The 54870-nt window shown below is 64.9% G+C and carries 56 protein-coding genes and 1 tRNA gene (2 of these 57 only partly in view); 29 read left to right on the top strand and 28 right to left on the bottom strand.

Features of this window, described 5'->3' with window-relative positions:
- The 4 genes from GRI42_RS13495 to GRI42_RS13480 form a co-directional block, all read left to right on the top strand.
- Window positions 1-726: the end of a fatty acyl-AMP ligase gene (locus GRI42_RS13495; protein WP_160608982.1), read on the top strand. Its footprint begins 1008 nt before the window's first position; only the last 726 of its 1734 coding nucleotides appear in the window; its start codon lies beyond the left edge, outside the window; the stop codon is at window positions 724-726.
- 111 nt (window positions 727-837) lie between these two features.
- Window positions 838-2088 (top strand): toxic anion resistance protein, encoded by a 1251-nt coding sequence (locus tag GRI42_RS13490; RefSeq protein ID WP_407692161.1) that lies wholly within the window; start codon window positions 838-840, stop codon window positions 2086-2088.
- A 10-nt stretch (window positions 2089-2098) separates the two neighbouring features.
- Window positions 2099-2857 carry a hypothetical protein gene (locus tag GRI42_RS13485; RefSeq protein WP_160608981.1) on the top strand — a complete coding sequence of 253 codons (759 nt, stop codon included), beginning with the start codon at window positions 2099-2101 and terminating at the stop codon, window positions 2855-2857.
- The gene (locus GRI42_RS13480) at window positions 2857-3165 is read left to right on the top strand and encodes a polyhydroxyalkanoic acid system family protein (protein ID WP_160608980.1); all 309 of its coding nucleotides are present in this window, start codon (window positions 2857-2859) and stop codon (window positions 3163-3165) included. Before GRI42_RS13485 ends, GRI42_RS13480 begins: the two co-directional genes overlap by 1 nt.
- Before the next feature lie 10 nt (window positions 3166-3175).
- Here GRI42_RS13480 and GRI42_RS13475 read toward each other — a convergent pair whose 3' ends face one another.
- Entirely contained in the window at window positions 3176-3820 is a 645-nt protein-coding gene (locus GRI42_RS13475; RefSeq protein WP_234033959.1) for an energy transducer TonB, read from the bottom strand.
- 154 nt (window positions 3821-3974) lie between these two features.
- Between GRI42_RS13475 and GRI42_RS13470 the strand changes: the two genes are divergently transcribed.
- Entirely contained in the window at window positions 3975-6773 is a 2799-nt protein-coding gene (locus GRI42_RS13470; protein ID WP_160608978.1) for an ATP-binding protein, read from the top strand.
- A 73-nt stretch (window positions 6774-6846) separates the two neighbouring features.
- On the opposite strand, the gene GRI42_RS13465 is transcribed toward GRI42_RS13470, so the two are convergent.
- From GRI42_RS13465 to GRI42_RS13455, 3 genes are all read right to left on the bottom strand, one after another.
- A complete protein-coding gene (locus GRI42_RS13465; protein ID WP_160608977.1) occupies window positions 6847-9372 on the bottom strand; it encodes a TonB-dependent receptor in 2526 nt (841 codons plus the stop codon).
- Between the two features lie 268 nt (window positions 9373-9640).
- Entirely contained in the window at window positions 9641-10582 is a 942-nt protein-coding gene (locus GRI42_RS13460) for an isopenicillin N synthase family dioxygenase (protein WP_160608976.1), read from the bottom strand.
- Window positions 10583-10596: 14 nt separating this feature from the next.
- A complete protein-coding gene (locus GRI42_RS13455) occupies window positions 10597-11925 on the bottom strand; it encodes a NupC/NupG family nucleoside CNT transporter (protein ID WP_160608975.1) in 1329 nt (442 codons plus the stop codon).
- 134 nt (window positions 11926-12059) lie between these two features.
- Between GRI42_RS13455 and GRI42_RS13450 the strand changes: the two genes are divergently transcribed.
- Complete coding sequence (locus GRI42_RS13450; protein WP_160608974.1) at window positions 12060-12755, top strand: queuosine precursor transporter; 696 nt, start codon at window positions 12060-12062, stop codon at window positions 12753-12755.
- On the opposite strand, the gene GRI42_RS13445 is transcribed toward GRI42_RS13450, so the two are convergent.
- Together GRI42_RS13445 and GRI42_RS13440 are read right to left on the bottom strand one after the other, a co-directional pair.
- Complete coding sequence (locus tag GRI42_RS13445) at window positions 12752-13738, bottom strand: radical SAM protein (protein WP_325065340.1); 987 nt, start codon at window positions 13736-13738, stop codon at window positions 12752-12754. The genes GRI42_RS13450 and GRI42_RS13445 overlap by 4 nt on opposite strands.
- The gene (locus tag GRI42_RS13440) at window positions 13735-15150 is read right to left on the bottom strand and encodes a dihydrolipoyl dehydrogenase family protein (RefSeq protein WP_160608972.1); all 1416 of its coding nucleotides are present in this window, start codon (window positions 15148-15150) and stop codon (window positions 13735-13737) included. The genes GRI42_RS13445 and GRI42_RS13440 overlap by 4 nt, the downstream gene beginning before the upstream one ends.
- Before the next feature lie 104 nt (window positions 15151-15254).
- Here GRI42_RS13440 and GRI42_RS13435 point away from each other — a divergent pair, with 104 nt between their 5' ends.
- The gene (locus tag GRI42_RS13435; protein WP_325065339.1) at window positions 15255-16268 is read left to right on the top strand and encodes an SDR family oxidoreductase; all 1014 of its coding nucleotides are present in this window, start codon (window positions 15255-15257) and stop codon (window positions 16266-16268) included.
- On the opposite strand, the gene GRI42_RS13430 is transcribed toward GRI42_RS13435, so the two are convergent.
- Entirely contained in the window at window positions 16265-16987 is a 723-nt protein-coding gene (locus tag GRI42_RS13430; protein WP_160608970.1) for a glycosyltransferase, read from the bottom strand. The two genes, GRI42_RS13435 and GRI42_RS13430, sit on opposite strands and share 4 nt — an antisense overlap.
- On the bottom strand, window positions 16984-17559 hold the full coding sequence (locus GRI42_RS13425) for a TIGR04282 family arsenosugar biosynthesis glycosyltransferase (protein ID WP_160608969.1): 576 nt from the start codon (window positions 17557-17559) through the stop codon (window positions 16984-16986). Before GRI42_RS13425 ends, GRI42_RS13430 begins: the two co-directional genes overlap by 4 nt.
- 82 nt (window positions 17560-17641) lie before the next feature.
- Here GRI42_RS13425 and GRI42_RS13420 point away from each other — a divergent pair, with 82 nt between their 5' ends.
- Complete coding sequence (locus tag GRI42_RS13420) at window positions 17642-18667, top strand: mannose-1-phosphate guanylyltransferase (RefSeq protein WP_160608968.1); 1026 nt, start codon at window positions 17642-17644, stop codon at window positions 18665-18667.
- Entirely contained in the window at window positions 18664-19473 is an 810-nt protein-coding gene (locus tag GRI42_RS13415) for a class I mannose-6-phosphate isomerase (protein WP_160608967.1), read from the top strand. Before GRI42_RS13420 ends, GRI42_RS13415 begins: the two co-directional genes overlap by 4 nt.
- A gap of 9 nt (window positions 19474-19482) precedes the next feature.
- Here the strand turns inward: GRI42_RS13415 and GRI42_RS13410 are convergent.
- A tRNA-Lys gene (locus tag GRI42_RS13410) sits at window positions 19483-19558 on the bottom strand.
- 202 nt (window positions 19559-19760) lie between these two features.
- Here GRI42_RS13410 and GRI42_RS13405 point away from each other — a divergent pair.
- Window positions 19761-20246 carry an LbetaH domain-containing protein gene (locus tag GRI42_RS13405; RefSeq protein WP_234033958.1) on the top strand — a complete coding sequence of 162 codons (486 nt, stop codon included), beginning with the start codon at window positions 19761-19763 and terminating at the stop codon, window positions 20244-20246.
- Here the strand turns inward: GRI42_RS13405 and folK are convergent.
- Window positions 20212-20697, bottom strand: a complete 486-nt coding sequence (folK, locus tag GRI42_RS13400; RefSeq protein WP_160608965.1) for a 2-amino-4-hydroxy-6-hydroxymethyldihydropteridine diphosphokinase — start codon at window positions 20695-20697, stop codon at window positions 20212-20214. The two genes, GRI42_RS13405 and folK, sit on opposite strands and share 35 nt — an antisense overlap.
- Before the next feature lie 45 nt (window positions 20698-20742).
- Between folK and GRI42_RS13395 the strand changes: the two genes are divergently transcribed.
- Window positions 20743-22158, top strand: a complete 1416-nt coding sequence (locus GRI42_RS13395; RefSeq protein WP_160608964.1) for a M20/M25/M40 family metallo-hydrolase — start codon at window positions 20743-20745, stop codon at window positions 22156-22158.
- Here the strand turns inward: GRI42_RS13395 and GRI42_RS13390 are convergent.
- The 4 genes from GRI42_RS13390 to GRI42_RS13375 all read right to left on the bottom strand — a co-directional run bounded on the left by GRI42_RS13390 (window position 22155) and on the right by GRI42_RS13375 (window position 25225).
- Window positions 22155-22583, bottom strand: a complete 429-nt coding sequence (locus GRI42_RS13390; protein ID WP_160608963.1) for a hypothetical protein — start codon at window positions 22581-22583, stop codon at window positions 22155-22157. The two genes, GRI42_RS13395 and GRI42_RS13390, sit on opposite strands and share 4 nt — an antisense overlap.
- A 2-nt stretch (window positions 22584-22585) precedes the next feature.
- Window positions 22586-23461 (bottom strand): N-carbamoylputrescine amidase, encoded by an 876-nt coding sequence (aguB, locus tag GRI42_RS13385; RefSeq protein WP_160608962.1) that lies wholly within the window; start codon window positions 23459-23461, stop codon window positions 22586-22588.
- Between the two features lie 11 nt (window positions 23462-23472).
- The gene (locus tag GRI42_RS13380) at window positions 23473-24240 is read right to left on the bottom strand and encodes an SIMPL domain-containing protein (protein WP_234033957.1); all 768 of its coding nucleotides are present in this window, start codon (window positions 24238-24240) and stop codon (window positions 23473-23475) included.
- 82 nt (window positions 24241-24322) lie between these two features.
- Complete coding sequence (locus GRI42_RS13375; RefSeq protein WP_160608961.1) at window positions 24323-25225, bottom strand: class I SAM-dependent methyltransferase; 903 nt, start codon at window positions 25223-25225, stop codon at window positions 24323-24325.
- Window positions 25226-25330: 105 nt separating this feature from the next.
- On the opposite strand from GRI42_RS13375, the gene msrA reads away from it, so the two are divergent.
- The 5 genes from msrA (at window position 25331) to GRI42_RS13350 (ending at window position 29397) form a co-directional block, all read left to right on the top strand.
- Complete coding sequence (gene msrA, locus GRI42_RS13370) at window positions 25331-25870, top strand: peptide-methionine (S)-S-oxide reductase MsrA (protein ID WP_160608960.1); 540 nt, start codon at window positions 25331-25333, stop codon at window positions 25868-25870.
- Between the two features lie 400 nt (window positions 25871-26270).
- Window positions 26271-26969: an alpha/beta hydrolase gene (locus GRI42_RS13365; protein WP_160608959.1), complete on the top strand. Its 699-nt coding sequence runs from the start codon at window positions 26271-26273 to the stop codon at window positions 26967-26969.
- A 103-nt stretch (window positions 26970-27072) separates the two neighbouring features.
- Window positions 27073-27888 carry a hypothetical protein gene (locus GRI42_RS13360; protein ID WP_160608958.1) on the top strand — a complete coding sequence of 272 codons (816 nt, stop codon included), beginning with the start codon at window positions 27073-27075 and terminating at the stop codon, window positions 27886-27888.
- A gap of 86 nt (window positions 27889-27974) precedes the next feature.
- The gene (locus GRI42_RS13355; RefSeq protein ID WP_160608957.1) at window positions 27975-28799 is read left to right on the top strand and encodes a hypothetical protein; all 825 of its coding nucleotides are present in this window, start codon (window positions 27975-27977) and stop codon (window positions 28797-28799) included.
- Between the two features lie 124 nt (window positions 28800-28923).
- Window positions 28924-29397: a hypothetical protein gene (locus GRI42_RS13350; RefSeq protein WP_160608956.1), complete on the top strand. Its 474-nt coding sequence runs from the start codon at window positions 28924-28926 to the stop codon at window positions 29395-29397.
- Window positions 29398-29454: 57 nt separating this feature from the next.
- On the opposite strand, the gene GRI42_RS13345 is transcribed toward GRI42_RS13350, so the two are convergent.
- A complete protein-coding gene (locus GRI42_RS13345) occupies window positions 29455-30690 on the bottom strand; it encodes an RsmB/NOP family class I SAM-dependent RNA methyltransferase (protein WP_160608955.1) in 1236 nt (411 codons plus the stop codon).
- Between the two features lie 58 nt (window positions 30691-30748).
- Between GRI42_RS13345 and GRI42_RS13340 the strand changes: the two genes are divergently transcribed.
- Both GRI42_RS13340 and GRI42_RS13335 read left to right on the top strand, forming a co-directional pair.
- Complete coding sequence (locus GRI42_RS13340; protein ID WP_160608954.1) at window positions 30749-30907, top strand: DUF1674 domain-containing protein; 159 nt, start codon at window positions 30749-30751, stop codon at window positions 30905-30907.
- Window positions 30908-30909: 2 nt separating this feature from the next.
- Complete coding sequence (locus tag GRI42_RS13335; protein ID WP_160608953.1) at window positions 30910-31173, top strand: hypothetical protein; 264 nt, start codon at window positions 30910-30912, stop codon at window positions 31171-31173.
- Window position 31174: 1 nt separating this feature from the next.
- On the opposite strand, the gene GRI42_RS13330 is transcribed toward GRI42_RS13335, so the two are convergent.
- Genes GRI42_RS13330 through GRI42_RS13315 form a run of 4 tightly spaced genes read right to left on the bottom strand, consistent with a single transcriptional unit; the run spans window position 31175 to window position 36917 of the window.
- Window positions 31175-32569 carry a cytochrome P450 gene (locus GRI42_RS13330; RefSeq protein WP_160608952.1) on the bottom strand — a complete coding sequence of 465 codons (1395 nt, stop codon included), beginning with the start codon at window positions 32567-32569 and terminating at the stop codon, window positions 31175-31177.
- Between the two features lie 49 nt (window positions 32570-32618).
- Window positions 32619-33641 carry a ferrochelatase gene (gene hemH / locus GRI42_RS13325; RefSeq protein ID WP_325065338.1) on the bottom strand — a complete coding sequence of 341 codons (1023 nt, stop codon included), beginning with the start codon at window positions 33639-33641 and terminating at the stop codon, window positions 32619-32621.
- Between the two features lie 10 nt (window positions 33642-33651).
- Window positions 33652-35976 (bottom strand): molybdopterin cofactor-binding domain-containing protein, encoded by a 2325-nt coding sequence (locus GRI42_RS13320; protein WP_160608950.1) that lies wholly within the window; start codon window positions 35974-35976, stop codon window positions 33652-33654.
- Window positions 35955-36917: an Mrp/NBP35 family ATP-binding protein gene (locus GRI42_RS13315; RefSeq protein WP_160608949.1), complete on the bottom strand. Its 963-nt coding sequence runs from the start codon at window positions 36915-36917 to the stop codon at window positions 35955-35957. Before GRI42_RS13315 ends, GRI42_RS13320 begins: the two co-directional genes overlap by 22 nt.
- A gap of 117 nt (window positions 36918-37034) precedes the next feature.
- Between GRI42_RS13315 and hflK the strand changes: the two genes are divergently transcribed.
- The 3 genes from hflK (at window position 37035) to GRI42_RS13300 (ending at window position 40674) form a co-directional block, all read left to right on the top strand.
- The gene (hflK, locus tag GRI42_RS13310; protein WP_234033956.1) at window positions 37035-38138 is read left to right on the top strand and encodes a protease modulator HflK; all 1104 of its coding nucleotides are present in this window, start codon (window positions 37035-37037) and stop codon (window positions 38136-38138) included.
- 13 nt (window positions 38139-38151) lie between these two features.
- Window positions 38152-38985: a protease modulator HflC gene (hflC, locus tag GRI42_RS13305; protein WP_160609227.1), complete on the top strand. Its 834-nt coding sequence runs from the start codon at window positions 38152-38154 to the stop codon at window positions 38983-38985.
- Between the two features lie 132 nt (window positions 38986-39117).
- Entirely contained in the window at window positions 39118-40674 is a 1557-nt protein-coding gene (locus GRI42_RS13300; RefSeq protein WP_170290020.1) for a Do family serine endopeptidase, read from the top strand.
- Window positions 40675-40752: 78 nt separating this feature from the next.
- On the opposite strand, the gene GRI42_RS13295 is transcribed toward GRI42_RS13300, so the two are convergent.
- Window positions 40753-42930: a transglycosylase domain-containing protein gene (locus GRI42_RS13295; RefSeq protein ID WP_160608946.1), complete on the bottom strand. Its 2178-nt coding sequence runs from the start codon at window positions 42928-42930 to the stop codon at window positions 40753-40755.
- Between the two features lie 98 nt (window positions 42931-43028).
- Window positions 43029-43427 carry a peptide-methionine (R)-S-oxide reductase MsrB gene (gene msrB / locus GRI42_RS13290; protein ID WP_160608945.1) on the bottom strand — a complete coding sequence of 133 codons (399 nt, stop codon included), beginning with the start codon at window positions 43425-43427 and terminating at the stop codon, window positions 43029-43031.
- A gap of 210 nt (window positions 43428-43637) precedes the next feature.
- Here msrB and rpsT point away from each other — a divergent pair, with 210 nt between their 5' ends.
- The 4 genes from rpsT (at window position 43638) to GRI42_RS13270 (ending at window position 47129) form a co-directional block, all read left to right on the top strand.
- Window positions 43638-43898, top strand: a complete 261-nt coding sequence (gene rpsT, locus GRI42_RS13285) for a 30S ribosomal protein S20 (protein ID WP_160608944.1) — start codon at window positions 43638-43640, stop codon at window positions 43896-43898.
- A gap of 503 nt (window positions 43899-44401) precedes the next feature.
- Window positions 44402-45811 carry a chromosomal replication initiator protein DnaA gene (dnaA, locus tag GRI42_RS13280; RefSeq protein ID WP_234033955.1) on the top strand — a complete coding sequence of 470 codons (1410 nt, stop codon included), beginning with the start codon at window positions 44402-44404 and terminating at the stop codon, window positions 45809-45811.
- 110 nt (window positions 45812-45921) lie between these two features.
- Window positions 45922-46362 (top strand): DUF983 domain-containing protein, encoded by a 441-nt coding sequence (locus tag GRI42_RS13275; protein WP_160608942.1) that lies wholly within the window; start codon window positions 45922-45924, stop codon window positions 46360-46362.
- Window positions 46359-47129, top strand: a complete 771-nt coding sequence (locus tag GRI42_RS13270) for a HesA/MoeB/ThiF family protein (protein WP_199800470.1) — start codon at window positions 46359-46361, stop codon at window positions 47127-47129. The genes GRI42_RS13275 and GRI42_RS13270 overlap by 4 nt, the downstream gene beginning before the upstream one ends.
- On the opposite strand, the gene GRI42_RS13265 is transcribed toward GRI42_RS13270, so the two are convergent.
- The 3 genes from GRI42_RS13265 to GRI42_RS13255 form a co-directional block, all read right to left on the bottom strand.
- On the bottom strand, window positions 47062-47511 hold the full coding sequence (locus GRI42_RS13265) for a hypothetical protein (protein WP_160608941.1): 450 nt from the start codon (window positions 47509-47511) through the stop codon (window positions 47062-47064). The two genes, GRI42_RS13270 and GRI42_RS13265, sit on opposite strands and share 68 nt — an antisense overlap.
- A gap of 132 nt (window positions 47512-47643) precedes the next feature.
- A complete protein-coding gene (locus GRI42_RS13260) occupies window positions 47644-47961 on the bottom strand; it encodes a hypothetical protein (protein WP_160608940.1) in 318 nt (105 codons plus the stop codon).
- Window positions 47962-48113: 152 nt separating this feature from the next.
- On the bottom strand, window positions 48114-48815 hold the full coding sequence (locus GRI42_RS13255; protein ID WP_160608939.1) for an NAD-dependent deacylase: 702 nt from the start codon (window positions 48813-48815) through the stop codon (window positions 48114-48116).
- 34 nt (window positions 48816-48849) lie between these two features.
- Here GRI42_RS13255 and dapB point away from each other — a divergent pair, with 34 nt between their 5' ends.
- Genes dapB through nth form a run of 3 tightly spaced genes read left to right on the top strand, consistent with a single transcriptional unit; the run spans window position 48850 to window position 51107 of the window.
- Entirely contained in the window at window positions 48850-49578 is a 729-nt protein-coding gene (dapB, locus tag GRI42_RS13250) for a 4-hydroxy-tetrahydrodipicolinate reductase (RefSeq protein ID WP_160608938.1), read from the top strand.
- 34 nt (window positions 49579-49612) lie between these two features.
- On the top strand, window positions 49613-50452 hold the full coding sequence (locus GRI42_RS13245) for an ion transporter (RefSeq protein ID WP_160608937.1): 840 nt from the start codon (window positions 49613-49615) through the stop codon (window positions 50450-50452).
- A gap of 4 nt (window positions 50453-50456) precedes the next feature.
- A complete protein-coding gene (gene nth / locus GRI42_RS13240; protein WP_160608936.1) occupies window positions 50457-51107 on the top strand; it encodes an endonuclease III in 651 nt (216 codons plus the stop codon).
- Here nth and GRI42_RS13235 read toward each other — a convergent pair.
- Genes GRI42_RS13235 through dapE form a run of 3 tightly spaced genes read right to left on the bottom strand, consistent with a single transcriptional unit; the run spans window position 51104 to window position 53828 of the window.
- Window positions 51104-51436 (bottom strand): hypothetical protein, encoded by a 333-nt coding sequence (locus tag GRI42_RS13235; RefSeq protein ID WP_160608935.1) that lies wholly within the window; start codon window positions 51434-51436, stop codon window positions 51104-51106. The two genes, nth and GRI42_RS13235, sit on opposite strands and share 4 nt — an antisense overlap.
- Window positions 51429-52667, bottom strand: coding sequence for a dicarboxylate/amino acid:cation symporter (locus tag GRI42_RS13230; RefSeq protein ID WP_160608934.1), 1239 nt, complete (start codon window positions 52665-52667; stop codon window positions 51429-51431). Before GRI42_RS13230 ends, GRI42_RS13235 begins: the two co-directional genes overlap by 8 nt.
- Before the next feature lie 24 nt (window positions 52668-52691).
- Complete coding sequence (dapE, locus tag GRI42_RS13225) at window positions 52692-53828, bottom strand: succinyl-diaminopimelate desuccinylase (RefSeq protein ID WP_160608933.1); 1137 nt, start codon at window positions 53826-53828, stop codon at window positions 52692-52694.
- 29 nt (window positions 53829-53857) lie between these two features.
- Here dapE and GRI42_RS13220 point away from each other — a divergent pair, with 29 nt between their 5' ends.
- On the top strand, window positions 53858-54325 hold the full coding sequence (locus GRI42_RS13220; protein WP_160608932.1) for a cupin domain-containing protein: 468 nt from the start codon (window positions 53858-53860) through the stop codon (window positions 54323-54325).
- On the opposite strand, the gene GRI42_RS13215 is transcribed toward GRI42_RS13220, so the two are convergent.
- A protein-coding gene (locus GRI42_RS13215) for a S1/P1 nuclease (RefSeq protein WP_160608931.1) crosses the window boundary here: on the bottom strand, window positions 54322-54870 show its 3' portion. 345 nt of this gene lie beyond the right edge of the window; the window shows 549 of its 894 coding nt (coding positions 346-894); the start codon falls outside the window, past its right edge — the gene reads right to left on this strand; the stop codon is at window positions 54322-54324. The genes GRI42_RS13220 and GRI42_RS13215 overlap by 4 nt on opposite strands.

The raw sequence follows: 54870 nt of genomic DNA, 5'->3' as shown, positions 1-54870 counted from the left end.
ACGCCCAGCTATGGCCTTGCCGAAGCGACGCTGGCGGTTACCGTCATGCCGCCCGGCGAAGGTATCCGCGTCGAACTGGTCGAGGAGGAACGCCTTTCGGGCCGTCCGCGCAATCTCGACAATCCGGCGCGCTACCGCGCCATCGTCAACTGCGGGAAGGCCCTGCCCGGCATGGAAGTCGAAATCCGCGACGAAAGCGGCAAGGCCAAGGGCGACCACCAGATCGGCAAGGTCTGGTGCCGCGGCACCAGTGTCATGCATTCCTACTTCCGCAATGAAGAAGCGACCAATGAATGCCTCGTCGACGGTTGGCTCGACACGGGCGACATGGGCTACCTTGCCGATGGCTACCTGTTCATCGTTGGCCGCGCGAAGGACATGATCATCATCAACGGCAAGAACCTCTGGCCGCAGGATATCGAATGGGCGGTCGAACAGCTGCCCGGCTTCAACCACGGCGATATCGCCGCCTTCTCGATCGAGACCGAGAACGGCGAGGAAGCGCCCGCCGTGCTGGTCCATTGCCGCGTGTCCGATCCGGAAGAGCAGGTCCGCTTGCGCGACCAGATCGCCGACAAGGTTCGCGGTGTCACGGGCATGAGCTGCGTCGTCGAACTGGTTCCGCCGCGCACGCTGCCGCGCACCAGTTCGGGCAAGCTCAGCCGTGCGAAAGCCAAGCGGCTCTACCTCGCCGGCGAAATCCAGCCGCTCGACCTGGCGGCCTGATTCAAGGCGATCCGTCGCAATTCAACGTGCTGTCCTGCGATGGCACCTTGAAACTCGTGTTATAGAGACCTAATACAGAAGGAAATCTTCTGGGAGGCCTCTTGTAGTTCCATGAGTGACGAAAAACCTCAGGCAGCCGCCGCTCCGTCCGCAGCCAAGCCCGCCGCCACGGCGACCATGGCTCCGCCCGAATTCGACCTGACGCCGCCCGATCCGGTGCCCGCCGTCGCGCCCGAGAAGGCCGCCGGGCTCGTTCCCGTGTCGGACGAGGTGAAGAGCAAGCTGGAAACCAAGGTCGACGGCTTCGTCGCCGACCTCATCGCGCAGGACGCCAATTCGCCCGAATTCGGCAAGAAGGTCGACCAGCTGACCAACATGGGCCGCAAGGAAATCATGGCGGCCGCCGGCATGTCCAACCGCTTCCTCGATCGCCCCGTGCGCGCGATGGACAAGGACGAAGGCGTTGGCGCCAACCTCGCCGAGCTGCGCCGCGTGGTGGAGGATCTCGACCCTGGCAAACGCGGCAAGCTGTCTGGCACGCGAAAGTTCCTCGGGATCATTCCTTTCGGCAACAAGCTGACGAACTATTTCCGCTCCTATCAGAGCGCGCAGACGCACATCCAGTCGATCCTCCTGAACCTTGCCAGCGGCAAGGACGAACTGATCATGGACAATGCCGCGATCGACGTCGAGCGGCAGAAGCTGTGGGAGGCGATGGGCAATCTGGAACAGATGATCCACATCTCCAACACGCTGGACCAGAAGCTGGAAGAAAAGGCCGCCGAACTCGACGCGACCGATCCGGCCAAGGCCAAGGCCGTGCGCGAGACCGCGCTGTTCTATGTCCGCCAGCGCACGCAGGACCTGCTCACCCAGATGGCTGTGAGCGTTCAGGGCTACCTCGCCCTCGACCTGGTCAAGAAGAACAATGTCGAGCTGGTGAAGGGCGTCGACCGCGCCAGCACCACCACCGTCGGCGCGCTGCGCACCGCGGTCACCGTCGCCGAAGCAATGACCAACCAGCGCCTCGTGCTGGGCCAGATCACCGCGCTCAACGAAACGACCGCGGGCATCATCGATTCCACCAGCACCATGCTGCGCGACCAGACCGGCAAGATCCACGAACAGGCCGCCGCCAGCACGATCCCCCTGGAAACGCTCCAGCGCGCCTTCCAGAACATCTACGACACGATGGACGAGGTCGATGCCTTCAAGCTGCGCGCCCTCGACAGCATGAAGCAGACCGTGACCCTGCTTACGAGCGAGGTCGAGAAGTCCAAGGGCTATATCGCCCGCGCCGAAGGGCAGGCCCAGGCGCAGAAGCAGGTCGCCGAAAGCGGCCTGCTGAGCATCGAGGGATAGGGAGCAAGCCTTGGGCGACCTTACCCGCGAAAGCCAGCGCCTGATCGAAGAAGGCCGCCGCCTGCGCGATGACAACCGTTCAGGCGGTCGTCACCGCCGCACCGTGTCCATCGGCGAAGGATCGGCGAGAGAAAAGCGCAAGCACCTGATGACCAAGGTGCGCAATGTGGTCATCGCCCTGTTCGCCCTGTGGGTCGGCATGGGCGTGCTGGGCCTGATCGTCGACGGCATCGGCTTTGCCGGCATCATGGTCCTGATCGTTGCAAGCGTCGTCGCGGTGGGCATCTTCGGCAATTACCCCAAGATGAAGGTCCCCAAGCGTGCGGAGATCAACAAGGGCAATGTCCAGCAGATGGTCGCGCGCACCGAGCTGTGGCTGGAACACCAGCGCCCAGCCTTGCCCCCGCCGGCGGTTAATCTCGTCGACCAGATCGGCGTGCAGCTCGACGGGCTTGGCTACCAGCTCGACGGGCTCGACCAGAACCACCCCAAGGCGCGCGAAATCCGCAGCTTGGTGGGCGAGCAATTGCCCGAGATGGTCGACAGCTACCGCAAGATCCCCGCGCATTTGCGCACCGAAAAGCGCGCCGGCGTGACGCCCGACGAGCAACTGACCGACAGCCTTTCCAAGATCAGCGGCGAAATCGATTCGATCACGCGCCAGCTGGCCGAAGGCTCGCTCGACGCCCTGGCGATCAAGCACCGGTACCTCGATTACAAGTTCGGCAGCGGTGCCGAGACCAGCCCGCAACTGGAGCACAAGAGCTGATGCGCGTCCCGATCGCCCACGAACTTCCCAAGGAAGAGGTCCGCCGCCGGCTGTCCGATCACAGCCACGAAATCGCCGAGGTCGTGCCGGGCGGCATGGCCGACGTGGCCGTGTCCTGGGCCAACGAGGACACGATGAATGTCGATGTCACCACCATGGGCCAGACGCTCAAGTCGCGCGTGCTGGTAGAGGACAAGCAGGTGGTCTTCGAAGTCGATATCCCGCTCGCGCTGTCCTTCGTCGAACCGATGATCAAGGGCGCCATCAAGAGCAAGGGCGAGAAGCTGCTCGCCCCGCCCAAGGCCTGACGCCCACCCCCTAGTTGAAGAACCGCTGCTGGTAATAGAAGGGCGCCGATACCGGCTGGCCTTCGGAATTGCGCGCGGGTTCGAACCGCAACTGGTCCAGCGCCAGTCTGCACACAGTCGCATCGGTTTCGGGAAACGGGCTGGCGCGGTAGATTGAACAGGTCACCGCGCGGCCTTCCGCCGACACGGTCAGCTTCACGATCACGGACTTCCCGATCCGCGCCTCGCGCCCGCCGGGCGGGACGGGAAAGGCACTGGCGTCCGTAATTGCGCGAACTAGCACCGGCTTCGTCGCAGCGACGCCGCCCTGCCCGCCGCCGCCGCGTCCCGCACCCGTGCCGAGACCGCTTCCGGCAGCACCCGTGCCATCGCCCGATTGGGTAGCCCCTGAGTCCGTCGCGCTTCCGGTCGAGGAGGCGCGCGGCACGGGCCGGTCCTCGCGCACCTGCCGGCGCGGCATTGGCGCAGTTACCGGCTGCGGCACTGCCTCGCGGCCCGGATCGCCCTGCGCGCCCTCGTCCGGTTGAGGCTCGACCTCGGGCGTTTCCTCTTCCGGCGTGGTGACGGTCACCGTGAAGGCAGAGACGACCTCGCGCTCCACCGTGGCGACAACGCCCGGCGCCAGGGCACGTATTAGTGCGTAGAAGATTCCCAAATGAATCAACAGTATGAGGGCGATAACCCAAGCGTTGGGCCGCCTCCTAGCTGTGCTGAACCGGGTTTCGCTTTCGGTCATTGCACCCCAACGGAAAAGGGGGCGCACCTGTTCCGACCCGCCCGCCACTCGGGTCATGGCTAGGAGATCGTTTATGGCAACGCAACCACTGCGCCTATCGCTGCCGGGCTGGAGCCGCCGCATCGATTTGCGCATGGTCCTTGCCGCCCTGCTGGGCTTCATCGGGTTCGCCCTGCTCGCCTACGCCAGCATCGACCTGACCCGCGGGTCCGGGCGGATCGCCGTCGTCTGGCTGCCGAATGCGATTGCAGTCGCGATCATGCTTCGCGCCCGCCTTCCGAACGAGCGACTGTTCCTGCTCGCGCTGTTCGCGGGCAATCTGTTGGCCAACCGGATTGTCGGCGACGATGCGTCCACCGCGCTGGCTCTCTCCGTGGCCAATGCCGTGGAGATCTGGATCGCGGTCGAAATCGTCCGCAAGCTGGCTGGTCCCCGCCCCCGGATGGGTGACACAGGCGATCTGCTGCGCTTCGTCTTCGGAGCCTGCCTGGTGGCGCCGCTGGCATCGGCGACAATCGCCTCGCTGGTCCTGTCCGGCGGCGGGGCATCGCTTGCCGGGCTGCTGCAATGGGCCGCATCCGATGCCCTCTCGATGATCATCATCGCGCCATCCGTGCTCGTTTTTTGGGACACACTGCAAAGTCCGCGCTGGCCCACTACGCGAGAGGTCCTGGAATGGACTGTCATCACCACGGTCGGCACCGGCGTGACGCTGGTGGTCTTCCTGCAGACCGCCTACCCGCTGCTGTTCCTCGTGCCGCCGGTTATCGTCTGCCATGCTTTTCGCCTGGGCGTCCTCGGCACGGCATTCTCGGTTCTGAAGGTGGCGACCATCGCGCTGATCTGCACGCAGGCAGGCACGGGCCCGATCAACCTCCTGCCCATGCCCCTGCACGCCCAGTTGCTGGTACTCGAGGCATTTCTCGCCTCCTCGGTGCTCGTTGGTTTCCCGGTCGCCGCGATCCTCTCTACGCGCGAACGGCTGCTGCACGAAGTGCGCGAAGGCAAGAAGCAGATGGCACTGCTGGCGGACAACATCACCGACGCGATCCTGAGATACGACCTGGAGGGCGTATGCACCTACGCCTCTCCCTCGACGCGCCACGTGCTCGGCGCGGACCCTAGCGAGTTCGTCGGCCGCCGCACGTCGGACCGGGTCCATCCCGAAGCGCGCAAGGCCATCGCCGCAGCGCAGGAGCGGCTGCTTTCAGGAAGCAGCAAGAGCGAGCGGTTCACCTATCGTCGTTTCCTCGACGATGCGGCTGGAGAGGCCGTCTACATCGAGGCCGATTGCGCGCTCGCGCTGGACGGCGCGACGGGAGAACGCGAAGGCATCATCGTGTCTGCGCGCGACGTGACCAAGCGTGTCGCGTTGGAGAGGAAACTCAAGCGGGCCACCCGCCATGCGGAAAACGCTGCACGGGCAAAAGCGCAGTTCCTCGCCAACATGAGCCATGAAATCCGCACCCCGATGAACGGCGTGCTGGGTTTCGCGGACCTCCTCACCCGCATGGAACTCGATCCGGAAGCTGCCCGCTATGCCGATCTCATTTCGCGTTCCGGCCGCTCGATGATGATGATGCTGAACGACATTCTCGACATCTCGAAGATCGAATCCGGACAGCTGGTCATCAATTACGAGGACTTCGACCTGCCGGTCCTGATCGACGACTGCGTCAGGCTGCATATGGCGGGCGCCGGCCAGAAGGGTATCGCGCTGACACTGTCCTGTCCGCCGGACATACCGCACCTTCTGCGCGGCGACCCGCTGCGCCTACGCCAGATCCTGCTCAACCTCGTGGGCAATGCGGTGAAGTTTACCGAGAAAGGGCGGGTGGATATCTCGGTCCGCGTCGAAGGTTCGAACCTCGTGATCGATGTCGAGGACAGCGGGGTCGGGATCGCCCCCGACCGGATCGACAATATCTTCGATCCGTTCGTCCAGGAGGAGGCGAGCACGACCCGCAGGTTCGGCGGGACCGGCCTTGGCCTCGCCATTTCGCGGCAGCTCGCCGAAATTCTCGGCGGATCGCTGGGAGTGGATTCGATGCCGGGCGTCGGCTCGCGCTTTTCGCTGCGGGTGCCGCTGGAACATGCCAAGGCTGCACTGCCCGGGCCGGGTCCGAAGGAAAGGCGGGCCGGCCAGATGTCGGCTCCGAAGGCGAACGGTCGCATCCTGCTGGCCGAAGATCACGACATCAACCGGATGCTCGTGACTGCCATGCTCGAAGACCTGGGACAGAGGGTACGCATCGCGCATGACGGCGCCGAGGCCATTGCGGCCGTGCTCGATGCAGCGGACAGCGGCGATCCTTTCGACATCGTGCTGATGGATATCCAGATGCCCGGTTGCGACGGCTATACCGCGACGCGCGAAATCCGCCGGAGCGGGATCTCGCCGGGCGACCTGCCGATCATCGCGCTCACCGCAAACGCCTTTCCCGAAGACATTGCCGCTGCGCTGGAATCCGGGATGCAGGCGCACCTCGCGAAACCGCTCGTCTTCGAAGAGCTTGCCGCATCGCTTGCGCGCTGGCTGCCGGTCAGCATCGTGCCTGACGTTGCGGCGACCTCGGGGCAGCCCGACAGGCCTGTTCCCGCGACCGGCCACTCACCCGAAATGCAGGAACGCTGGCTAGCGCGCCGCAGCGAAGCGATCGAGGCGGTTGCCGCTGCGGTGGAGGAGGACGTTCTCGAGGGCGTCCAGGTCGAGGAACTGGCTCGCACGGTACACAAGCTTGCCGGCACTGCGGGCATGTTCGGCGAAGACAGCCTGGGTGAAAAGGCGGCGGCGCTGGAACGTGCGCTGCGCTCCAATGTGGAGCCGCTCGTTCGGCGCAAGCTGGCCGAGGAACTGCTCGCGGCGGCCTGATCCGGCCTTCAGGCAAAGAAAAAGGGCGGCCCCGCATGGGAGCCGCCCTCTTCTTTTCGGTTCGCGATCCGGCTTAGTAGCCGATGATCAGCGAGATGCTGCCGGCGCGCGGGGCACCGATCTGTGCGAAGCCGAAGTCGTCCAGCGAGCCACCGAAGAAGCCGATGTAATATTCATCGAACAGGTTGGTGAGGTTCAGCTGGATGGCTGCGTCGCCGCCGGTTGCGAATTCGCCGAGCGTGATACGCGCGTCGAGGTCGACCACGGTGTAGGACGGAGCCTTGTCCTGGTTGGTGTCGTTGATCCAGCGCGGACCGGTGTGCTTCACCTGGGCGCCCAGTTCGAAGTCACCGAAGGCGATCTGGCCGCGGCCACCGAACGAGTAGGTCGGCGTACCCGATTCCTGGTTGCCGGCGGTCGGGATCACACCGTTTTCGTCAAGCACGTCGTCCTGGATTTCCGAGTCGTTGTACGAACCGAAAACATACAGGAGCGAGTTGCGCGACGGACGGTAGGCGATCGAGCCGTCGATGCCCCACTTGTCGACCTTGCCGAGGTTACGGAAGACGAATTCGCCTTCGCCGTCATTGGCATTGGGGTCGAACGCAACCGCCAGGCGGTTGTTGTACTTGGTGTAGTAGGCACCAAGCTGGGCTTCGATGTCACCGTTCTGGTAACGCATGCCGAGGTCGAAGCTGTCGGTCGTTTCCGGAACCGGGCGAGCGAAGTCTTCATCGGCGAAGTACAGCGAATCGTACAGCGGGTCGGTGCCGGGGACCGAGAGGCCCTTGGCGTAGTTGCCGAACACCGACATCGCGTCGCTGATGTCGTAGGTGAAGCCGACGTTCGGCAGCAGTTCGTCGTACTTGTAGGTACGCGACTGCGGCGCGGCGTGGTCGTCGTTGAACGAAGCATTCACGTAGTTCGACAGGTCGGCACCCGGGTTCGGACAGTCGACGAAGCCGCCAGCCGAGGTGGTGAAGCAGTTCTGGTTCAGCTCACGGGTGAAGAACGGAGCGCGCAGCGCCAGCTTCGCGGTGAGGTCGCCGAACTGGCCGGTGTACTCTGCCGAAACCTGGTGCAGGATGGCGTACGACAGGCGGTCACGCTTCTGGACCGGGTTGCCGTTGACGTCGAGCACCGGCTCGTCGATCGCGAACACGTTCCACGGTTCGCCGTTTTCGTACATGCCGCTGATCTCACCCGTCTGACGGTGACGTGCACGGTCCCAGGTGTAGGTCAGACGCGCACGATGGTTGTCGGCGATGTCGTAGATCAGGTTGGCAATGACGCCGTAACGGTCGGTGGTCGTCTGGCTCGGGTCGGTACCTGCCAGGCGGTCAAGCAGGTCGCCGTCGCCGTTGAGGTCGCGTCCGAAGTAGTAACCGCCGTTGAAGGCACCCGTGTAGGAGCCGCCGTTCACAGTGAAGAACTGTTCACGCAGGTCGTCGGGGCCGCCACCGTTCGCCTTGACGTACTGGTAGCTCGGATCGAACGTGAAGGTCAGGCTGTCGCCGATGCTGAAGCGCGAAGCGCCGCGGATGTTGCCCGTGTCCGACGGGTTGTAGCGGCGGTAGAACGGTGCACCGCAGCCGCTGCGATCGTCGTAACGGTCGCTGACGCCCGGGTTGCCCACACCACCGACCAGCTCGTCGGCCGCGATGCTGCAGGGGTAGGTGTCACCGAACGCCTGGTAGATCTGGAAGCGACCTTCCTTGTCGTTGTAGGTGACGCCGTTGATTTCGACTTCGCCGTCTTCTGCCAGCGGCAGGAGGTTGGCGATGCTTTCCGAGCCGGCGAAGTTGTTGCGGTTCTCGTTGTAGTGGCCCGAGATCGCGACGAAGTCGCCGTTCGAACCCAGATCCTGCCAGATGCGGGCGTTGAACTGCTTCTTATCGATCTTGCCGTACGGGTTATAGGGAACGCCGTAGCTGGTGTAGCTGGCCGAACCGAACATCTTGAGGCCGTTGCCGGTGATGTCGCCGGTGTCGAGCATCACGAAGCCGCGCATGTAGACGGTGTCTTCGGCGCCCTTCGAAAGGACATCGCCGAAGGTCATCGTCGCAGTGATGCCGGCATCGTCGCTGGGCTCACGCGTACGGATGTTGATCGTGCCGCCGGTTGCCGAAGCGGTCGGGCTGTCGACGTCGGTGGTGCCGAGGTTGACGTTGACCTCTTCGAGGACTTCCGGGTCGACCTGCTGGTTGGTGTAGAGGGCGTAGTTACCCGAATCGTTCAGCGGCAGGCCGTCGAGGGTCTGCGAAACGCGGTCCGAGCTGAAGCCGCGGATGGTGAAGCCACCGCCCGACGAACCCCAGGGGTCGTTGTTCTGGAAGCTTACGCCGGGAACCAGGTTCACGATGTCGTTGACCGTCTGGCCCGGACGCTGGCGACGGATGATCTCTTCGTTGAGGACCTGCTTCGCCTTGGTGGTGTTCGGGATTTCGACGCCGCCGACACCGTTATCGGTGGTGCCGGTAACGATGATCACATCGTCATCTTCGAAGTCGATCGAACCGGTCGACTGGGCTGCGGCGGGCATTGCGCCTGCAGCTGCGATACCAGCCACCGACGTGGCCAGGAGATATTTGAACTTCATCGAGAAGACCCCTTCGTCTCTTCGGGTGAATACTTGATGCTTTACGGAAGCGCAGCCCCGCTAGGCCGTGCATGTTTCGGCAAAGCGATGCTTTTGTGACAGAGTCAAGACAGCCACCGGGGCCTGTGAATCAAATGCGCCACACAAAGGGGTAAATTCAAGCAATTCAACATCTTATATAAGTTGCAAAATTGCACCATTCGGAAATTTTCTTGGCAGTCGGATTCCGCCGCGGATTTGGGCCCGCGGCGGTTCGGCATTGCCCGGATCAGGCGAGATTGATCTCGCGGAGGCGCTGCATCAGGAAATCGTGGCTGGAAATCGGCGCCGGATGGTCGTCCGGACGGGCCGGATCGATGCAGCTTTCCAGCGTCTCGATCGTGTAGTCCGGGCGGAAGTGCAGGAAGAAGGGCATCGAATAGCGCGCCCTGTATGCCGCCTCGCCGCGCGGATTGACCACGCGGTGCGTGGTCGAGCGCAGCTTGCCGTTGGTCAGCCGGTCGAGCATGTCGCCGACATTGATGACCAGCGCGCCTTCGGGCACGTCCACGGCCTTCCATTCGTCCTGCTTGGTCAGCAGTTCGAGGCCGGCCTCTTCTGCGCCCAGCAGCAGCGTGATCGTATTGATGTCGCCATGCGCGGCGGCACGGATCGCCCCTTCGGCTTCAGCGCCTTCGAGCGGCGGGTAGCGCAGCAGGCGCATGACCGAATTGCCGTCCTTGACGGTGGCGGCGAAGAATTCGCGCGGCAGGCCGAGATGGAGCGCGATCGCCTCCAGCACGCGGCCACCGGCCTCCTCGAAGGCCGTGTAGAGTTCGGAAAAGGTCTCGCGGAACCCGTCGACTTCGTCCGGCCAGACATTGGCGGCCATATATTCGGCCAGCTCGTGCCCTTCGGGAAGTTCGCGCCCGACGTGCCAGAATTCCTTGAGGTCGTGGACCTTGGCATCCTTGGCCTTTTCGGTGCCGAACGGCGTGTAGCCGCGTGCACCGCCCCCGCCCGGAATGTGGTAGGCGCGCTTCGTTTCGTCCGGCAGCGCGAAAAATTCCTTCGACAGCGCTTCGGCGCGGTCGATCAGTTCCTGCGGGATGCCATGGTCGCGGATCACGGCAAAGCCGTATTCCTGGAAGCTGCGGCCAAGCTCGTCGGCGATGTTTTCGAGCGGCTGTGCCAGCGACACAACCGCGATATCGGTGTTGGAATCGGTCATAATGGAAGCGGCCCTTAATACGGTAGGAAGAGTCCCGCCAGTGCCGCGCTCATCAGGTTGGCGAGGCTACCGGCAGCCAGCGCGCGGATACCGAGCTTGGCGATGACCGGCCTTTGATTTGGCGCAAGGCCGCCCGTCACCGCCATCTGGATGGCGATCGAGCTGAAATTCGCAAAGCCGCAGAGCGCGAAAGTGATGATCGCCCGGCTGCGTTCGGTAAGGACGGTCGCGTCCATCGCGCCCAGTTCGATGAAGGCGACGAATTCGTTGAGCACGATCTTCGTGCCGAACAGCCCGCCGGCAGCGCCGGCCTGCTCCCACGGAATGCCGATGAGGTACATGACCGGCGCGAATACATAGCCGAGCAGCTGCTGGAAGCTGATGTCCGGATAGCCGAACCAGCCGCCGATACCGCCGAGGATGCCGTTGGCGAGCGCGACCAGCGCGACGAACACCATCACCATGGCACCGACGGCAACCGCCAGCTTCACGCCGGTCTGGGTGCCCTGGGCGGCCGCCTCGATGACGTTGGCAGGCTTGTGGCCTTCCTCGAAGGTCTCGGCCACCTCGACCTCGTGCGGCTTGCCGCTTTCGGTGAGAGCCGCCGGCCCGTCGCCGCTGATGCGGGCATCGGGCAGCTTGACCTCGGCCATCTCGGCCGCGTCACGCGCGAGATCGCTCTCGTCGTCGGGCATGATGATCTTGGCCATCAGGATACCGCCGGGTGCCGACATGAAGGCGGCTGCAAGCAGGAAAGGCACGGCCTCGGCGCCGATGAAGCTGGCATATGCAGCCAGGATCGTGCCCGCCACGCCGGCCATGCCGACGCTCATCAGGGTGAACAGGCGGCTGGGCGTGAGCGCTGCGAGATAGGGGCGCACGACCAGCGGGCTTTCCGACTGGCCGACGAAGATATTGGCCGCGCTGCCGAGCGCTTCCACCTTGGAGATGCCCGTGATCCAGCCGATCGCACCGCCGACCCAGCGCACCAGCCGCTGCATGATACCCCAGTGGTAGAGGATCGAGACGAGCGCGGCGAAGAAGATGATAACCGGCAGGGCGGCAATCACGAAGGTATTGGTGAAGGGATTGCCTTCCATCGGACCGAAGATCGCGGTGATACCGGCCTTGGAATAGTCGAGCAGGGCAATGACGCCGTTCGACATCGCCTGGATCGCCTCGACACCCCACGGCGTGCGCAGGACGAGCAGCGCCATCAGGGCCTGCAATGCGAAAGCCGCACCCACGACGCGCAGCTTGATGCGGCGCTTGCCGGTGGACAGCAGGAAAGCGATCGACAGGATCGCGAGGATACCGACGATATTGATAATGAAAGGCGGCATTGCGGACCCCTTCGCGATGCGACTAGTTGCGGATGAAATCGGCCGCTACCTTGCGCGGCGGGTCCGCTTAGTCAATTTCTGCGCCCTCCGCCAGCGCGCGCTGTCACCAGTTTGAAAGATTGCCCTACCCCGTCATGACCGAAAGCCCGGCCAACGAAACCCGCCTTGCCGCAGCCGCCATGCCGCTCGGCCTGTTCGTCTATATCCTGCTTTACGGGGGCATGACCGTGCTCGCGGGTGTGCTCGCGTTCAAACAGGTGCAGCTGTGGCCGACCGACCTTGCGGTGGAATCGGGCATCTTCGCCTTCCTCCTGCTGGTGGTGATTTCCAGCACCATCGCCCAGCTCTACGGAGAAAAGCTCGCCAACCGGATCGTGTGGTTCGGCTTCGTCCCGCTGCTGATTTCGGGCCTCTTGATGCAGCTTGTGCTGAACCTTCCCGCATCGCCCGAAATGATCGGCGGACGGGCAGACGACCTGGCAGCGTTCGAGCGCGTTCATGCGACGATCTGGCGCGTCTGGGCTGCGGGGCCTGCCGCCTATATCGTCTCGCTGCTGCTTAACGTGTGGATCTTCTCGCGCCTGCGCGGCAATGCCGAAGGCGGCGGTGCGTTTTCACTGATGGCGCGCGGCGCGGTTGCGTCTGCGCTGAGCCAGGCAATCGATTCGGTGATCTTCATCACGCTGGCCTTCTATGGCCAGTTCCCGATCACCAACCTCCTCATCGGACAGGTCATTGCCAAGGTCGCGCTCAGCATCGTGCTGGTGCCCTTCCTTATCACGGGCGGCGTCGCGCTGGCGAAGTGGCTGGATAGCCGCAAGCGCGCCTAGGCCGAACAGCTGGCTCCGCCCAGCACGCAGAAGCGCGCGCAATGCGGGTGGTTCAGGGCCACCTCTCCGCTCGCCTCTGCCAGCGTTGCACCGAGGTCGAACCCTGGGTCATAGGGGATGAGCGTGCAGGCAGCGACGCGTGGGCTAGGCTCGCCCTTGCGGTGCACGACCATCCGGCTCGACGCGCACATGATGTCGGAAGGTGACTTGCCGAGGATGTCCCAGCACGCGGTAGTGATTTCCGCGATGTCCTTGCCTGCGTCCATTTCGGGAAACAGCACCAGCCGCGCAGGGTCATGCGCGTCGATTCCGATCCCTTCGCCAGCGAACAGCGCGGCATAGGCGCGGCGTGCCTCCTGCTCGCCCTCGCCCGGCAGGAGCCGTCCCGCAACGGCGATCGCGAAGCCATGGTCCGACAGCCAGCGCAGCCCGTCCATCGCGGGACCCCAGCTGTTGGCACCGCGCTCCGCCTCGTGAACGGGCCGAGAATGGTGGTCGAGGCTCACACGCAGTGTCAGCCGCTCGCCGAACCTTTCGCGCAAGGCGAGCAGCGCGCGCTCGTGCCGGCGCATGGGGCGCATGGCATTGGTCAATACAAGCACCTCGAACCCGCGCGCAAGGCTGTCCTCCAGCATTGCGAGGATATCGGGGTTCATGAACGGCTCGCCCCCGGTGAAGCCGATCTCGCGGGTCCCCATGCCAGCCGCTTCATCGAGGAAGCGGCCCGCATCGTGGCTACGCAGATAGACCAGCGCATCGTTGGTCGGGCTGCTTTCGATATAGCAGGTGGCGCAGGCCAGATTGCACAGCGTGCCGGTGTTGAGCCACAGCGTATCGAGCCGGACCAGCGGCACGCTTGCGCGCGGTTCGCCCTTGGCAGTGAGCGCTGGATCGACGAATTTTTCGCGCGGCAATGCCGCCGCCTCGACCGCGAAGGGCGAAGGGCCGGCCGGTGCGTTGCGGGAAGCCGAACGGACGTTCACGAAAGCCGCCGCCTCATCCGTGCGAGGAACCCCGCCCATTTCTTCGGCAGGGGCCCGAACACGGTCGGCTCCCATGCGGCAAAGGCAGTCGCCTTGGTGATCTCGCTGCGGGTGGGATAGGCGATGACCGCAGAGCCTAGCGCGAAGGTGCTGCTCTTGCCGGTGATAGTCTGCGTGTAGGGCAGCAGCAGTTCGCCGACATTCTTGCCCACCAGGCTGGCGCCGACGACTTTGGTGCCCTTGAGCATGACCTTTGCTTGGCCCTTGTCATTGCCTTCGGTCAGCGCGCGTTCGTTGTCGTGGAAGCTTTCGGTGACGATCCGCAGCTTCTCGCCGTATTTCTCGCGCGCCTCCTGTTCGGTCAGGCCAATCTGGGCAACTTCCGGCTCGGTGTAGGTGCACCAAGGAAGGGCCGAATAGTCGACCTTGGCCGGCAGGCCGAGCGTGATTTCGAGCGCCACGTTGGAGCCTTCGTAGCCCGACACATGGGTCAGGCGCGGCCCGTCACGGCAGTCCCCGATGGCGTAGATGCCCTTCACGGAGGTGCGGCGGCGTTCGTCGGTCACGATACCGCCGCGGCCCATCTTCACACCGATATCTTCCAGGCCGAAGCCTTCGCATCGGGCCTTGCGGCCCGTGGCGATCAGCAGATGCGATCCGTCGATGGCTTCCCCGCCGATATGGAGGCGGATAGCGCCTTCGCGGCCCTCGACCTTGCTGGCGAGCCCCTTGACGAAGCGGACGCCCTCGCCCTCCATCACCTCGCGCACCAGCGCCACGCTTTCGCGGTCGTCACGGGCCATCAGCTCGTCCGGCTCGACCACGGTGACGGCGCTGCCGAGACGGCGGAAGGCCTGTGCCATTTCCATGCCGATGACCCCGCCGCCGACGATCACGAGGTGGTCGGGCAGTGCATCGATGTCGAAGATGTCCTCATTGGTGAGATAGGGGATTCTGTCCACGCCCTCGATCGGGGGGATGGCCGGCTTCGAGCCGGTGGCGATGACGATGCGCGGTGCGCGCAGGGTCCGTCCGCCGACCTCGACCGACTGCGGACCGGTCACTTTCGCCCAGTCGCGGATGACCTCGCAGCCCATTTCCTCGAACCGTTCTGCGCTGTCATGCGGTTCGATCGCAGCGATGGCATCGCGAATGTGCTGGCGTACGCCGAGCCAGTCGACCTTGGGCTGGTCGAGCGTTACCCCGTAGCGCGTGCCTTCCCGTGCCTCTGCCGCACGCTTGGCTGCCGTAATCAGCGCCTTAGACGGCACGCAGCCATCGTTGAGGCACTCCCCGCCCATCTTGCGCCCTTCGATCAGGGCGACTTCGAGGCCGAAGAGCGCGCAGCCGCCGGCAGCGACAAGTCCTCCGGCCCCGCCGCCGATCACGATCACGTCATGGGTGAATTTCATCGCTTGTCCCGTAACCGAAATTGCTCAAGATGCGAACTCTATCGCATTCCCCCGCCCCTTCGACGGACAGGTCCCATCGGTTACATGACGCAAAGGCGCGCCGCGTGAAGGTGCTGGTGACGGGGGCTGCCGGACTGGTGGGCGGAGAGGTTTGCGCGCGGCTGCTTGCGCACGGCCACGAGGTAACCGGCCTCGTCCACCGCAATCCGGACGTGCGCGCGAACGACGGCGCTGCGGTCGAAATACCCACTGTGAAGGGCGACGTATCGCAAGCGCGTCTGGGCCTGTCTCACGATACCTTCGCAGGGGTGGCAGAGGCCCACGACCTGGTCGTCCACTGCGCGGCCAGCGTGCGCTTCGACCTCGAGGAAGAGGACTACCGCGCCACCAATGTCGATGGCGTGCGCCATGCGCTGGAACTGGCGGAAGCCGGCGGCATGGGCTTCCTGCACGTCTCGACGGCCTATGTCTGCGGAACGCGCGACGGGCCGATCATGGAGGACGCCCCCCTGCCGGATAGCGGCTTTGCCAATGGCTACGAAGCCAGCAAGGCGGCGGGCGAGCGGCTCGTCCGGCAAAGCACTGCCAGATGGGCAATCGCACGCCCCTCGATCGTGGTGGGTGCGCACGAAGACGGGGCTATCCGCCAATTCGATACGACATACGCGGCCTTCAAGCTGATTGCCGAAGGGCGCGTGCGGCATATGCCTGCCCGCCCGGGCGCGACGCTCGACTTCGTGCCGATCGACCACGTGGCGGCAGGTATTGTCGCGCTGGCGGAACGCATGGAGGTTGCCGCCGGCGGCACCTACCACCTCGTATCCGGCCAGCCGCTGCCGGTAGAGCGTTTCACCGGGGCTATCGGCGCCCATCCGCAGTTCCACGAACCCGAACTGGTCGCGCCCGACCGCTTCGATCCCGCCTTGCTCCCCGCGCTGGAGAGGCGCTTGTTCAAGCGGGTTGCAGGGCTTTACGCGAGCTATTTCCAGCGCGACCCGCATTTCTCGGACACGCGCTTTCGCGAAGTGACAGGCCTCGAATGCCCCGTCACGGGCGAGGACTATATCCGGCGCCTCATCGACCATTGCATTGCGGTGGGCTTCCTGGCCGACGCCTAGCGCACGTCGGGATAGTGCTTTGCCATCCGGCTGCGCAGGCCGAACGCCCAGAGCATGCCGACCTTGAAATAGATCCAGTTCGCCTTGAGCGCCCCCCATTCGGCAATCCGCCGGTCGGAAGTGTAGACCCGCTGCGGCAACATCCGCACCCGGCCCAGCCGCGCCAGCTTCACGCACAGATCGGCTTCCTCCATCACCGCATCGCCCGGCGTGCACCCGCCGACGCTCAGGAAATCGGCGCGGCGGAAGAACATGGCATGGTCGCCGAACAGCAGGCGCACACCGCGAAAGAACAGGTGCGGGCGCGTGATGAGTGGCGCGTACCAGGTCTTGGCCCAGTTATGGAGCGTGGTCCCCCAGCGTGTCCGCTCGGGGCCGCGGATGACCGGGCTGAAACTGGCGAGCGCGGTGCGCCGGTCCTGCATTGCGCCCTCAATCACTCCTACCATGTCGGTCGGCGGCAAAGTGTCTGCATGGAGGACGCAGACGATCTCCCCGCGCGCTTCCTCTACCCCGGCATTGATCTGGAGCGCCCTGCCCCGCGCCGTCTCGAGAATGCGCCATCCCGCCTCGCGCGCGATGGCGACCGTCGCATCGCTGCTGCCACCATCGACCAGCATGATCTCGGCAGGCGCGGGATCGAGACTGGCGAGCCGCTCCACCAGCACGGGCAGCGCCTTTTCCTCGTCCAGCGAAGGAACCAGCAGCGTGACGCTCATTCGAATTCGGGCCAGGCGGCGAGGTCTTCCGCCGTATCGATATCGGCCAGTTCGGGCAGGATCGCGGGGCCGATCCGGCGCTCTGCCAGCCGCGCGAGCGTTTGCGACAGGACCTGCGGCGTACTCCATTCCATCGCCTCGAACAGGAAGGGCATCGGCTCGGCCAGTCCGACGAGATAATAGCCCCCGTCATTGGCAGGGCCGAGCACGACCTTGCGATCCGCCAGCGCGCCTGCCGCCGCCTGCAGGAGCGGCACGGAAATGGCCGGACAGTCGCTCCCGATGATGAGGCAGGGCGCAAGCACGCCTGCCATCCGCGCCCCCAGATCGCCCTCGCCCTGGTTGACGACGCTCACATCGCCGCCGAAGAGTTCGTGGAAGGCCGCCTCCTCGCCACCTGTCACCCGCAGCTCGAATTCCAGGCCGCTCGCTTTCGCCACCTCGACCGTATGGGCCAGCAGGCGCGCATAGAGGCGTGCCGCGCCCTCTTCACCGAGTGCGGGAATCAAGCGCGTCTTGACCTTTCCCGGCACAGGCAGGCGGGCAAAAACGGACAGTCGCGGAGCGTTCATCGCTGTCTCGTAACGAAAAATCGCATGCAGGTGCAAGCAGGCCATGACGAGTGGCAAAACGGCTGCTAGGCGCCCGTTTGTCATGAGTAAGATCTACCCAGTTATCCTTTGCGGCGGCAGCGGGACGCGCCTTTGGCCGCGCAGCCGCCGCGTGAAGCCGAAACCGTTCCTTCCACTCCTGGGCGACCGGACCCTGTTCCAGCAGGCGCTGGACCGCGTATCGAATGCCGAGCTTTTCGAGGCGCCCATCGTGGTGGCCGGAGAGGCGCATACCAGTTTCATCGCAGAACAGGCGGGCGAGCACCGCCTGGTCGTCGAACCGGCGGCCAAGAATACCGCCCCTGCAATCGCGCTGACGGCACGGCTGCTTCCCCGCGATGCGGTGATGCTCGTCTGCCCGAGCGACCACCACATCGCCGATGAGGCCGCCTTCCTTGACGGTGTGCGTACTGCCGCATCGCTCGCGCGGGAGGGCTACCTCGTCTCCTTCGGCATCGCGCCCGACCGCCCCGCCACTGGATACGGCTATATCAAGCGCGGCGAGGCCGTCGGGGCAGGACACCGTATCGAGCGGTTCGTCGAAAAACCCGACATGGAGCGGGCACAGCAATTCCTCGACGATGGCGGGTTCGTCTGGAACGGTGGCATCTTCGCATTTCCGGCGGGCAAGTTGCTCGACGAACTTGCGACCCATCGTCCCGATATGGCGGAAGCGGTTGAAGCATCGGCTGCATCGGGCAGATGGGTCGACACGCGTTTCGATCCCGGGGCGGCGGCTTTTGCACGCATCGCCGGGGAAAGCGTCGACTTCGCGGTGATGGAGAATACCTCCCACGCTGCAGTCGTGTCGGCGGACATCGGCTGGTCCGATATCGGTGACTGGAGCGCGTTGATGGAAGCTCGCCAGGTGGACGAAGACGGCAATGTCCTGTCGGGCCGAACGGATGCCATGGATTGCCGCGGCGTGATGGTCGACACCGATGGCCCACGCGTTTCCATCGTCGGCCTCACCGACGTGATCGTCGTGGTCGATGGCGACGACATCCTCGTCCTCTCGCGCGATCATGCCCAGAGCGTTGGCAAGCTGGACGGGGCTGCCAATCAATGAGCGCGCAAGATCTTCCTATCAAGCGGGTGGAAAAGATCTGGGGGCGCAACCCCTTGCCGCCTCCCTTTGCGCTTCCCGGGGACGAAGAGCGGATCGGGGAAATCTGGTTCGAGCCTTCCGATGCGATGCCGGACGTGCTCGTCAAATACCTTTTCACGAGCGAAAAGCTCTCGGTCCAGGTCCATCCCGCTGATGCTGCTAGCCCGACGGGAAGGGGTAAGGAAGAATGCTGGCTGGTTCTTGACGCAGAGCCGGGTGCAAGGCTGGCGATGGGGTTCAAACATTCGGTCGATGCCGATGCCATGCGCGCCGCTGCGCTCGACGGTTCGATCGAGGACCTGCTCGAATGGCGCGCGGTCGAACCGGGCGATTTCTTCTACATTCCGGCCGGCACGGTCCATGCCATCGGCGAAGGCCTGACGCTGCTCGAAGTGCAGCAGAACACCGATATCACCTATCGCCTCTACGATTATGGGCGTCCGCGCGAACTGCATCTGGATGCAGCCATCGAAGTGGCGTCGGGTGAGCCCTATCCTGCTGGACTGCACCGCAAGGTGGCACCCGATGCGGAAGCGGTGTTGGTAGACGGTCCGCATTTCCGACTGTTCCAGCTCCATGGAGTGCCTTCGGCGAATATACTCGGCAGGTTGAATGGCGCCATACAGGTCCTGCCGCTTTCCGGAGATGTCGCGGTGTCGAGCGCCCGTATAGCGCCCGGGTCGAGCGCAATGGCATCGGGCATCGACGAGGTCGAATTCGGCACGGCGGCGCGCACGCTGATCGCGTGTTCGGCAGAACAATCCTGAGGGAAAAGGTGGTGAGCCCTGCTGGGTTCGAACCAGCGACCTACTGATTAAAAGTCAGTTGCTCTACCGACTGAGCTAAGGGCCCGACCACGAGGGGGCACCTAGGCATGCGATGGCGGGTGGTCAAGCGTGGTTTGGGTTGCTTTCGGGCAGCCCGGCAATTTAGTTTGGCCCGAGGCAGCGACAAGGAAGGGACGCGGTTGCAACCACTCGATGCACGCACTGCGCAAAGCCGCAGCGGAGGGCCGTCCTTCCCGCTCGGCTCGCGAATTGCGCGGGCCTTGTGGATGGCTGCCTGGTTTCTCTTCGCCCGCTGGACACCTCCGTTCCTCCACCCGTGGCGCGCGCTGATGCTCAAGGCTTTCGGCGCGCGGATCGGCAGCAATTGCCGTGTTCATGCGAGTGCGTGCGTGTGGTGGCCCGGCAATCTCGAGCTGGGCGACAACGTGCTGATCGGTCCGGGGGCGCTGCTCTACAACCAGGGGCATATCTGCGTGGGCAGCGACAGCGTGATCTCGCAGCGCGCGCACCTGTGCGCCAGTTCGCACGATATCGCCGATCCGCATTTCCAGCTGGTGCTCGACCCGGTGACCATCAGGCGCGGTTGCTGGGTAGCTGCCGAAGCTTTCGTCGGCCCGGGCGTCACCATGGGCGAAGGGGCTGTCCTGTCTGCGCGCGGTGCCCTGTTCTCGGACGCAGAAGCCTGGACGGTCTATCGCGGCAATCCCGCCACTGCGCTCAGGCCGCGCGCGCAGCCAGCTGCCGAAGGGTAAGGCCCGTCACGGGATCGCGCCAGTCGGGTGCAATCTCGGCAGCCGGGCGCAGCACGAAGTCGCGCTCGCGAAACAGGAGGTGCGGAATGACGAGGTCCGGGGCGAACCAGGTCCCGCCGCTCCACAGCACGATATCGAGGTCGAGGCTGCGTGCCCGCCAGCGCGCGCCGCGCCTCTCGCGCCCGAATCCGCTCTCCACCGACTGCAGCAGGGCGAGCATCATCGGCGGATCGAGCGGAGCGGACACGATTGCCGCGCCGTTGGCATAGGTCCTGAGCGAGGGGCCGACCGGGTGGCTGGCCCGGATGCGCGAGGCGATTTCGACCTCTACCCCGCGATCAGCCAGCCGCTCCAAGGCTGTCGGCAGCACAGCCCGCGGCGCGCCGATACCCGGCACGCGCATGTTCGAACCCAGCGCGATAACGTAACGGTGGCTGCTTGCCTGCCCCATGGCCTGCGCCTAGCGTGCCCGCACGACAAGGCAAGGGAGATTGCGATGAAGGGGATCGGGGCAGCCATTGGGCTCGCACTGCTGGCAGGCGCGGCACCGCTAGCAGCGGACGGGCATGAACGCAGCGCGCATGAGCAGCGCAGCTACGAGATCTACCGCGACATCATCGCCTTCCGCACCGCTCGCGGGCACGGTCAGGTGGACGACATGGTCGCCTATCTCGCAGGCCGCCTGTCGAAAGCAGGCTTTGCTGCCGGGGACATCATGGTCACCGACTACGACAGCGAAGGCGATCCCACGCAGGGCCTGATCGTCCGATATCGCGGCGATGGATCCTCGGACGAAAAGCCGATCGCGCTGCTTGCGCACATGGACGTGGTCGATGCCCTTCCCGAAGACTGGGAGCGCGATCCCTTCACCCTGACCGAGGCCGACGGCTATTTCTATGCGCGCGGCACGCAGGACAACAAATACGGGGTGATGAACCTCACCAGCACCTTCATCCGCTTGAAGGAGGAAGGCTGGACGCCGAACCGCGATCTCTATCTCGTGTTCTCGGGAGACGAGGAGACGGGCATGATCTCGACCCGCGCGCAGGCGAAATGGATCGCTGAAAACGTGGATCCTGCCTATGTCCTCAATTCGGACGCGGGCGGCATCGGGCTGGCCGACGATTTCTCGCCGCTCGCCCAGCAGGTCCAGATGGCCGAGAAAACCTATGTCACTTTCGACCTGACCGCGACGAACCAGGGCGGCCATTCCTCCCGCCCGCGCAGCGACAACGCCATTTACGACCTTGCCGCAGCGCTGCTTAAAGTCGCCGAATACCGCTTCCCCGTGCGCGATACGCAGCTGACCCGCACCTATCTCGGCGCGCTCGGCCAGAGCATGCCCGGCGAGCTCGGCGACGCACTGAAGCGTTTCGCCGCCGACCCGTCTGATGCCTCGGCCATCGAGATCATCCGCGCCGATCCGAGCCTGGTGGGCACGCTCGGCACCACCTGCGTGGCGACCATGCTGAAGGGCGGGCATGCCCAGAACGCGCTCCCCCAATCGGCCAGCGCGGCGGTCAATTGCCGCGTCTTTCCCGGCGACGGGGTGGACAATGTGAAAGCCCAGCTCGCCGCAGCGATCGGCAATCCCGAAATCGCCATCGTCCAGCGCGCCGAAGCGACCGAGAGCGGCGTCAGCGAGTTTCCGGACGAGGTTCGCGATGCTCTCTCCAAGGCGCTCGTCGCACGCTTCGGCAAACCTATTCCGATGCTGCCGCACATGTCATCGGGCGGCACGGACGGCATGCATTACCGCACGCTCGGCTATGACACCGTCGCCATCGGCGCAGGCGCGAGCAGGCCGCGGGACATCTACGCCCACGGCCTCAACGAACGGATGCGGGTCGATGCCTTCTACGCCGGCCTCGACCACTGGACGATCATCCTGAAGGAACTCGCCGGCAGCTAGAAAATCGTGTTCTCGGCCGGGCTGGAGGTGAACTCCCCCAGCGACAGGCGGCGGCGACGCCGGATGAGGCCTTCGGAGGAAAGCGCAAAGGGCACTTCCACGTCCTGGCTGTAGTTCGGCGCTCTCAGTTGGACGAACAGCCGGGCCGTCTCTGTACAATGCCTGACGATGGCGGCGGCGCGGATGAGGCCGTCTTGCGCCCGGGGGCGCAGCAGGTCGGACAGGCGCTCAAGCACCCCCTCGCTCCCGCTGATCGGCGCCGCGTCGAGGACGGTGACATTGTGGATCACCCCGTTGGACCGCAGTTCGAAGACGAGCGGGAAAAAGTGCCCGTCTTTCTCGATCCGCGCGATGCCGGCTTCGAGTGCGGCAGTGAACAGCTGGTCCAGCTGGCCTTGGTCGATCCCTCCGCCGGTGCCGGTCACCGTCAGCTGTCCTCGCAGATCCTGCCGTAGAGCTGGGGGCGTCGGTCGCGGAAGAAGCCCATCCCCGCGCGGTGCGTGGCGGCACGGTCGAGGTCGAGCGTGGTCACCAGTATGCCAGTTTCCTTGCGGCCGTATTCTTCGACGAGGTCGCCCCATTCGTCGGAGATGAAGCTGTGGCCGTAGAAGCTCTGCTGCCGGTCGGCAGGCCCTTCATGGCCGATGCGGTTGGCGGCAGCGACCGGCATGCAGTTCGACACCGCGTGACCGATCATGGCGCGGCGCCACATCCGGCTGGTATCGAGATCGGCGTCATAGGGTTCGGACCCGATGGCTGTCGGGTAGAACAGCACCTCGGCGCCCTTCAGCGCCATCACGCGGGCGCATTCGGGATACCACTGATCCCAGCAAATGCCGATCCCGATGCGCGCGGTGCCACCCGTGCAGGGCACGTCCCAGACTTTGAAACCGTCGTTCCCGGGGCGGAAATAGTACTTTTCCTCGTAACCCGGACCGTCGGGAATGTGGCTCTTGCGATAGGTCCCCATGATCGCGCCGTCGGGCCCGATCATGGCGAGCGTGTTGTAATAGTGGTGCCCGTCGCGCTCGAAAAAGCTGGTCGGGATCGCCACCGAATGTTTCGCCGCCAGTTCCTGCATGGCGAGCACCGAGGGGTGCTCTGCCGTCGGACGGGCGAGGCTGAACAGTGCCTCGTCCTCCTCGCGGCAGAAATATTCGCCCGAAAACAGCTCGGGCGGCAGGATGATCTGCGCGCCCCTGCCCGCCGCCTCCTCCACGAGGGCGGATACGGCAGCGATGTTATCGGCCTCGTCCTCGCGGGCGAGCGCGAGTTGCAGGACGGCTACGGTCAATTTCCTCATGGCAAGGGGGATTATTTCGGACGCAGGGCGAAGTCCACCTGGATATGGACCATGGAACGTGTCGTGCCGACCATCATGCTGGCGCCGCCCTTGGGAACCGGCCCGAGCGCGATGGGTGGCGGCGGGACGACAGGGGCGCTGCGCTGGACCATCGCATCGTTCATGGCCTCGGCCCCGCGCAGCCACGTCTGGCCCTGCTGGCCGCCCGCGTCACGGATATAGAGCACGCGCGAAACCTCCATCCCGGCGGCATCGGCATAGGCCTTTGCGCGCGACATGGCCGCTTCATAGGCGTCGGCATAGGCGAGGTTGGCGGTGCTTTCGGGATCGGTCATCGACAGACTCGGACCGTCCAGGATATTGGCGCCCGCCTCGCTTACCGCTGCGATTGCTTCACCGGCGCGACCGGGGTCCTGCATGGTGACCTCAAGCACGTTGGTCGCCTGGTACTGGCCCTTGCGGTCGCCCCATTCGACACGGCGGACGCCAACGGCCTGTGTCTGGATGTCCTTTTCCTCGATCCCGAATTCGCGCAGCGCGACCACGATTTCCGCAATCTTCTCGCCGTTCGCCTCGCTCGCCGTTTTCGCCCTGGCCGAGAAGGTCTCGATGCCCGCACTGAACTGGGCGCGGTCGGGTCGCGATTCCGCTTGCCCGGTCGCGCTGACCGAGAGCAGCGTCTCGTTATGGTCCACCCCCCGCGCTTCGTCGGCACGACTGCCACAGGCGGCAAGGGCGAGCGGAGCAGCGGCGAGCGTCAGGTAACGCATTGCAGGCATAAGCAAATCTCCTCGATGAGATACTATCACATCGAGGAGATTGCATGGCCGCGATGAACGGCGGCTTACAGGTGCAAGCGGTTTACGGGCGCTTTTTGAACAGCAAGGTCATGCGGTCGCTTTCGCCCTTGTCGGCGAGGTCGGCGCGCTTGGTACTCCGGACAGGCGGCATTTCCCACACGCCGCCTTCGTGGTCGGCGGTATCGTTCGGATTGGCGTTGATCTCGCTCGCAGCGACGAGTTCGAAGCCGTTGAGGCGCATGAAATCGATCACATCCTGCTGGCGCAAATAGCCCTTGGTGCCATTGGCATAGGACCACGGAGCATCGGCCTTGGCGCGGTGCTGCACGATCCCGAGATAGCCGTCGTCCTTGAGCAGTTCGCGCATCGCGCGGATCTCGGTATCGGCGATTCCGCTGCGGGTAATGCCGTGAAGGCCGCGGATCACCAGGATACGGTCGAAGGTGCCTTTCTGGTCGTCGGGGATCGTCTCCAGCGTCATGCCCGAGAAATTGTCCGCCGGAAGTCCGGTGTAGCCTGCCACTTCCGCGCCGAAACCGGCAGCGGCAGCGCGAATGCGGTCCTGCCGCTCTGCATCGGCAGCAGCATTGAGCGGATTGGCATAGAGACCGACCAGCTTGCCCTCGCCGCCGAGATAGTGGCCGAGCAGGCGCGAGTACCAGCCGCCGCCGGGCGCGTATTCACCCACCTTCATGTGCGGGCCGACGTGGAAGAAGGCGAGCGTTTCGGCCGGGTGGCGGAACTGGTCGCGCTTGCGGTCTTCTGCACGGGTCGGATGGTTGATGGCACCCGACAGCGCTTCGCCGTGGTGCTTCATGAACATGGCGGTGTCTTTGACATGCTCGGCCATGTCGTGCTGGCCGTGATGGCCCCCATGTTCGCTCTTGTGTTCGCCCTGTCCATGATTGTGGGCGGCGGCCGGCGCTGCGATCGCGATGGCGGCAGCGGCAAGCAGGTAACGCATCGTGTGTCTCCTTCGAACTCCCCGCGCGCCTCCTGCCCTCACATCGGGCAGATGACAAGCGCCCACAGGCTTCCTATCTGCCTGTCCAACAAGGAGACTGACTACATGGCGCAGCAACAGGCGATTGTCGCAGGCGGGTGCTTCTGGTGCACCGAGGCGGTGATGAAGGACGTTATCGGCGTGAGCGAGGTCGAGAGCGGCTACATCGGCGGCGACAAGCCCAATCCCACCTACAAGGAGGTCTGCACCGGCAATACCGGCCATGCCGAGGGCGTTCGCGTGACCTTCGACGACGAGACGATCACCCTGCCCCAGATCTACGACGTCTTCCTCGGCACGCACGACCCGACCCAGCTCAATCGCCAGGGCGGCGACATCGGCACGCAGTACCGCAGCGCGATCTTCCCGCTCGACGACACCCAGCGCGCCGAGGCCGAGGCGGCCATCGCCCGCTGGAACGAAGACCATCCCGGCCAGAGCGCGGTGACGACGATCGAGACCGGCGAATGGTACCCGGCCGAGGACTACCACCAGGAGTATTGGGAGGGCGAAGGCCAGCGCAATCCCTACTGCCTCGCGGTCATCCCGCCCAAGCTGATGAAGCTGCGCAAGAGCTTCCAGCAGTACCTCAAGCCCGAGGCCTGAACCGCGCACATCAAGTGTTGGACGCGGGTAGGATTGCCCCCCGCCAGTCCCACAGGATGGAACACTTGGAACACGGTCCTTGAGAGAAATCTCTGGGGCCGTGTTTCTACGCGCGCGGCACGGATTATCGGCGATCGGAGAAGGGGCGAAGTCCATTCCTAGCGGTGTGCCGCGACCGGGCATGAGTAGGAAAGGCCCGAGTGTTAACAAGCCACCACATATGATGGGTTGATGCACCTTCCGAATAGAATCCGAAAAATCTTGACGCTCAAATGACTTTAACTATTCGGTCCCCATATTAACAGGGACCGTCTGAATGCTCGGGAATTCTGCGCTTACTAATATACCATCAATAATAAGATCAATATTAACATATGTTATGTTAATATTGATCACTGCGATGGCCCTTTCGGCATTCGCATTTACCTACTCCAAGCGCGCACGGTTTTTCCTGTTCGAGACCGGACACTCGATAATTTCCGCGATGGCGGACACGCAAAAATCGCCTCTTTTTACGATTGCCGAGGTCGAAGGTGAGGGGCCTGTGCGGCTCTATCTGATCCACGGTCGCCGCCATGACTTTCGCCAGTGGTCAGGAAATGAGTTCGGGCCGTTGCGCGAGCAGCCGGTGCAGCGGATCTACATCAATATCCCAGCCGCCAATCCGGACTTCTTCAATGACGGCGGCCTGGAATATTGCAGCAAGTTCGTCGATTGGCTCGCGAAAGTGGATCAAGAGCTAGGTCCTGCAGAAACCCGTGTGGTTGCCGGCATCAGCTATGGCGGCTTGCTCGCGCTTCATGCAGCCAACCATCTCGAATTCTTGGACAGCTACATTGCGTTCATGCCCGTCACCGATGTCAGCCGGCTCGACACATTCCGGTTCCAAGAAAATTCCCGGTGCTCCCCGCTCAGCGAGCCGCCGAAACAGTCGGGCTTCATCACCTATTCGGTCGATGACACGGTCGTGGGGGCGGACTTGCTGCAGCAACTCTCGGAAATGACGAACAGCACGGTGCTGGTGACGGATGGGCTTGGCCACACTACCTCGCCCGAACAATCGAACGCGGCCGTGCAATTCCTGCGTACCAAATTCTGACCGCCCAGATTCTTACCGGCAAGGAACAAGAAGGGAAGCATCCCGAGGCCTGAACCAAAGGCGACGCTTGTAGCGCGGGCCTTGGGGTGCAATCTTCCCGTCCATGCCGGGAGCGCACACCAAGGCCTTTACCTGCGACCATGTCGTCAATCCCGACGGCAGCGTCGAATTCGCCTGTTCGCAGGACGAGGCGCTGTGGCCGTGGTTGCGGATCGGTCCGCATCATCCCGGAGCGATCCAGGCGGCCAGCTACTGGCTGAGCGTCGAAAGCGCGATGGCGCTAGGCGGCTGGGACCCCGATAAGTGGTCGGCCCTCATCTGGACGCACTGGCGCTGCGGCGAGCCCGGCGTCGGCCGCATGGCCCGCGGACGCTACGAACGAACGCGGATCGAGGGCAAGGAAAGCTTTTCCATCCATCTTCATGACGCATCGGGCGCGCTGGTCTGCCGCCTGGACGGGCGCGGCGTCGTTTTCCGCACGCGCGACTTCGAGAAATGGCGCAGCGGAGCCAAGGAGCGGGACGACAAGGTTTCCTCCGCCGATTTCCACTATGCCGACCGGTCAATGCTCGGCCTCGGCGAGGGAGAATTCCCCTTTCTCGGCCCGCTGGACGGCATGCAGGCCACGGGCCTGCTCGATCCCGCCAATGCCATGCCTCCCGCCCACCCCTGGCTCGACGGATCGGGCGACCACGTGAACTCGGCGCACCTCGCCGAAGTGGCTCGCCAGTTCGTAAGCCTGGTGCGCGCAGGAAATCCGATCCGGGTGAACGAAGCCGACATGCGCTTCGACCGCTACGTCGAACTCGGGGTCCCGTTTGAGGTCGAATGCCTTGCCGACACCGGGACCCGCATCACCATGCAGATCCGACAGTCGGGCCGGGACTGCACGTCGATCGAGTACGGCATCGACAGCTGATCCCCGACCGCATTTGGCGGAGCGCCGCATCCGTGCTATCTGCCGCGCACGGCAAACGCTCGGGTCGCGCTGGGGAGGGATCGGGCATGCCTTACAAATACGGACATTATTTCGTCGCTTTCACGCTGGCGATCACGGTCGGCGGCTTCTGGGCAAGTTACTTCACCGCGAGCGGTCCGATGCCGCTGGCGTTCCATGTCCACGCGGTAACGGCGATGACGTGGCTTGCATTCCTGCTGGTCCAGAGCGTTTCCATCCATTCGCGGCGCAACGCGCTCCATAAGACCATGGGTCAGGCGAGCTTTGCGCTGTTCCCGCTGCTGATGCTGGGCTTTGTCGCCATCATCAACCTTTCCGCATCGCGCTACCTCGCTCAGGAAAGCCCGTTCATCATGGAACTCGGCCCTGCGTTCGGGATCGCCATGGTCATCGCGCTCGCCGCCTATCTGACGCTGTTCTACAATGCGCTCAAACATCGGCGGAACATCAAGCTGCATGCGGGATACATGCTCGCAACCCCGATGATCCTGTTCGAATCTCCGTTCAGCCGGCTGATGGAGCACCTCTTCCCGTGGATGAATTTCATCCAGAGCGGCGGACCGCGGAATGTCCTCGACACGATCGCGATCAGCGACACCCTGGTCTCGGCCTTTGCCTTGGCGCTCTACTTCCGCGACCGGAAACATGGCGCACCGTGGTTGATGGCCGCAGGGTTCGTGATGCTGCAGGCAGTGGTGACGTGGTTTGCGCCCGACATGACGTTCCTCAACGCACCGTTCAAAGCCTATGCGCAGATACCGGGTAGCATCACCCTGGCTGCCGGTGCGCTGGCCGGGATCGCAGTGACCTATTTCGGCTGGGTCGCCGGATCACGCCCCGCCGCAGCGCGCGCGGTGCCCGAAACCGGCTGATCAAATCGCGCGCCAGCTGGCATAGAAAATCGTTTCTGCCTTCTGCAAATGAGGAGTATGTGACGCGCACGGGTCGCGAAGACTGCCTTCTGTACTTTCGAGTCCATTCGAATGGAGGTGACCCATGAGAAACTTCGCGTTTTTTCTCCCAGTCTGCGCCTTGGCCCTGTCGGCTCAACCAGCGCTCGCACAAGACCGCCATATCGAGGCGGTAAGCCATTCCATCCAGGCACCGCCAGGCGCCTCGGCCACATTGGGCGTGCGAATCCCCCTCGGCGTCGAACGCGAGCGGCAAACCTCGCCCGTCTTCGGCCTGACCGTCGCCTACGGGGTACCGATGGAAAGCAGTCATCCTTCGCAGCAGATCCGCACCCGCAAGGTCGAACTAGCCCAGTTGAATTTCGACTCCGGAGGAGCGCGCGACTTGCAAGTCGCCAACTTCAGTCTGGCGCAGCTCGGTCGTGACGACATCGGGAAGCAACGCGCCAACCTGTCCACCGGCGAAACGCTGCTGGTGGTTGGCGGGGTGGCTGCTGCCGCGGTTCTGATCGTATTCGTCGCCGCCGACGACGAGGATTTCAATTTCTTCGAGGAATGACCGGAAGAGCTCGCGGCAGGGAAGGCTTCGACTTTCCCTGTCGCGGTGCTTTGGCATCTAGTCGGCGGTCCACCGAGCGACGAAAAAGCCGTCCAGTCCGCCGGCCTCTGCCAACATGCCGGGATCGGTGCGCAGCCAGCCCGCCTCGGTCGGGGAGATGCCTGCGGGCAATTCATCAGCAAGGACGGGCTTCGGCGTGAGCGTGACGCGCTCCGCCTGTGCTTCGCCCTCCTCCTGCTCGAGCGAACAAGTGGCATAGACCAGCGTGCCGCCGGGTTTGAGCCAGCCTTGTGCGCGCTCGAGGAGCGCTGCCTGCAGCTCGGCCATTTCCTCGATCTGGCGCGGGCCGATACGATGGAGCACATCGGGGTGGCGACGCGCGGTCCCCGTCGCCGTGCAGGGCGCGTCGAGCAGGATCGCATCGAACTGGTGTTTCGGTTCCCAGGTGAGCGCATCGGCGCGCACGGTTCCTGCGGCAAAGCCGGTGCGCTTGAGATTGGCTTTCAAAAGATCGAGGCGGCGCTTGGAAATGTCGAGCGCGGTGACCTTCCACCCTTGCGCGGCAAGTTGAAGCGTCTTGCCGCCGGGCGCCGCGCACAGGTCGAGCGCGTGGCGGCCCTCGCCCGCGCCGAGCAGGCGCGCCGGGATCGAGGCGGCAAGGTCCTGAACCCACCACGCCCCGTCCGCAAAACCGGCCAGCTTCTCGACACTCTCGCCGCGCGGCAGGCGCAGATGGCCCGGCATCAGGCTGTCGGCGGCAAGCTTCGCCTTCCACACCTCTGTCTTCGCCGGATCGCGCAGCGTCAGGTCGAGCGGCGGCGGTTCGGCGAGGCCGGCAGCGATGGCCGATGCCGGTTCGCCCCAGCGTGCGGCCACTTCGGCGGGCAGGGTTGGCGCATCGGGCAGCGCGACCTCGCGCTTGGTCAATGTGGAGAAGACCCCGTGCGCCAGCCTGCGCGGTCCGCCGGCAAGCAGCGGCAGGCCGGTTGCGATCACCGCGTGGGGCGGCGTGTCGAGGCGCAGCCACTGGGCCAGCATCATGCGCAGGACAGTGCGCACCTTGGCATCGTCGGGCAGTTTCTGCTTCGTCGCGCTGTCGATGGCCGCGTCGAGATCAACCAGCCAGCGCAGCACCTCGCCCGCGATGGCACGTGCCAGCGCCTTGTCCTCGAACTTGCGCACGTCACTGGTGGCTGCGCCAAAGGCGACGTCGAGCGTCTCGCCCCGGCGAAGAACTGCGTCGAGCAAGCGAAGCGCGGCCTTGCGCGCGTGGATTCCCTGAGGCTGTGCCATTTCTGCTGCGCCCCTACCCCCACTTGAAACCATGCGCCAGCCTGCGCATTTTACCCGCATGACCGAACGCGCGACCAAGCGGCCCGAGAAATTCGAAAAGCCCGAACACTGGAGCAGCGAACCGCCGCCCAAGCCGAAGAAGGGCGAGGTCGACGAGGACCTCAGCCCCACGCGCTACGGCGACTGGGTCAAGGACGGCATCGCGATAGATTTCTAGCCATGGTGAGGCCCGATCCACTCGAGGGACGCGAAGCTCCCCGCGACATTCGCTATATCCTGGCGACGATCGCTGGCGGCGGCGTCTTGGTCCTGGGCCTGATCATCATCTGGAATGTCGCCAATGGGGCAACGTTCGCGGGAAACGAAGGCCGGGACTTCTCCTTCGGCGAAAGGCTCGCGACCGGATTTTTCATCGCTTTGGTCGGCGCCGGTCTCTTGAGGCATGCTGCCAACGGCTTCAAGCGCCTCGACAGCGACGAATAGTTCAGCCGAGTTTCTTCAGCCTGATCCGCAGGCCGTCTTTCGGCTTGGGGATCGGCCAGGGCTGCCATTCGGGATCGCCGGCAGCCAGCTCGATCTCGTAGCGCGGCAGCATCTGGGCCAGCAGGATCTTCACCTGCATGTAGGCGAAGTGCAGGCCGAGGCACATGTGCGCGCCGCCGCCGAAGGGGACCCAGGCGTATTTGTGCCGCGCCTTTACCGCGTCGGGCGTGAAGTGCATCGGGTTGAAGCTGTCGGGCGTGTCCCAATGTTCCGCCATGTGGTGAACCATGTGGGCGTTGATGCCGACCGGCGTGCCGGCCGGGATCGTGTAGCCGCCATATTCGAAATCCTTCAGCGCGCGGCGCGGGGTCGAAGGGACCGGCGGCACCATGCGCAGCGCTTCCTTGAAGGCCATCTCCGACAGTTCGAGCTTGCCCAGGTCCTCGTAGGCGAGATCGCGCACCTTGCCCTTGGCATCGACGCCGCCGGTCACCGAAATGACTTCCTGCCGCAGCTTTTCCTGCCATTCGGGGTGCTTGGCGAGCAGCCAGATCAACGAGGTCGCCGAGCTGGTGATCGTGTCGTGCGCGGCCATCATCAGGAAGTTCATGTGGTCGACCACCTCGTCGACCGGCATCAGGCTGCCGTCTTCGTGCGTAGCCGTGGCGAACTGGCTGAACATGTCCTGCCCGCCGCCTTCCGCGCGGCGGCGATGCGTTTCCCTGGTGAAGTATTCGACGAGGAATTTGCGCCCGTCGACGCCCTTCTTCATCTGGGTGAAGGGCAGCGGCCTTCGCACCGGTGCGACGCTGGCCTGCACCATGTCGATGAAGGCAGTGTTGATCTTGTCGGCTTCTGGGCCCCATTCGATGCCGATGAAGCTGTCCGCTGCAAGATCGAGCGTCAGTTCCTTGATCGAGGGGTAGAAGCGCATCTCGCCCTCGCCCCACTGCTCCATGCGCTGGGCGATGCCGCGATTGAGGCTGCCCGAATAATGGCGCATCGGTTCAGGCTTGAATGCGATCGACAGCGCACGGCGGTCGGCCCGGTGATGGTCAAAATCAAGCAGCATCAGGCCGCGCGGGAACAGCTGGTCAAGGATCGGGCCCCAACCCTGTTCGCTGGAAAACAGCTTGCCGCGGTCGAACAGCATCAGCTCGTTCGCATCGGCGCCGATCAGGGCAACCTGCCAGCCGCCAAAGGCCCAGTTCTTGTAGACCGGCCCGTAGGTCTCGTACATCCGCCGGGCAAAGCCGTGCGGATCGGCCAGCATACGGAAGGTATTGCCGACAACCGGCCAGCCACCCTCGCCCGGAATATGATCGAGCGCGCCGTCCGGCAGGCGGTCGCTCCAGTGGGTGAACTCGACAGGCTTATGCTCGGCTAGCGTGGCCATGAAATAGGTTGCTCCTGACTACTTACTTCCTTGTAAGTAATCCCGGGACCTAAATCCAGCCCGACAATTCGCGCCGCAGTACGCTTTCCAGCATTGCAAGACCAGCGTCGGAGGCATTGAGGCAGGACAGGGCCGCAAAATGCGTTCCGCCGCCTTCGAGGAACTCGTCGCGCCCTTCCATGGCCAGCTCTTCCAGCGTTTCCAGGCAGTCGGCGGAAAAGCCCGGCGCAGCAATCGCGAGTCGCTTCGTGCCGGCAGCGGCCTCTTCCTTCAGCACGGTGTCCGTCGCCGGCTCCAGCCATTTTGCCGGACCGAAGCGCGACTGGAAACTGGTGCGGAACCGGAGGCCACGACCGGCCAGCCGTTCTTGAAGGAGGCGCGAGGTCTTCTGGCATTGGCAATGATAGGGGTCGCCCAATTCAAGCGTGCGCTGCGGCATGCCGTGGAAGCTGAGCACCAGCACTTCGGGCGCGAAATCGAGCGCGTCGAGCTGGCGGACAAGGTCGGCCTCCAGCGCATCGATATAGGCGGGATCGTCGTGATAGGGCGGCAGTGTGCGAATGGCGGGCTGCCAGCGCATCTTGCGCAGGGCATCGGCGGCCTTGTCCACCACCGTCGCCGTCGTCGCCCCGCTGTATTGCGGGTAGAGCGGGGCGAGCAGTATCCGGTCGCAGCCCGCGTCCATCAGCGCCTGCAACCGCTCGGCGATTGCAGGCTGGCCGTAGCGCATTGCATATTCGACCATCACGCCCTGCCCCAGCCGTTCCTGCATCGCCGCGGCCTGCGAGCGGGTGATCACGGCGAGCGGAGAGCCTTCGGGCGTCCAGACCTTGGCATAGGCTTTGGCACTGCGCTTGGGCCGCGTGTTGAGGATAATCCCGCGCAGTATCGGTTGCCAGACGATGTCGGGGATCTCGACCACGCGCTTGTCCGACAGGAATTCGCCGAGATAACGCTTCACCGGCCCGCGCTCGGGCGCATCGGGCGTGCCGAGATTGACGATAAGTACGCCGATCCGGCCCGATTTGACAGGCGGGTGATCGGCGGGAAGTTGCTGGTCCTGCCAGGTCACTGCGCGAACCTCATAAACCCTCCGAAAGAAGCGGGAGGCGGCGCAGGCGCAGGCCCGCCGCCGCAAACAATGCATTGCCGATGGCGGGCGCCGCCACCGCCACACCAAGTTCGCCGGGATCGAACGGTTCCGCGTCGCTGGCGATGAAATCGACCACGATTTCCGGACAATCGGCCAGTCGCGGCAGTTCCAAGGCGCGCAGGTTGCGCGGGACCGGATGGCCGCTTTCGTATTTCACCGAGGAGCCCAGCGCCAGCGACAGGCCGTAAACCAGCCCGCCCTCGATCTGCTGGCGGGCGATGTCGAGATTGACGATCCGCCCGATGTCGACTGCTGCGGTCAACTGCGTCACGCGCGCACCGCCCGGGCCCATGCCCGCCTGCGCCACGCAGGCGATGTGCCCTGCGGTCGCCGCGTCCTGCCCCATGCGCACCATCGCGATGCCCTGCCCGCTGCCGGAGCGCCCGCCGTCCCATTCGCCGAGGCGCGAGGCGCGGCGCAGGCATTCGGCCATGCGCGGCGCGCCGCCGAGAAGGGCCATGCGGTAGAGGAAGGGATCGCGCCGGGCTTCCACGGCCAGTTCGTCGATGAAGGTTTCGGTGAAGAAGGCAGTCAGCGCCTCGGCCCCACCGCGCATCCGCGTGACCGGCAGGCGGATGCTGGCCGGAACGTGGTCCACCGCGACTTCGCCGATACCATAGGGGGGAATCGCACCGGCGACCGCCAGCGCATCGGCCTTGCCGCGGCTTTCCTCGCGCGCGGCCTCGGGCGTCAGATTGTCGAACAGGCGGTGGCCCATCTCGCGCATGAAAGGCGGCGTGGTGATGCGCGCCCGCCAGGCGAGCGGCTGGCCTTCGCCGCCTAGGCTGGCCGCCATGTCCGCCGCTGCCGGAGCGCGCGGAGGCACGGCCTGAATATCCTGAACGCGCGACCAGGTGAGCTGGACCGGCCTGCCGATCTCGGCGGCGATCTGCGCGACCTCGATCGCGTGCTGCTTCTCGATCCGGGCATCGAAACTGCCGCCTGCCGCGACGGGATAGAGGACCACGTCCTCGGGCGAGATGCCGATCGCCTTCGCGGCCGCTTCGCGCGCGGCTGCCGGAGCCTGCGAGGCCATCCACAATTCGAGCCGCCCGTCGACCAGCCGCGCGGTTGCGCTGGCGGTTTCTAGCGGGACGTGGACGGCGGGCGCCACGTCATAGCGACGCTGGAGCGAGGGCTTGCCCAGCGCGGCGTCGGGATTGCCAAGCTCGAATATCCGCTCGCCAAGGTCGGCGCGCTGTTCGTGGGCGCGCTCTATTTCTGTATCGAGCACTGCCTGTTCGAGCGCGCCGGGACCGGTGAAATGGGCGCGCATCCGCGCCAGCGCCTGGTCGGCGATCCACCAGCTTTCGGCCACCGCCGCCAGCCAGCGCTTCGACTTCACCACGCCCACGAGCCCGCGCATTCCCGCCACCGCGCCCTCGTCGAAGCGGAACAGTTCGGGCAGGCCCACGGGCCCGTGGCGGATCGAGGCGAAGACCATGCCGGGCAGGCGGATATCGCCTGCGAACAAGTGGCTTCCGTCCACCTTCGATGGCAGGTCGATGCGCGGGAAAGCGGTCGGTGCATCGGCCTCGCCGAACACCGGGTCCTCGAAGGCAGCGACCGGCAGCAGCGGCGCAGGGTCCGGCGGGTCGAGTTCGCGCGCGTCATCGACCAGTTCGCCGAAACGCAATTGCCCACCAGTCGAATGGCGCACGAAACCGCCACTCACCTCGCACTCCTCGGCCGCGACGTCCCAGCGGTCTGCCGCCACGCGCACCAGCATATCACGCGCACTGGCGGCCGCGGCACGCAAGGGCGCCTCGTAAGCGGCAAGCGAGGTTCCGCCGACGGTTGCGCCGAACGCCGTTGCGCCGGCGAAGCGCTCGACCAGCCAGTCGTCGGGTTCGCCTGCAAGCGAGGGGAAGTTGGCCCACAGCGGCGCCCATTGCGCGGCCAGGGGCAGGTTGGGGAAATGGCCAGAAGGCGAAACCGGCTCTGCCCCGACCTGCCGCCAGTCCGCGCCCAGTTCCACTGCCGCGATTTGCGCGAGCAGCGTGGTGATGCCCTGCCCCATCTCGAGCTGCGGGATAGCGACCGTGACCACGCTGTCGCGTCCGATGGTCAGCCAGCCGCCGAATTCAGCCTCTCCATCTCCGGGCACCAGCGAAGTCGGGTAGCTGCGTGGCCAGAGCGTCCATGCCAGCAGCAGGCCGCCGCCCGCCGCCGCGCCGACCAGCAATTGCCGGCGCGAGACGTCGGGCAGTTTCACCCGGCCAGCGGCTTCGGTCAGCTTCTTGCGGAAATCCATGCCGCCAGCTTTCCGGCAATCGAGAGGAAGGGTTCGGCCTGCGCGCTGTCGCCCGCCGCCGGAGGTTCGCCTGCATCGCTGCCTTGGCGGATCGCCAGGTCGAGCGGGATGCGGCCCAGGAAGGGCAGCTCCAGCCGCTGTGCCGCTGCTTCCACACCGCCCTTGCCGAAGGGATCGGAAACCTCGCCGCAATGCGGGCAGGCATAGCCGGCCATGTTCTCGACCAGCCCGATCACGGGCACCGCTGCCGCATCGAAGAACTGCCCGGCGCGCGCCGCGTCGATCAGCGCCAGATCCTGCGGTGTCGAGACGAGGATCGCGCCCGCCGGCTTGTATTTCTGCACCATCGTCAGCTGCACGTCGCCCGTGCCCGGCGGCAGGTCGATGAGGATCACATCCTCTGCGTCCCAATGCGCATCGATCATCTGCGCCAGCGCATTGCCGACCATCGGGCCGCGCCATGCGATGGCGCGGCCGGGCGCGACCAGCTGGCCCATCGAGAGCATGCGCACGCCGAATTTCGTCTCCACCGGGATCATCCGGTTGTCGCGGGCATCGGGCTTGGCATCCTCCGCATCGAAGATGACCTGCTGCGAGGGGCCATAGACATCGGCATCGACCAAGCCGGTGCGAATGCCCTGCCGGGCGAGCGCGATGGCGAGATTGGCGGTAAGCGTCGACTTGCCCACGCCGCCCTTGCCCGATCCGATCGCGATGAGCGTGGGCGCCTTGCGCTCTGCCGTCATGACGACGCGCACGTCGTTCACGTCGCTGCGAGCGGACAGCCGCGCGGTTATGTCACGCTCGATTGCGGCGCGTTCGGCTTCGCCGAGGCCGGCCGCATCGAACACGATCAGCGCGCGCCCGTCCTTCAGCGTCGCTGCGCTGACACGTCCGGCAAATTCGGGTGGAAGATCGTCGGTAATTTCGCTCGTCGCCATGCTGAGCGCTGCTGTAGCATCGAAATCCGCACCGCAACCCCTGTTTTTCCGCCAAACCCTTCCTATAAGACATTCATGAGAATTCTGGACGGATTTGGACGGAGGATCGGCCTCGCAATGGCTGGCGGAAAGAACCCCTGGGGTAGCGGGGGCAGTTCATCGGGAGACGGTGGCGACAAGGACGAGCCCGAGGCAAGCAAGCCCAAGGGCCCCAAGAACCCGTGGCTGCCGCCCGGCAGCGGCGGCGACCGTCGCGGTCCCAATATCGAAGACATCTTCAAGAGCCGCGGGCCCGAAGGCCCGCGCCGCACCGGCGGACCAGGCGGTCCCGGCTTCCGGATGCCCCAGCGCCCCGGCGGCAAGAGCTGGTTCCCCGTGGCAGTGGCCGGCATCGTCGGGCTCGGCCTGCTTGCGACCAGCGTCCACCTGATCGGCCCGCAGCAGGAAGCCGTGGTCAAGACGCTGGGCAATTACACTCGCCCAATGACCCCGGGCCTCAACTTCTCGCTGCCCTTCCCGATCGAGACGGTCGACGTGGAAGACGTGCAGGGCGTGCGTATCGTGCGTGTTCCCGGCTCAAACCAGCAGGTGAAGCTGATCCTGACGGGCGATCAGAACCTCGTGGACCTCAGCTTCATCGTGCGCTGGAACATCTCCGACCTGGAAGACTTCAAGTTCCGCCTCGTCGACCCCGTGGAAACGGTCAACGACGTGGCCGAGGCCGCGATGCGCGCCGCGGTTGCCGAAACCGAACTGGACGAGACATTCTCGGGCCAGGGCCGTGCGGCGATCGAACAGGAAGTGCGCGAGCGGATGCAGCGCACGCTCGACGGCTACCAAGCCGGTGTGCGCGTGCTCGGCGTCGAAATCGAAAAGGCAGACCCGCCGTCCGACGTGGTCGAGGCCTTCCGCGACGTGCAGGTCGCCGAACAGCAGGCCGATGCCGCGCGCAACAAGGCCCGCGGTGAAGCGCAGCAGGTGCTTGCACAGGCGCAGGGTGAGGCGGAAGCCTTCGACAAGGTCTACGAACAGTACCGCCTTGCGCCCGAAGTGACGCGCCAGCGCCTCTATTACGAAACCATGGAGCGGGTACTCTCGAAGACGCCCAAGACCGTGGTCGAAACCAACAATGTGACGCCCTACCTGCCGCTGCCGGAAATCCGGCGCCGCGCCCAGGAAGCGCCGCAGGCGAACACCGTGACCACGCAGGAGGGCCAGTAACATGGCCATGAACATGCAGCAGATCTGGGAAGATCATAAGGCGACCGTCGCCGCCCTTGGCCTCGCGGTGGTGGCATTCATGCTGAGCGCCTTCGTCGTGCCCGAAGAAGAGCAGGTCGTGATTGTCAGGACCGGTGAACCGGTCGGCACGATCAATACGCCCAGCGGCAACCTGAAGGCCGGCCTCCATTTCCGCTGGCCCTTCATCGACAAGGTGGTGCGCATCGAAAAACGCCTCCTCGACCTCGAGATGAGCGACGAGGAAGTGCTTTCGAACGACCAGCAGCGCCTGCTCGTCAACGCCTATGCCCGTTTCCGCATCACCGATCCGGTGACGATGGTGGAACGCGCCGGTTCGACCGATGGCGTGCGCAATGCCCTGCAGCCGATCCTGAACTCGGTCCTGCGCCAGGAACTGGGCCGCCGCACCTTCCAGTCGATGCTGACCGCGGAACGCGGCGATGCGCTCGCCAATGTGCGCGCCAATCTCGACCGGCAGGCCCGCCAGTACGGCGCGGAAGTGGTGGACGTGAAGATCACCCGCACCGACCTACCCGAAGCGCCGCTGCAGTCGGCTTTCCGCCGGATGGAATCGGACCGCGAGCGCGAAGCGCGCACGATCCGCGCACAGGGGGCCCGCGATGCCCGCATCATCCGTGCAGAAGCCGACGCGGAAGCTGCGCGCATCTACGCCGAAAGCTTCGGCAAGGACGCGGGCTTCTACGACTTCTACCGCGCGATGCAGAGCTATGATGCGACTTTCGCACCCGGCAATGGGAATGCGGAAAGCAACATCATCCTGTCGCCGGACAACGAGTACCTGCGGCAATTCCGCGGGCGGCGTTGACGGTTCGTCGAACGCGTCACACCGCGTTCAACGGGCATTCAGCGCCTCTTGGCAGTCTCGCCAGCAGGAACCGCCTGCACAGGTCCCGCATAAAAGCGGTGTGATCTGCGTGCAGACACAGACGAAGAGGAAATGAAGGACGTGAAGCCAGTGCGATATGCATATTCCGTAACCGCCGCCCTGCTTGCCGGAGGCGCCGCTCTTTCCCTCGCCGGATACCCCGCCGGAGCGCAGGTCGCCCAGAACGACGATTCCCACATGGCCCGCGTGGTCCCGCGTGCCGGGGCACCCGAAAGCTTCGCCGATCTGACGGCCCAGCTGCAGCCCGCCGTGGTGAACATCTCCACCCGCCAGCGGATCGAGATTTCCAACGGCAATGGCGGCAATCCCTTTGCCGGCACGCCATTCGAAGACCTGTTCAACCGCCGCAACGGCGGCCAGCAGCCGCAGGAACCGCAGTACCGCGAAGGCCAGTCGCTGGGTTCGGGCTTCTTCATTTCGGCCGACGGTTATGTCGTGACCAACAACCACGTCGTCAGCCCTTCGGGCCGCGGCACGGTCGAGGAGATCACCGTCACCCTGCCCGACGGCACCGAATACGAGGCGGAACTGGTCGGCACCGACGCCCAGTCCGACCTTGCCGTACTCAAGGTCAGCCGCAGCCAGCCCTTCCCCTTCGTGAAGTTCGGCGATTCGAGCCAGGCGCGCGTGGGTGACTGGGTCGTCGCCATCGGCAATCCCTTCGGCCTTGGCGGCACGGTGACCAGTGGCATCGTCTCCAGCGTGCTGCGCAACACCGGCGCGGGTGCATACGACCGCTACATCCAGACCGATGCGGCCATCAACCGCGGCAATTCGGGCGGCCCGCTGTTCGACATGCAAGGCAATGTCATCGGCATTAACAACGCGATCTACTCGCCTTCGGGCGGCAGCGTGGGCATCGGTTTCGCAATTCCCGCAGAAACCGCCGCACCCATCGTCGACAAGCTGCGCCGCGGCGTGGAAATCGAACGCGGCTATCTCGGCATCCAGATCCAGCCGGTGACCGAAGACGTCGCCGCATCGCTCGGCCTCCAGCGGAATCGCGGCGAGTTCGTGCAGTCGGTCCAGGCCGGCCAGCCGGCCGAACGCGCCGGCCTGCAGCCGGGTGACATCGTGCTCAAGGTCAATGGCCGAGACGTGACGCCCGACCAGACGCTGTCCTATCTCGTCGCCAATATCTCGCCGGGCACGACCATCCCGCTCGATGTCGTGCGCGATGGCGAACGCCGCCGCATCAACGTCACCGTGGGCAAGCGTCCGACCGAAGAGGAACTGCGCCAGAGCCAGATGTTCGACCCCGATGCCGAACAGGAAGACGACATGGCGCCGAGCGACAATGCGGTGATTGAGGAACGCCTCGGCTTGCAGGTGCTCGAACTGACGCCGCAGATTGCCCGCCAGCTGGGCGCTGGCGCCGATACGCGCGGCGTGGTGATCGCCTCGGTCAACCGCAACTCGGATGCGGCGCGCAAGGGCCTGCAGCGCGGCGACATCATCCTGTCCGCGAACTATCGCCCGCTGACCGCCGTTACCGACCTCGAGACGGCTGTCCGCGGTGCGCAGGCCGACAACCGCGAGGCCGTCCTGCTGCGCGTCCAGCGCCGCGGTCGCCCGGCCCAGTACGTGGCGGTTCGCCTGATGCGCTGAACGCACTCGGCAAGGCTGCAAACGAAAAGCCCTCCCGGTTCGCGCCGGGAGGGCTTTTTCTTTGCTCGAAAGCGCTGCCTACTGGCGGGGGCGTTCGGGCTGGCGCTGTTCGTTGCGCCCCGTAGCCCGGTCGAGGAAGTCGTCCCCGATGGCTTGCGGTGCGCCATCCGCCCCGCGCCCCGGCTGCCCGCGCACGGGCGGCTGCTCGCGCAGCGGGGGCCGCGTGGGATCGGTCGGGACCGGTTGCGGACGTTCGCCGTCCACCGGGAAGGGTAGCTGCCCGTCGGGCCCCTCTGGCGCACGACCAGGCTCGATCAGATTGCCCTGCTCGTCGATGTAGTAATAGTCGTCCGGGCTTCCGAAAAAGTACTCGTCATCTTCCTCAAGCTGCCATTCGGGCAGCTTGAGTTCGGTATCGAATTCCTCGACCGGGCGGTCCTTCACCGCATAGCGCATGAAGGCAGCGAAGGCCTTGGCCGGGGCGGCACCGCCCTGTAGCCCGCCGACGCGCTTGTTGTCGTCGCGGCCCATCCACACGCCGGTGGTGATGCCGGACGAGAAGCCGACGAAATAGCCGTCCTTGTTGGAACTGGTGGTGCCCGTCTTGCCGGCCACCGGGCGCCCAATCTGCGCGGCGCGGCCCGTGCCGGTCTGGACGGCCGCCTGCAACAGGTCGGTCATGCCCGCCGCCACGTGGTCGGGCACGAGCTGCGTGCTGCGCGACTTCTTGTGCTCGTAAAGCGTCTCCCCATCGGAAGTCGTCACCTTGACGATGCCATAGGGTTCGACCGAAGCCCCTTTGTTCGAAACCGCGGCAAAGGCACGGGTCATGTCGAGCAGGCGGACCTCGTTCGAGCCGAGCACCATGGCCGGATAGGTGTTGATCGGCGTGCTGATGCCGAAACGGCGCGCCATCGACGCGACCGAGCCGAATCCGACCTCGTTGCCCAGCTGCGCGGCCACGGTATTGACCGAATAGGCAAAAGCCGTGCGCAGGTCCGTCTCGCCGATATTGCGTCCCGTGGAGTTGCGCGGGCTCCACCCGCCGATGGTAACCGGCGTGTCCACCACCCGGTCTTCCGGCGTGTAACCGGCTTCCAGCGCGGCAAGATAGACGAACAGCTTCCAGCTCGATCCCGGCTGGCGCAGCGCATTGGTCGCGCGGTTGTAATTCGTCTCGACGTAATCGGTGCCGCCCACCAGCGCGAGGATCGCGCCATCGCGGTCGACGCTGACCAGCGCGCCTTGCGAGCCTTCGGGCACGTTCGACTGGACTGCGGCGGTGGCTGCGCGCTGCATTCCGACATCGAGCGTGGTCCAGACCTCGATCGGCTCGAACGTCTCGGGCAGCAGCAGGTCGAGCTGCGGCAGCGCCCAGTCGGTGAAGTAGCGCACCGAGTTCTGTGCGGCCTCTTCCTTCAGCCGGACTTCCGAAGGATCGACCGTGGCGTCCTGCGGGATGAAGTTCTGTTCCTTCATCAGGCGCAGCACCACGCTGGCGCGGCCCACGGCGGCATCGACATCGGCGGTGGGCGAATAGCGGCTGGGTGCCTTCACCAGGCCCGCGATAATTGCCGCCTCGCCGACCGAGAGTTCGTTGGCAGGGTGGCTGAAGAACTTCCGGCTGGCCGAATCGATGCCGTAGGCACCGCCGCCGAAATAGACCTTGTTAAGGTAGAGCTCGAGGATTTGCTCCTTGGAGAACTTCCATTCCAGCGCCATCGCCAGCACCGCTTCGCGCAGCTTGCGGTCGAGCGAGCGGTTGGAATTCAGGAACACGTTGCGCGCCAGCTGCTGGGTGATGGTCGAGGTCGCACCGAGCCGGTCCTCCCCCGTAGCCCAGACATAGACGGCGCGCGTCAGGCCGTAAGGATCGACCCCGGGATGCGAATAGAACCGCCGGTCCTCGACCGCGATCATCGCGTCCTTCATGACCTGCGGGATCTCGTCATGCGACAGCCACTTGCCGTAGCTCGGCCCGAGTTCAACGATCTCGGTCCCGTCGCGGGCGCGCACGACGATGGTCTGCGCGTTCTGCGTGGCTTTCAGCTGGTAAAAGCTGGGCAGCGAACGGGCGGCAAATCCGACCGCGATGGCGAGGAAGAGCGCACCGAGGAGCGCCAGCGCGGCACCCCAGACGAAGAGCCTTTTGGTCCAACGCCAGAACCGGCCGGGTTCGCGTTGACCGTCGGCCTCGGCGCGCTGGGCCCGCTGTGCTCGAGCGGCCTTCTTGCGCCGGCTGCCTCTCTTATCCATTCTTCGCAAAATCCCTCATGCGGCCTGGCAGTGCCCTATAGATGCCACAATCTCGCATGGCGAGCCTCAACCCCCGCTGAACGCCCCGAAACGCCCCCTCAGTCCTCCGGCTCGAAATCGAGCGCGGCGGAATTGATACAATAGCGCAGGCCCGTCGGGCCGGGGCCATCGGGAAAGACATGGCCGAGGTGGCCGTCGCATTTCGAACAGACGACCTCGGTGCGAATCATCCCGTGGCTGGTGTCGCGATGCTCTTCGACCGCCGCGCCATCCGCGGGCGCGCTGAAGGCGGGCCATCCGCAGCCGCTGTCGAATTTCTCGTCGCTTTCGAACAGGAGCTGGCCGCAGGCAGCACAGTGGTATTCGCCTGCCTGCCTGTTCTTGTCGTATTTGCCGGTGAAGGCCCGCTCCGTGCCTTTCTCGCGCAGGATATGGTACTGTTCGGGGGTGAGCGTTTCGCGCCATTCGGCCTCGCTCTTGATCAGCTTGTCACTCACGCATTGTCCTTTCGGCTGGCCTACCCATATAGGTGCAACAGGAGGCGATGCACGCGGTTCCTGACCCGGGCAGCATGTCATGCGACGATGTGCTTGACGATTCGGGCCCTCACCGCTAAGTGCGCCGCTTTCCGGCGGGCATCCGCCTCTTTCGACACGACCAGACAAGATTTCCGCCGCCCGTAACGTGCGGCCCGACCGAGGACAGACATGGCCAATACGCCGCAAGCCAAGAAGCGCATCCGCCGCAACGACAAGCGCGCCGAGATCAACGGTGCCCGCATGAGCCGCATCCGCAACTTCGTGAAGAAGGTCGAACTGGCCATCGAAGGCGGCGACAAGGAAACGGCCAAGACCGCCCTGCTCAACGCGCAGCCGGAAATGGCTCGCGGCGTTGCTCGCGGCGTCATGCACAAGAACACCGCGGCTCGTAAGATGAGCCGCCTGTCGAAGCGCGTCGCAGCGCTCTGATTCGGCCTCCGGCGGCAACGCCGGACCACGGAATCGACAAGGGGTCGACACGTCAGGTGTCGGCCCCTTTGACATATCCGGCACACTGTTGTCGCAATTCGTTGCCGCACCGTCTCCGGCCCGCAATCAAAACCCAGCGTTTCCAACGATTCGCATCCTGTGAATGTTCACATTGACGGAAAAACAGGGGTTTGAACGGCGGCCTGCGGGGTTCAGCGAGTCAACAAGTTTATTTCAGATTTTTTGCACTTATCCCCCTTGCGACTCATCGCCGCGGCGACTTATCAAATAGCTCTGCTCGGGGGGGACAGCCCGAGTTTTCACATCGATGGCCAATTGGGGGGAGTGCCCGGGAATCCTGCGATTCCGGGCAACGGCGGAGCCGTGCCGTCCGCCCACGCCGAATAAAAAGCACACCCGGTCGCCAAGGCCGGGCACCGGGGGTTGAATTCACTATGGTCAAGACGGGTGACCTTGCGAACAAGCGGAAGGCAAAAGACGAAATGGAGGATCTGGAGGCGGTAAACCTGGCAGCCGATTGGGCTGACATCAGCCAGGGGCTCCGCAAGGATCTCGGCCATCAACTGCACAGCCAGTGGATCAAACCGATCCAGCTCGGCAAGATCGATCCGGAAACGGGTACGCTGGACCTGTTCCTGCCGACCGAATTCAGCGCCAACTGGGTCAAGGACCGCTTTGCCGACCGGCTCAGCCTGGCATGGAAGATCGCCCGCAGCGAAGTGCGCCGCGTAGCCATCTCGGTCCATCCGGGTCGCCGCCAGGTCGCCGACCTGCGCCTGCACGGCGACGGCCGTCGCCCGGCCAACGATGGCGATCATTCGATGATGGCGATCGGCGCGGACACGCTGGGCGACCAGGGCTTCACCTCCTCGGTGGGCCTCGACGCCTCGCTCAGCTTCGCTGCCTTCGTGACGGGCGAAGCCAACGTGCTTGCCTTCAACGCCGCGCAGCGCATGGCCGCGACCGAAAAGCCGCAGTTCTCGCCGCTCTATCTCAAGGCCGCTACCGGCCAGGGCAAGACGCACCTGCTGCATGCCATCGGCCATGCTTTCCTGAAGGCCCACACGCGCAGCCGCATCTTCTACTGCAGTGCCGAACGCTTCATGGTCGAATTCGTCCAGGCGCTGAAGGCCAACCGGATGATCGAATTCAAGGCGCGCCTGCGCAGCTTCGACCTGCTGCTGGTGGACGACATCCAGTTCATCATCGGCAAGGCGTCGGCACAGGAAGAACTGCTCTACACGATCGATGCGCTGCTGGCCGAAGGCAAGCGCCTTGTGTTCGCAGCCGACCGTGCGCCGCAGGCGCTCGACGGGGTGGAACCGCGCCTCCTCTCGCGCCTGTCGATGGGCCTCGTCGCGGACATCCAGCCCGCCGACATCGAGCTGCGCAAGAAGATCCTGCACTCCAAGCTAAGCAAGTTCGCCCCGCTCGCCGTGCCGGAAGACGTGATCGAATTCCTCGCCCGCACCATCACGCGCAATGTGCGCGAGCTGGTCGGCGGCCTCAACAAGCTGATCGCCTATGCGCAGCTGACCGGCCAGGAAGTCTCGCTCCAGCTCGCCGAAGAACAGCTGACCGACATCCTGTCGGCCAACCGCCGCCGGATCACGATCGACGAGATCCAGCGCACGGTCTGCCAATTCTATCGCATCGACCGTAGCGAGATGTCGTCCAAGCGCCGTGCGCGCGCGGTCGTCCGCCCGCGCCAGGTCGCGATGTATCTTTCCAAGGTGCTGACCCCGCGCAGCTATCCCGAAATCGGGCGTAAGTTCGGCGGCCGCGATCACTCCACCGTGATCCATGCCGTCCGCCTGATCGAGGACCTGCGCGAACGTGACGCCGACATGGACGGCGATGTGCGCAGCCTGCTGCGCCAGCTGGAGAGCTGATTTTTTCCTGACCCTTCGGATCGCGCCCCGGGCATGGAAAAGCTGACGATCGACGGGCCTGTCGCAGAGGCCTGTCGACAGTCCCTCCACATGCTGCCAACAGGCCTTCCATGAGCCTGTCCCCAGAAGCCAACCGGCCGAGTGCCGTGGGCTACGACCTTCCAGCCAGCCTGTTTGCCGCGATGCTGCGCGGCGTGCGCCATCGCTGCCCGCGCTGCGGCGAAGGCAAGCTTTTCCGCCGCTGGCTGAAGCCGGTCGACACGTGCTCTGCCTGTTCGCTCGACATCTCGGGCCAGCGGGCCGACGATCTTCCCGCCTACATCGGTATTTTCGTGACCGGCCACCTGCTCGCGCCGGTGATCATCGCGCTGGTGACGAAGTGGGAGCTGGGCGCGGTTGCCCTCCTCGCCATCATCATTCCGCTGGCAATCGTGATGCTGGTCGCGCTGCTCCAGCCTTCCAAGGGCGCGGTGATCGGCCTCCAGTGGTGGAACGGCATGCACGGCTTCCGCAAGGAACGCTTGTCGGAAGGTGACGGAGCCGAGCGATGAGCCTGCCCGAAAACCGGCTGGAGCGATTCGCGCGCCATATCGTGCTCCCCGAGATCGGCGGCGCCGGACAGGTGGCCCTTGCGCAAAAGCATCTCGTGCTGGTCGGGCTTGGCGGGATCGGCTCGCCCGCGTTGCAATATCTGGCCGCGGCGGGGATCGGGAAGCTGACCCTGGTCGATGATGACAAGGTCGATGCCAGCAACCTCCAGCGCCAGACGCTCTACAATGAACGCGATATCGGCTTCGGCAAGGCGACCTGCGCCAAGCGCTGGGTGAAGCTGTTCGACCCGGCGCTCGACGTCGAGATCAGCGACCGCCGGATCGATGCCGAGAACGTCGACGCCCTTGTCGCATGCGCGGATCTCGTGCTCGACGGGACGGACAATTTCGCCACCCGTCTCGCCGTGTCGGATGCCTGCGTGCGCGCCGGCGTTCCGCTGCTGTCGGCTGCCGTGGGCCGGTTCCAGGGACAGGTCGGAGCCTTTGCCGGGCACCTCGACGAAGAGGCCTGCTATCGCTGTTTCGTGGGCGATGCCTTCGACGCGGAAGATTGCGACACCTGCGCCGAAGACGGAATGCTGGGCGCCATGGCCGGCTGGGTGGCGACCTTTGCCGCGATGCAGGCCGTACGTATCCTGCTAGACGGGACGAGCGCCTTCGGCCGTTCCGACTGGAGCAAGGTCTATTTGCTCGACGGCCTCAGTCCAGCGACCAGGGCTTTTTCGATCGCGAAGGATCCGGCCTGCAATGGATGCGCGAGCCGTTAGCACTTTCCTCGCAGATGCGGCCCAGCCGGTCGCGGCCCGGTTCGGGCGCATCGAGCCAGTAGAACAGGAATGCCGCGAGCAGGACTCCGCCTGCCACCAGCGCCTTCAGTCCCAGCACCGCGCAGCCGCCGCTCACTCCGGCCCCGGTGTAATCCTGCCGGGCGAGGCTGTCCTCGACACCCCTTTTCGCGCTGAAGAAGGCCGTTCCGCCGACCGCGATCAGGACGATCGGCGTCGCGAACAACAGCACCAGCGTATAGAAGATCATGTCGCCGGAAATGCGGCATTCGTGGCAGAAGAGTAGCAGGCTCGCCCAGTACCACGCGACATAGGCATAGGGCAGGACCAGCAGCAAGCAGGCGATGAGTGCGCGGCGTGACATTCCTGCTTGCTAGCGCAGTGGCCTAAAGATTTCGAACCTCCCCCAGATGCGACAGTGGGCCGGGACGCGCCTCTCGGCGGCGTATCCCGGCCCACGCACCCCCGCGGTGTCGCAGTGCCGCGGGAAAGCCGGTCAGTCTCCGCGGCGCAGGAACCACTCGCTGGTCAGAACTTCCAGGCGGCGGTCGTCCATGTACCAGGCGTCGGTCGCCTCGTCATAGACGCAGGGAAACGCACGGACGAGCAGGCCCGCAACCTCGCCGATATTGGAGAAAGTATTGGGGAAGCGCTGAAGCAAGCTCGGCCGGTCCTCAACGCTGAAGCGCGCGCTCGCCGCTTCGCACTGTCCACGCGTGTCATATGCAGTGTCGAGGTTGAGAATGTGGTTGGCCGAAGCCGGTGCGGGAAGCACCACCAGCGCCACAGTGGCCGCAAGAAGCAGTCTCTTCATTTCGCTCTCCTCTTGTTTCAAGCGAACGGCGGATTGCCGCTGAGAGAAGCTTATCGTGTCATCTGGCCGAACCCATGATGGGAGGCTGATGCTTTGCCGATGATTTGGCGAAGGAAGACCGATGGGCGAAACAGGCCTTTTGAACCAGTGCCTTAGCTGCCCAGAATTTCGCTAACCCAATGCGGAACGAGGTCGCCGGCGCGGCCCTGGCGCGATTCGTGAAACCAGTGCGAGCCTTCGCTGCGGTCGAGGTTGAGTTCGAGGGTTCGGGCGCCGAGATCGCGGGCATCGCGCACGAAGCCGGCGGCAGGATAGACCGCGCCGCTGGTGCCGATCGACACGAACAGGTTAGCCTGGCGCAGCGCGGCATAGATGCGGTCCATCTGGTAAGGCATCTCGCCGAACCACACGACGTCGGGGCGCAGGGAATGCGCCTCGCAGGTCGGGCAGGCGGGCCGGTCGACCAGCGGCCCGGTCCAGCGGTGCCGCCGCTCGCAGACGGGGCACAGGGCGCTCAGCAGTTCACCGTGCATGTGCAGCACGCGGCTTGCGCCTGCACGTTCGTGCAGGTCGTCGACATTCTGCGTGACGATGAGCAGCTCTCCGCCCCACTCCGCATCAAGCCGGGCAAGCGCCTCGTGCGCGGCGTTGGGCGCGACCTCCTGCACTGCGGCGCGCCGGGCATCGTAGAAGCGCTGGACCAGTTCAGGATCGCGGGCAAAGCCTTCGGGCGTCGCCACATCCTCGACCCGGTGCCTCTCCCACAGGCCGCCCGCCGAGCGGAAGGTGTCGATCCCGCTTTCGGCGGAAATCCCGGCGCCGGTCAGGACGACGATGTTGCGCAGAGCGACCATAGGTTCCATGAACACGGAAACCCAAGGAGGGGCAATGCCAAGTTTCGGGATTATCGGCAGCAAGGGCGCGATGGGCGAAGCGCTGCACCGCGTGGTGGACGCTTCCGGCCATGAGTGGGCGGGCGGCGTGGACAAGGGCGGCGATGTGGCGGGGCTGGCCGATGCGTCCGACGCGCTGATCGATTTCTCTGCCCCTGGCGCGCTGCAGACGAACCTGCACGCGGCCGTCGGTGCGGGCATCCCCATCGTTATCGGCACCACCGGCCTCGAAGACCAGCACCACGCCGCCATCGACAGCGCAGCCCGCGCGGTGCCCGTGCTGCAGACCGGGAACACCTCGCTCGGCGTGACCCTGCTCGCCCACCTCGTACGCGAAGCGGCGCAAAGGCTGGGGGACGACTGGGACATCGAAATCGTCGAGATGCATCACCGCCGCAAGGTCGATGCCCCTTCGGGCACCGCCCTGCTGCTCGGCCAGGCGGCTGCGCAGGGCCGCGGGATCGACCTTGCCGCCAACCGCGAAAGCGGGCGCGACGGGCATACCGGCGCAAGGGCTCGCGGAGTGATCGGCTTCGCTGCCCTGCGCGGCGGGACGGTGGCCGGCGAACACAGCGTCATCCTCGCCGGCGAAGAAGAGCGGCTGACTCTCTCGCACAGCGCGGAAAACCGTGCCATCTTCGCACGGGGCGCGCTGAAGGCGGCCGAATGGCTGCTGGGGCGCGATCCGGGACGATACACGATGGAGGACGTGCTCGAACTCTAGCGGGCAGGCGATGATGGCGGGGCTGAGGACATTCTTGCACGAACAGCTCTTCGTCGGCGCGCATCCCGACGGGCGGCTAACAGTGCTCAACCGCCTGCTGATCCTCACTATCCTGCTGGCTGTCATCACTGCGGCGCTGGCGACAGAGCCGAGCCTGCCGGCCGAATGGCACACCGCCCTGCTGCGCACCGAAGTGGTTTTCGGCTTTATTTTCCTGCTTGAATATCTCGCCCGCATCTATGCCGCCGCGGAACAGCCGGGTAGCGGAAGCAGCTGGGCCAAGCGCTGGCACTTCATCCGTTCGCCGATCGGCCTGATCGACCTGTTCGTGGTCGTGACAACACTTGCTCCGCTGATGGTCGCCGATGCCGCGATCCTGCGTACCTTCCGCCTGCTGCGGGTCTTCGCCGTCGCCAAGTTCGGGCGCTTCTCCTACGCGGTGAAGGAATTGTGGGGGGCAGTGGTCGACCGAGTGGACGACCTCATCATCACTGCCGCCGTTGCGTTCGTGCTGGTACTGTTCGGCGCGACCGCGCTCTACATCGTTGAAGGGGACATCCAGCCCGACACCTTCGGATCGATCCCGCGCGCGCTCTACTGGGCGACCATCACTCTGACCACGGTCGGCTATGGCGACGTGACCCCGATCACTCCGCTCGGCAAGTTCTTCGCTGCCGGGCTGGCCATGTCGGGGATCGCCTTCGTCGCAATGCCAACAGGGATAATCGTGGCCGCGTTTTCGGATGCCATGCAGCGCCGCCGCGATCACCTGATCGAGGACATGCGCAAGCATCTCGAGGAACTCGATATCGAGGACGACAAGATCGAGGCCAAGATCGCCGCGCTCGAACGCGGACGGGGGCCGCGCCGCTGACAGCATGACAAAAGACCAGATCTTCGAGTTCTTCCGCCGCCTGGCGGAGGACAATCCCTCGCCCGAAACCGAGCTCGAATACGGCAATTGCTACCAGCTGGTGGTGGCCGTCGCCCTGTCCGCGCAGGCGACCGACGTCGGCGTTAACAAGGCCACTCGCGCGCTGTTTCACGAGGTCACAACGCCTGCACAAATGATTGAACTGGGCGAGGACGGCCTCAAGGAGCACATCAAGACCATCGGCCTGTTCAATTCCAAGGCGAAAAACGTCATCGCGCTGAGCCAGCTGCTGGTCGACGAATACGGCGGCGAGGTACCCGACACGCGCGAAGATCTGGTCCGCCTGCCCGGCGTCGGGCGCAAGACTGCCAATGTCGTGCTCAATTGCTGGTTCGGACAGGAAACCTTCGCGGTCGATACGCACATCTTCCGCGTCGGCAATCGCACCGGCCTCGCCAAGGGGAAGACCCCTGACCATGTCGAGGCCAAGCTGGAAAAGCGCGTGCCCCAGCCCTTCCGACTCGGCGCGCATCACTGGCTGATCTTGCATGGCCGCTATGTCTGCAAGGCGAGAACGCCCGAGTGCTGGCGGTGCAAGGTGGCGGATCTGTGCAGCTACCGGAAGAAGGTGCTGGAGAAGCCTAAGGGGCGCTAGGCGCGCTTTCTCCAGAACCTCCAGCGCTGGATTTGCATTGCACATCCCCAAAGCACTAAGGAGAGGATCGTCAGGATCACAAGGTGAAACATCACCCCCGCAACCAAATGCCACCACGGGCTGGCGGTGCTTACGGTGATGTCGAACCAGCCCGATACGATCAGAGGTTTGCCAAACGCAGCGCTCACGAGCCGCCAGATAGAAACGGTAACCTGCAGCGCCACCAGTGGACCGCCTAGAAGCGCCCAGAATATGTCGCTTCGCGTCGGTCGGCCGTCCACAAGCAGTTCTTCTTCCGTGAGCAAGTACTTCGCGGTCAGCTTAGACATCGTCCGCCGACTTCATCTCGACCGTATCAATCTCGCCCGTCATCACGGCCACAGTCGTCGCCACCGCAGCATCGCCGCTCACGTTGGTGGTGGTGCGCATCATGTCCATGATCCGGTCGACACCGGCGACGAAGGCGATCGTTTCCAGCGGCACGCCGACCGCACCGAAGACCAGTGCCATCATGATGAGGCCAGCCCCCGGAATGCCCGCCGCGCCGACCGCGCCGAGCGTCGCCAGGATCGAGATCAGGAAATACTGGCCCAGCGTCAGGTCGACGCCGAAGATCTGCGCGCCGAACAGCGTGGCAAGGCCGAGATACATCGCCGTGCCGTTCATGTTCACCGTCGCGCCGAGGCTGATGACGAAGGCCGCGACCGAATTCGACACGCCGAGGTTGCGCTCCGCACAGCGCAGCGTGACGGGCAGCGTGGCGTTGGACGAGGCAGTCGAATAGCTCACCGCCATCGCGTCGATGATGCCGCGGAAGAAGTCCCGCACGGGCAGCTTGGCGAGGAACTTGATCATCGCCGAATACATCACGAAAATGATCAGCAGGCAGCCCGCGTAATTGAGCGCCACCAGCTTCGCGAGGCTGAGCAGGGCGTCCAAGCCGAGCGTGCCGGCGACCCAGGCCATCAGCGCGAAGACGCCGAAGGGGGTGAGTTCCATCACCACCATCGTCACCTTCTGCATGACGACTGCGCCGCTATCGAAGATCTTCTGGACCGGCTCGCCCTCTTCTTTGGCCATCAGGATGCCGATGCCGACGAGCAGAGAGAAGACGATCAGCGGCAGGACGGCGACGTCCGCCATCACCTGCACGGGGCTTTCGGGCACGATCGAGAGGATCATGTCGACTGCAGTCGTGGGATTGGGTTCGGGCGTCGCGCCCTTCTGGATCGCGCTGGTATCGACGCCAGCGCCGGGGGCGAAGAAGGTGCCGAGACCGAGACCGAGCCAGACCGCGATCTGGCCGGTCACGACGAACAGCAGCATGGCTCTGCCGCCCACCGCGCCCAGCTTGCGCAAATCGCCGATGGCGGCCACGCCGGACACGAGGCTGAAGAAGATCAGCGGGACGACCAGCATCTTGATCGACTTGATGAAGAAATCGCCGATCCACTTGATGCTTTCCGCATCCGGCCCCCAGGAATAGCCGGTCAGGACACCGAGCAGGAGCGCTGTCAGCACACGCTGCCACAGCGGAATTTCAAACCAGGTCCTCAGCACGGCGATCCCCTCGTATTCCAGTATTTACAGTGCCAGCGCGTCTTTCGCGATTGCTGCGTAGATGCGGCTTAGCGTGGAAAGGTCCTCTATGGCCACCGCCTCGTCCCGCTTGTGCATGGTTGCGTTGCACAGGCCGAATTCGATCACCGGGCACACGGCGCGCAGGAACCGCGCGTCCGAGGTGCCCCCGGTGGTCGAGGGTTCGGGATCGAGGCCCGTCTCCGCTTTCACCGCGCTCGCGATGATGTCGGAGAATTCGCCCGGCGGGGTCAGGAACGGCTCGCCCGAAATGATCGGCAGCGCCTGCCCGCCATGCTTTTGCGCGATCGCCCCGATTTTTTCTGACAGCGAGGCACCCGAATGGCAGTCGTTGAAGCGGATCGAGATGCGCGCCTTCGCCTTGGCGGGAATGACGTTGTGGGCGCGGTTCGGCGTGTCGATCTCGGTAATTTCCAGATTGCTCGGCTGGAACCAGTCGGTCCCTTCGTCGAGCACCAGCGCATCGAGTTCGGCGAGCATGGCGACCAGCTTGGGGATCGGGTTATCGGCAAGGTGCGGATAGGCGACGTGGCCCTGCGCGCCCTCGACTTCCAGCCAGATGTTGACCGATCCGCGCCGGCCGATCTTCATCATGTCGCCCAGCCGGTTGACCGAAGTCGGCTCGCCCACCAGGCACAGGTCAGGCTGGTGGCCTTCGGCCTTCATGAAGTCGATCAGCGCGCGGGTGCCGTGGAGCGCGGGGCCTTCCTCGTCGCCGGTGATGATGAAGCTGATGGTACCGGCATCGGCCGGGACATTGGCCACGGCGTCGACCATGCAGGCGATCGAGCCCTTCATGTCCACCGCCCCTCGTCCGTACAGCAGCTCGCCGCGTTCTTCCGGCTCGAACGGCGCGCTGGTCCAGCCATCGCCCGGCGGCACCACGTCGAGGTGGCCTGCAAAGGCGAAGTGGCGCGATCCTTCAGGGCCGCGGCGGATGGCGAAGAGGTTCTCCACCGCTTCCTCCGGCGATCCGGGCTCGCCATCACCGCGCCGGAACCGCGTCACCTCGAAACCGAGCGGGGCGAGCATCGCCTCCATCGCATCGAAAACCGGGCCCGTGGCCGGGGTCACGCTGGGTGCGGCAAGGAGCCGCTTGGCGAGGTCGAGAACTTGGGTCATGTTCGCAGCGCTAGCAGGAGTGTACCCCGATGCCCAAGCTCGATCTCGATGCGATCCCACAGACCAATGCGACGGGCTATCCCCCGCCCTATGACGCGGAGGTGGAGGGGCGCTGGTATCGCCGCCTCGCGCCGCCTTCCGGCCTCACCAAACTGGGCGCGAGCCACGTGACGCTGGCACCCGGCGCCTATTCCTCGCAGCGCCACTGGCACGAGGGGCAGGACGAGCTCGTCGTCATGCTGTCAGGCGAGGCCGTGATGATCGAGGACGGGGGCGAGACGCGGGTGGTGCCGGGCGATATCCTCGCCTGGCCTGCAGGCGTGCGCGACGGGCACCGGCTCCACAACCGCTCTGGCGCGCCGTGCGTCTTCGTCGCGATCAGCGGCGGCGACCGGGACGAAGACCGGGGCGAATACCCAGATATCGACATGGTGTTCACGCCCGAAGGCTATTTCAGGAAGGACGGCACGCCCTACCCGACGCAGCGCGTGCCCTAGTCGCGCGCGGGCTGCGGCAGCGGACCGGGCGCGAAGGCGGCATCGAGGAATTCGGCCATGCGGATTCCCGCCTGCGTGACGCGGCGCTGGGCGATGGGAATCGCGCGTTCGATATCCTCCTGCGTCAGCGCGGTCTCGTCCGGCAGGTCCTCGCCCTCGCAGGGCGGGCGGTCGAAAGCGGTGGGGTAGACGAAATCGCGGCTCGTCTCCCAGCTCTCGCGGCCCCAGTCAGCAGGGGTGCCTCCGCCTAGTGCGGCGCGCTCTTCGGCAGAATAGCGGCGCACCAGCGGGCTCGGTGCCGAGGTAATCGCACGCTCTGCCAGCGGGCCGTCCCAGATCCAGTGGAGGTTCAATCCCGGCGCGATGCCGTAAGCCGTGTCGATATCGTTGCCGCCGCGATCCTCGTGATCGCCCGAATGCAGCGGCATGTGCACGTCGCCGATGAAGTGGACGAGGAAAGCGAGCGCCTCCAGCCGCACGTTGGCAGGCAGGCCCTCGTCGGCAAGGATGCGCTGGTTGCGCTCGATCTGGGCGAGGATGCAATT

This window comes from Qipengyuania gaetbuli, from assembly GCF_009827315.1.
In the GTDB taxonomy this organism is placed as follows: Bacteria; Pseudomonadota; Alphaproteobacteria; order Sphingomonadales; family Sphingomonadaceae; genus Qipengyuania; species Qipengyuania gaetbuli.
The sequence above is the reverse complement of the archived record's forward strand: the minus strand, read 5'-3'. Positions and strand labels throughout refer to the sequence as shown.

Bases quoted from the DNA above. Each gene is read 5' to 3' on its own strand.
- GRI42_RS13490 (WP_407692161.1), top strand. From the start codon at position 838: ATGAGTGACGAAAAACCTCAGGCAGCCGCCGCTCCGTCCGCAGCCAAG.
- GRI42_RS13480 (WP_160608980.1), top strand. From the start codon at position 2,857: ATGCGCGTCCCGATCGCCCACGAACTTCCCAAGGAAGAGGTCCGCCGC.
- GRI42_RS13470 (WP_160608978.1), top strand. From the start codon at position 3,975: ATGGCAACGCAACCACTGCGCCTATCGCTGCCGGGCTGGAGCCGCCGC.
- GRI42_RS13465 (WP_160608977.1), bottom strand. From the start codon at position 9,372: ATGAAGTTCAAATATCTCCTGGCCACGTCGGTGGCTGGTATCGCAGCT.
- GRI42_RS13460 (WP_160608976.1), bottom strand. From the start codon at position 10,582: ATGACCGATTCCAACACCGATATCGCGGTTGTGTCGCTGGCACAGCCG.
- GRI42_RS13455 (WP_160608975.1), bottom strand. From the start codon at position 11,925: ATGCCGCCTTTCATTATCAATATCGTCGGTATCCTCGCGATCCTGTCG.
- GRI42_RS13450 (WP_160608974.1), top strand. From the start codon at position 12,060: ATGACCGAAAGCCCGGCCAACGAAACCCGCCTTGCCGCAGCCGCCATG.
- GRI42_RS13440 (WP_160608972.1), bottom strand. From the start codon at position 15,150: ATGAAATTCACCCATGACGTGATCGTGATCGGCGGCGGGGCCGGAGGA.
- GRI42_RS13430 (WP_160608970.1), bottom strand. From the start codon at position 16,987: ATGAGCGTCACGCTGCTGGTTCCTTCGCTGGACGAGGAAAAGGCGCTG.
- GRI42_RS13425 (WP_160608969.1), bottom strand. From the start codon at position 17,559: ATGAACGCTCCGCGACTGTCCGTTTTTGCCCGCCTGCCTGTGCCGGGA.
- GRI42_RS13420 (WP_160608968.1), top strand. From the start codon at position 17,642: ATGAGTAAGATCTACCCAGTTATCCTTTGCGGCGGCAGCGGGACGCGC.
- GRI42_RS13415 (WP_160608967.1), top strand. From the start codon at position 18,664: ATGAGCGCGCAAGATCTTCCTATCAAGCGGGTGGAAAAGATCTGGGGG.
- GRI42_RS13405 (WP_234033958.1), top strand. From the start codon at position 19,761: ATGGCTGCCTGGTTTCTCTTCGCCCGCTGGACACCTCCGTTCCTCCAC.
- folK (WP_160608965.1), bottom strand. From the start codon at position 20,697: ATGGGGCAGGCAAGCAGCCACCGTTACGTTATCGCGCTGGGTTCGAAC.
- GRI42_RS13395 (WP_160608964.1), top strand. From the start codon at position 20,743: ATGAAGGGGATCGGGGCAGCCATTGGGCTCGCACTGCTGGCAGGCGCG.
- aguB (WP_160608962.1), bottom strand. From the start codon at position 23,461: ATGAGGAAATTGACCGTAGCCGTCCTGCAACTCGCGCTCGCCCGCGAG.
- GRI42_RS13380 (WP_234033957.1), bottom strand. From the start codon at position 24,240: ATGCCTGCAATGCGTTACCTGACGCTCGCCGCTGCTCCGCTCGCCCTT.
- GRI42_RS13375 (WP_160608961.1), bottom strand. From the start codon at position 25,225: ATGCGTTACCTGCTTGCCGCTGCCGCCATCGCGATCGCAGCGCCGGCC.
- msrA (WP_160608960.1), top strand. From the start codon at position 25,331: ATGGCGCAGCAACAGGCGATTGTCGCAGGCGGGTGCTTCTGGTGCACC.
- GRI42_RS13365 (WP_160608959.1), top strand. From the start codon at position 26,271: ATGGCCCTTTCGGCATTCGCATTTACCTACTCCAAGCGCGCACGGTTT.
- GRI42_RS13360 (WP_160608958.1), top strand. From the start codon at position 27,073: ATGCCGGGAGCGCACACCAAGGCCTTTACCTGCGACCATGTCGTCAAT.
- GRI42_RS13355 (WP_160608957.1), top strand. From the start codon at position 27,975: ATGCCTTACAAATACGGACATTATTTCGTCGCTTTCACGCTGGCGATC.
- GRI42_RS13350 (WP_160608956.1), top strand. From the start codon at position 28,924: ATGAGAAACTTCGCGTTTTTTCTCCCAGTCTGCGCCTTGGCCCTGTCG.
- GRI42_RS13345 (WP_160608955.1), bottom strand. From the start codon at position 30,690: ATGGCACAGCCTCAGGGAATCCACGCGCGCAAGGCCGCGCTTCGCTTG.
- GRI42_RS13340 (WP_160608954.1), top strand. From the start codon at position 30,749: ATGACCGAACGCGCGACCAAGCGGCCCGAGAAATTCGAAAAGCCCGAA.
- GRI42_RS13335 (WP_160608953.1), top strand. From the start codon at position 30,910: ATGGTGAGGCCCGATCCACTCGAGGGACGCGAAGCTCCCCGCGACATT.
- GRI42_RS13330 (WP_160608952.1), bottom strand. From the start codon at position 32,569: ATGGCCACGCTAGCCGAGCATAAGCCTGTCGAGTTCACCCACTGGAGC.
- GRI42_RS13320 (WP_160608950.1), bottom strand. From the start codon at position 35,976: ATGGATTTCCGCAAGAAGCTGACCGAAGCCGCTGGCCGGGTGAAACTG.
- GRI42_RS13315 (WP_160608949.1), bottom strand. From the start codon at position 36,917: ATGGCGACGAGCGAAATTACCGACGATCTTCCACCCGAATTTGCCGGA.
- hflK (WP_234033956.1), top strand. From the start codon at position 37,035: ATGGCTGGCGGAAAGAACCCCTGGGGTAGCGGGGGCAGTTCATCGGGA.
- hflC (WP_160609227.1), top strand. From the start codon at position 38,152: ATGCAGCAGATCTGGGAAGATCATAAGGCGACCGTCGCCGCCCTTGGC.
- GRI42_RS13300 (WP_170290020.1), top strand. From the start codon at position 39,118: ATGAAGGACGTGAAGCCAGTGCGATATGCATATTCCGTAACCGCCGCC.
- GRI42_RS13295 (WP_160608946.1), bottom strand. From the start codon at position 42,930: ATGGATAAGAGAGGCAGCCGGCGCAAGAAGGCCGCTCGAGCACAGCGG.
- rpsT (WP_160608944.1), top strand. From the start codon at position 43,638: ATGGCCAATACGCCGCAAGCCAAGAAGCGCATCCGCCGCAACGACAAG.
- dnaA (WP_234033955.1), top strand. From the start codon at position 44,402: ATGGAGGATCTGGAGGCGGTAAACCTGGCAGCCGATTGGGCTGACATC.
- GRI42_RS13275 (WP_160608942.1), top strand. From the start codon at position 45,922: ATGAGCCTGTCCCCAGAAGCCAACCGGCCGAGTGCCGTGGGCTACGAC.
- GRI42_RS13270 (WP_199800470.1), top strand. From the start codon at position 46,359: ATGAGCCTGCCCGAAAACCGGCTGGAGCGATTCGCGCGCCATATCGTG.
- GRI42_RS13265 (WP_160608941.1), bottom strand. From the start codon at position 47,511: ATGTCACGCCGCGCACTCATCGCCTGCTTGCTGCTGGTCCTGCCCTAT.
- GRI42_RS13260 (WP_160608940.1), bottom strand. From the start codon at position 47,961: ATGAAGAGACTGCTTCTTGCGGCCACTGTGGCGCTGGTGGTGCTTCCC.
- GRI42_RS13255 (WP_160608939.1), bottom strand. From the start codon at position 48,815: ATGGTCGCTCTGCGCAACATCGTCGTCCTGACCGGCGCCGGGATTTCC.
- dapB (WP_160608938.1), top strand. From the start codon at position 48,850: ATGCCAAGTTTCGGGATTATCGGCAGCAAGGGCGCGATGGGCGAAGCG.
- nth (WP_160608936.1), top strand. From the start codon at position 50,457: ATGACAAAAGACCAGATCTTCGAGTTCTTCCGCCGCCTGGCGGAGGAC.
- GRI42_RS13235 (WP_160608935.1), bottom strand. From the start codon at position 51,436: ATGTCTAAGCTGACCGCGAAGTACTTGCTCACGGAAGAAGAACTGCTT.
- dapE (WP_160608933.1), bottom strand. From the start codon at position 53,828: ATGACCCAAGTTCTCGACCTCGCCAAGCGGCTCCTTGCCGCACCCAGC.
- GRI42_RS13220 (WP_160608932.1), top strand. From the start codon at position 53,858: ATGCCCAAGCTCGATCTCGATGCGATCCCACAGACCAATGCGACGGGC.